This is a genomic window from Streptomyces sp. NBC_00829, from assembly GCF_045161795.1.
GTDB lineage: Bacteria > Actinomycetota > Actinomycetes > Streptomycetales > Streptomycetaceae > Streptomyces.
Map to the genome: position 1 here is coordinate 4521478 of NZ_CP108867.1, position 55556 is coordinate 4577033.

General features: G+C 71.1%; 53 protein-coding genes and 1 pseudogene (2 of these 54 only partly in view). 26 read left to right on the forward strand and 28 right to left on the reverse strand.

The window, feature by feature from the left end; all coding sequences use genetic code 11:
• Positions 1-126, reverse strand: the start of a protein-coding gene (locus OG293_RS19930; RefSeq protein ID WP_406000129.1) for an ABC transporter substrate-binding protein. It extends 1188 nt beyond the left edge of the window; 126 of the gene's 1314 nt are visible here — the first part of the coding sequence; it begins with the start codon at positions 124-126; its stop codon lies beyond the left edge, outside the window.
• Positions 127-299: 173 nt separating this feature from the next.
• Here OG293_RS19930 and OG293_RS19935 point away from each other — a divergent pair, with 173 nt between their 5' ends.
• Together OG293_RS19935 and purU are read left to right on the forward strand one after the other, a co-directional pair.
• Complete coding sequence (locus OG293_RS19935; protein ID WP_406003651.1) at positions 300-746, forward strand: hypothetical protein; 447 nt, start codon at positions 300-302, stop codon at positions 744-746.
• Positions 747-791: 45 nt separating this feature from the next.
• Positions 792-1643, forward strand: coding sequence for a formyltetrahydrofolate deformylase (purU, locus tag OG293_RS19940; protein ID WP_406000130.1), 852 nt, complete (start codon positions 792-794; stop codon positions 1641-1643).
• Between the two features lie 135 nt (positions 1644-1778).
• Here purU and OG293_RS19945 read toward each other — a convergent pair whose 3' ends face one another.
• On the reverse strand, positions 1779-3098 hold the full coding sequence (locus OG293_RS19945) for a maleylpyruvate isomerase N-terminal domain-containing protein (protein WP_406000131.1): 1320 nt from the start codon (positions 3096-3098) through the stop codon (positions 1779-1781).
• Positions 3095-3676 carry a sigma-70 family RNA polymerase sigma factor gene (locus OG293_RS19950; protein WP_406000132.1) on the reverse strand — a complete coding sequence of 194 codons (582 nt, stop codon included), beginning with the start codon at positions 3674-3676 and terminating at the stop codon, positions 3095-3097. Before OG293_RS19950 ends, OG293_RS19945 begins: the two co-directional genes overlap by 4 nt.
• A 259-nt stretch (positions 3677-3935) precedes the next feature.
• On the opposite strand from OG293_RS19950, the gene OG293_RS19955 reads away from it, so the two are divergent.
• The gene (locus OG293_RS19955; protein ID WP_406000133.1) at positions 3936-4310 is read left to right on the forward strand and encodes an STAS domain-containing protein; all 375 of its coding nucleotides are present in this window, start codon (positions 3936-3938) and stop codon (positions 4308-4310) included.
• A gap of 113 nt (positions 4311-4423) precedes the next feature.
• Positions 4424-4936, forward strand: a complete 513-nt coding sequence (locus OG293_RS19960; protein WP_406000134.1) for an EF-hand domain-containing protein — start codon at positions 4424-4426, stop codon at positions 4934-4936.
• A 192-nt stretch (positions 4937-5128) separates the two neighbouring features.
• Here the strand turns inward: OG293_RS19960 and OG293_RS19965 are convergent, their stop codons facing one another.
• The 3 genes from OG293_RS19965 to OG293_RS19975 form a co-directional block, all read right to left on the reverse strand.
• Positions 5129-5305 carry a hypothetical protein gene (locus OG293_RS19965; protein WP_406000135.1) on the reverse strand — a complete coding sequence of 59 codons (177 nt, stop codon included), beginning with the start codon at positions 5303-5305 and terminating at the stop codon, positions 5129-5131.
• Between the two features lie 297 nt (positions 5306-5602).
• Positions 5603-6184, reverse strand: coding sequence for a hypothetical protein (locus OG293_RS19970; RefSeq protein WP_406000136.1), 582 nt, complete (start codon positions 6182-6184; stop codon positions 5603-5605).
• A 346-nt stretch (positions 6185-6530) separates the two neighbouring features.
• Positions 6531-8054: a class I adenylate-forming enzyme family protein gene (locus tag OG293_RS19975; protein WP_406000137.1), complete on the reverse strand. Its 1524-nt coding sequence runs from the start codon at positions 8052-8054 to the stop codon at positions 6531-6533.
• Positions 8055-8208: 154 nt separating this feature from the next.
• On the opposite strand from OG293_RS19975, the gene OG293_RS19980 reads away from it, so the two are divergent.
• From OG293_RS19980 to OG293_RS19995, 4 genes are all read left to right on the forward strand, one after another.
• Positions 8209-9399 carry an amidohydrolase family protein gene (locus OG293_RS19980; RefSeq protein ID WP_406000138.1) on the forward strand — a complete coding sequence of 397 codons (1191 nt, stop codon included), beginning with the start codon at positions 8209-8211 and terminating at the stop codon, positions 9397-9399.
• Positions 9399-10532: an acyl-CoA dehydrogenase family protein gene (locus OG293_RS19985; RefSeq protein ID WP_406000139.1), complete on the forward strand. Its 1134-nt coding sequence runs from the start codon at positions 9399-9401 to the stop codon at positions 10530-10532. Before OG293_RS19980 ends, OG293_RS19985 begins: the two co-directional genes overlap by 1 nt.
• Entirely contained in the window at positions 10532-11452 is a 921-nt protein-coding gene (locus tag OG293_RS19990; RefSeq protein ID WP_406000140.1) for an acyl-CoA dehydrogenase family protein, read from the forward strand. The genes OG293_RS19985 and OG293_RS19990 overlap by 1 nt, the downstream gene beginning before the upstream one ends.
• Before the next feature lie 389 nt (positions 11453-11841).
• Positions 11842-12309 (forward strand): ATP-binding protein, encoded by a 468-nt coding sequence (locus OG293_RS19995; RefSeq protein ID WP_406000141.1) that lies wholly within the window; start codon positions 11842-11844, stop codon positions 12307-12309.
• A gap of 15 nt (positions 12310-12324) precedes the next feature.
• On the opposite strand, the gene OG293_RS20000 is transcribed toward OG293_RS19995, so the two are convergent.
• Positions 12325-13251, reverse strand: coding sequence for a cyclase family protein (locus tag OG293_RS20000; RefSeq protein ID WP_406000142.1), 927 nt, complete (start codon positions 13249-13251; stop codon positions 12325-12327).
• A gap of 83 nt (positions 13252-13334) precedes the next feature.
• Between OG293_RS20000 and OG293_RS20005 the strand changes: the two genes are divergently transcribed.
• The 3 genes from OG293_RS20005 (at position 13335) to OG293_RS20015 (ending at position 16632) form a co-directional block, all read left to right on the forward strand.
• Positions 13335-14246, forward strand: a complete 912-nt coding sequence (locus OG293_RS20005; protein WP_406000143.1) for an SDR family oxidoreductase — start codon at positions 13335-13337, stop codon at positions 14244-14246.
• Positions 14247-14446: 200 nt separating this feature from the next.
• Positions 14447-15586, forward strand: coding sequence for an acyl-CoA dehydrogenase family protein (locus OG293_RS20010; protein WP_406000144.1), 1140 nt, complete (start codon positions 14447-14449; stop codon positions 15584-15586).
• Positions 15583-16632 (forward strand): Zn-dependent alcohol dehydrogenase, encoded by a 1050-nt coding sequence (locus tag OG293_RS20015; protein WP_406000145.1) that lies wholly within the window; start codon positions 15583-15585, stop codon positions 16630-16632. The genes OG293_RS20010 and OG293_RS20015 overlap by 4 nt, the downstream gene beginning before the upstream one ends.
• Positions 16633-16654: 22 nt before the next feature.
• On the opposite strand, the pseudogene OG293_RS20020 reads toward OG293_RS20015, so the two are convergent.
• Positions 16655-17651, reverse strand: a pseudogene (locus OG293_RS20020) (GlxA family transcriptional regulator).
• A gap of 72 nt (positions 17652-17723) precedes the next feature.
• On the opposite strand from OG293_RS20020, the gene OG293_RS20025 reads away from it, so the two are divergent.
• Complete coding sequence (locus OG293_RS20025; protein WP_406000146.1) at positions 17724-19073, forward strand: MFS transporter; 1350 nt, start codon at positions 17724-17726, stop codon at positions 19071-19073.
• 179 nt (positions 19074-19252) lie between these two features.
• Here OG293_RS20025 and OG293_RS20030 read toward each other — a convergent pair whose 3' ends face one another.
• The 4 genes from OG293_RS20030 to OG293_RS20045 all read right to left on the reverse strand — a co-directional run bounded on the left by OG293_RS20030 (position 19253) and on the right by OG293_RS20045 (position 24546).
• Entirely contained in the window at positions 19253-19843 is a 591-nt protein-coding gene (locus OG293_RS20030; RefSeq protein WP_406000147.1) for a flavin reductase family protein, read from the reverse strand.
• A 68-nt stretch (positions 19844-19911) separates the two neighbouring features.
• Positions 19912-20703 carry an enoyl-CoA hydratase/isomerase family protein gene (locus OG293_RS20035; RefSeq protein ID WP_406000148.1) on the reverse strand — a complete coding sequence of 264 codons (792 nt, stop codon included), beginning with the start codon at positions 20701-20703 and terminating at the stop codon, positions 19912-19914.
• Positions 20700-22931 carry an acetate--CoA ligase family protein gene (locus OG293_RS20040; protein ID WP_406000149.1) on the reverse strand — a complete coding sequence of 744 codons (2232 nt, stop codon included), beginning with the start codon at positions 22929-22931 and terminating at the stop codon, positions 20700-20702. Before OG293_RS20040 ends, OG293_RS20035 begins: the two co-directional genes overlap by 4 nt.
• 463 nt (positions 22932-23394) lie before the next feature.
• Positions 23395-24546, reverse strand: a complete 1152-nt coding sequence (locus OG293_RS20045; RefSeq protein ID WP_406000150.1) for a flavin-containing monooxygenase — start codon at positions 24544-24546, stop codon at positions 23395-23397.
• A gap of 156 nt (positions 24547-24702) precedes the next feature.
• Between OG293_RS20045 and OG293_RS20050 the strand changes: the two genes are divergently transcribed.
• Complete coding sequence (locus OG293_RS20050; protein WP_406000151.1) at positions 24703-25152, forward strand: DoxX family protein; 450 nt, start codon at positions 24703-24705, stop codon at positions 25150-25152.
• Positions 25152-25610, forward strand: a complete 459-nt coding sequence (locus tag OG293_RS20055) for a Zn-ribbon domain-containing OB-fold protein (RefSeq protein WP_406000152.1) — start codon at positions 25152-25154, stop codon at positions 25608-25610. Before OG293_RS20050 ends, OG293_RS20055 begins: the two co-directional genes overlap by 1 nt.
• Here the strand turns inward: OG293_RS20055 and OG293_RS20060 are convergent.
• Complete coding sequence (locus OG293_RS20060) at positions 25562-26230, reverse strand: pyridoxal 5'-phosphate synthase (protein WP_406000153.1); 669 nt, start codon at positions 26228-26230, stop codon at positions 25562-25564. The two genes, OG293_RS20055 and OG293_RS20060, sit on opposite strands and share 49 nt — an antisense overlap.
• Before the next feature lie 52 nt (positions 26231-26282).
• Between OG293_RS20060 and OG293_RS20065 the strand changes: the two genes are divergently transcribed.
• A complete protein-coding gene (locus OG293_RS20065; RefSeq protein WP_406003652.1) occupies positions 26283-26861 on the forward strand; it encodes a TetR/AcrR family transcriptional regulator in 579 nt (192 codons plus the stop codon).
• A gap of 98 nt (positions 26862-26959) precedes the next feature.
• On the opposite strand, the gene OG293_RS20070 is transcribed toward OG293_RS20065, so the two are convergent.
• Positions 26960-28177 carry an FAD-dependent monooxygenase gene (locus tag OG293_RS20070; RefSeq protein ID WP_406000154.1) on the reverse strand — a complete coding sequence of 406 codons (1218 nt, stop codon included), beginning with the start codon at positions 28175-28177 and terminating at the stop codon, positions 26960-26962.
• A gap of 110 nt (positions 28178-28287) precedes the next feature.
• Positions 28288-29547, reverse strand: a complete 1260-nt coding sequence (locus OG293_RS20075) for a thiolase C-terminal domain-containing protein (protein ID WP_406000155.1) — start codon at positions 29545-29547, stop codon at positions 28288-28290.
• A gap of 33 nt (positions 29548-29580) precedes the next feature.
• Here OG293_RS20075 and OG293_RS20080 point away from each other — a divergent pair, with 33 nt between their 5' ends.
• The 3 genes from OG293_RS20080 (at position 29581) to OG293_RS20090 (ending at position 31671) form a co-directional block, all read left to right on the forward strand.
• Positions 29581-29952 (forward strand): iron chaperone, encoded by a 372-nt coding sequence (locus OG293_RS20080; RefSeq protein WP_406000156.1) that lies wholly within the window; start codon positions 29581-29583, stop codon positions 29950-29952.
• Between the two features lie 67 nt (positions 29953-30019).
• The gene (locus OG293_RS20085) at positions 30020-31201 is read left to right on the forward strand and encodes an acyl-CoA dehydrogenase family protein (protein WP_406000157.1); all 1182 of its coding nucleotides are present in this window, start codon (positions 30020-30022) and stop codon (positions 31199-31201) included.
• Positions 31201-31671, forward strand: a complete 471-nt coding sequence (locus OG293_RS20090) for a nitroreductase family deazaflavin-dependent oxidoreductase (RefSeq protein WP_406000158.1) — start codon at positions 31201-31203, stop codon at positions 31669-31671. The genes OG293_RS20085 and OG293_RS20090 overlap by 1 nt, the downstream gene beginning before the upstream one ends.
• A 192-nt stretch (positions 31672-31863) precedes the next feature.
• Here OG293_RS20090 and OG293_RS20095 read toward each other — a convergent pair whose 3' ends face one another.
• Positions 31864-32511, reverse strand: a complete 648-nt coding sequence (locus OG293_RS20095) for a TetR family transcriptional regulator (protein WP_406000159.1) — start codon at positions 32509-32511, stop codon at positions 31864-31866.
• Positions 32512-32764: 253 nt separating this feature from the next.
• Between OG293_RS20095 and OG293_RS20100 the strand changes: the two genes are divergently transcribed.
• Both OG293_RS20100 and OG293_RS20105 read left to right on the forward strand, forming a co-directional pair.
• Positions 32765-33541: a VOC family protein gene (locus OG293_RS20100; protein WP_406000160.1), complete on the forward strand. Its 777-nt coding sequence runs from the start codon at positions 32765-32767 to the stop codon at positions 33539-33541.
• A gap of 302 nt (positions 33542-33843) precedes the next feature.
• The gene (locus tag OG293_RS20105; RefSeq protein ID WP_406000161.1) at positions 33844-36261 is read left to right on the forward strand and encodes a PQQ-binding-like beta-propeller repeat protein; all 2418 of its coding nucleotides are present in this window, start codon (positions 33844-33846) and stop codon (positions 36259-36261) included.
• Positions 36262-36439: 178 nt separating this feature from the next.
• Here the strand turns inward: OG293_RS20105 and OG293_RS20110 are convergent, their stop codons facing one another.
• From OG293_RS20110 to OG293_RS20120, 3 genes are read right to left on the reverse strand one after another with little or no spacing between them, the layout of a single operon-like run.
• Positions 36440-37213: an enoyl-CoA hydratase/isomerase family protein gene (locus OG293_RS20110; RefSeq protein ID WP_406000162.1), complete on the reverse strand. Its 774-nt coding sequence runs from the start codon at positions 37211-37213 to the stop codon at positions 36440-36442.
• On the reverse strand, positions 37213-37656 hold the full coding sequence (locus tag OG293_RS20115; RefSeq protein ID WP_406000163.1) for a Zn-ribbon domain-containing OB-fold protein: 444 nt from the start codon (positions 37654-37656) through the stop codon (positions 37213-37215). The genes OG293_RS20110 and OG293_RS20115 overlap by 1 nt, the downstream gene beginning before the upstream one ends.
• 3 nt (positions 37657-37659) lie before the next feature.
• Positions 37660-38808 (reverse strand): lipid-transfer protein, encoded by a 1149-nt coding sequence (locus OG293_RS20120; RefSeq protein WP_406000164.1) that lies wholly within the window; start codon positions 38806-38808, stop codon positions 37660-37662.
• 68 nt (positions 38809-38876) lie between these two features.
• Between OG293_RS20120 and OG293_RS20125 the strand changes: the two genes are divergently transcribed.
• Positions 38877-40439, forward strand: coding sequence for a FadD3 family acyl-CoA ligase (locus OG293_RS20125; RefSeq protein ID WP_406000165.1), 1563 nt, complete (start codon positions 38877-38879; stop codon positions 40437-40439).
• Between the two features lie 255 nt (positions 40440-40694).
• On the opposite strand, the gene OG293_RS20130 is transcribed toward OG293_RS20125, so the two are convergent.
• The 9 genes from OG293_RS20130 to OG293_RS20170 all read right to left on the reverse strand — a co-directional run bounded on the left by OG293_RS20130 (position 40695) and on the right by OG293_RS20170 (position 50577).
• Entirely contained in the window at positions 40695-41927 is a 1233-nt protein-coding gene (locus OG293_RS20130; protein ID WP_406000166.1) for a cytochrome P450, read from the reverse strand.
• On the reverse strand, positions 41924-43162 hold the full coding sequence (locus OG293_RS20135) for a cytochrome P450 (RefSeq protein ID WP_406000167.1): 1239 nt from the start codon (positions 43160-43162) through the stop codon (positions 41924-41926). Before OG293_RS20135 ends, OG293_RS20130 begins: the two co-directional genes overlap by 4 nt.
• On the reverse strand, positions 43159-43779 hold the full coding sequence (locus OG293_RS20140; RefSeq protein ID WP_406000168.1) for a GTP-binding protein: 621 nt from the start codon (positions 43777-43779) through the stop codon (positions 43159-43161). The genes OG293_RS20135 and OG293_RS20140 overlap by 4 nt, the downstream gene beginning before the upstream one ends.
• Positions 43754-44110, reverse strand: a complete 357-nt coding sequence (locus OG293_RS20145; RefSeq protein WP_406000169.1) for a DUF742 domain-containing protein — start codon at positions 44108-44110, stop codon at positions 43754-43756. Before OG293_RS20145 ends, OG293_RS20140 begins: the two co-directional genes overlap by 26 nt.
• Positions 44107-44529: a roadblock/LC7 domain-containing protein gene (locus tag OG293_RS20150; RefSeq protein ID WP_406000170.1), complete on the reverse strand. Its 423-nt coding sequence runs from the start codon at positions 44527-44529 to the stop codon at positions 44107-44109. Before OG293_RS20150 ends, OG293_RS20145 begins: the two co-directional genes overlap by 4 nt.
• Positions 44526-45959, reverse strand: coding sequence for a sensor histidine kinase (locus OG293_RS20155; protein ID WP_406000171.1), 1434 nt, complete (start codon positions 45957-45959; stop codon positions 44526-44528). The genes OG293_RS20150 and OG293_RS20155 overlap by 4 nt, the downstream gene beginning before the upstream one ends.
• A gap of 292 nt (positions 45960-46251) precedes the next feature.
• Entirely contained in the window at positions 46252-46470 is a 219-nt protein-coding gene (locus OG293_RS20160) for a sigma-like protein (RefSeq protein ID WP_406000172.1), read from the reverse strand.
• A gap of 236 nt (positions 46471-46706) precedes the next feature.
• Positions 46707-49652, reverse strand: coding sequence for an AfsR/SARP family transcriptional regulator (locus OG293_RS20165; RefSeq protein ID WP_406000173.1), 2946 nt, complete (start codon positions 49650-49652; stop codon positions 46707-46709).
• A 151-nt stretch (positions 49653-49803) separates the two neighbouring features.
• The gene (locus tag OG293_RS20170; RefSeq protein ID WP_406000174.1) at positions 49804-50577 is read right to left on the reverse strand and encodes a polysaccharide deacetylase family protein; all 774 of its coding nucleotides are present in this window, start codon (positions 50575-50577) and stop codon (positions 49804-49806) included.
• A 143-nt stretch (positions 50578-50720) separates the two neighbouring features.
• Here OG293_RS20170 and OG293_RS20175 point away from each other — a divergent pair, with 143 nt between their 5' ends.
• The 5 genes from OG293_RS20175 to OG293_RS20195 form a co-directional block, all read left to right on the forward strand.
• On the forward strand, positions 50721-51941 hold the full coding sequence (locus OG293_RS20175; RefSeq protein ID WP_406000175.1) for an amidohydrolase family protein: 1221 nt from the start codon (positions 50721-50723) through the stop codon (positions 51939-51941).
• 230 nt (positions 51942-52171) lie between these two features.
• Complete coding sequence (locus OG293_RS20180; protein WP_406000176.1) at positions 52172-52813, forward strand: pentapeptide repeat-containing protein; 642 nt, start codon at positions 52172-52174, stop codon at positions 52811-52813.
• A 143-nt stretch (positions 52814-52956) separates the two neighbouring features.
• Positions 52957-53862 (forward strand): LLM class F420-dependent oxidoreductase, encoded by a 906-nt coding sequence (locus tag OG293_RS20185; RefSeq protein WP_406003653.1) that lies wholly within the window; start codon positions 52957-52959, stop codon positions 53860-53862.
• 10 nt (positions 53863-53872) lie between these two features.
• Complete coding sequence (locus tag OG293_RS20190) at positions 53873-54634, forward strand: SDR family NAD(P)-dependent oxidoreductase (RefSeq protein WP_406000177.1); 762 nt, start codon at positions 53873-53875, stop codon at positions 54632-54634.
• Positions 54635-54869: 235 nt separating this feature from the next.
• On the forward strand, positions 54870-55556 hold the 5' portion of the coding sequence (locus tag OG293_RS20195) for an LLM class flavin-dependent oxidoreductase (protein WP_406000178.1). It continues 438 nt past the right edge of the window; the window shows 687 of its 1125 coding nt (coding positions 1-687); it begins with the start codon at positions 54870-54872; the stop codon falls past the right edge of the window.

A 55556-nucleotide genomic window follows, 5' to 3' on the forward strand; every position in this document is an offset into this window, starting at 1 on the left:
GAGCGCGCCGCAGCCGGCGACCAGCGACGCTCCGGCCGCCACTGCCGCCGCAGCGGTCGTCCATACGGCGCGAACCCGCGTGGTCCGTGAGGGGCGGGGGGAGGAGGAGCGTCGCCTACCGGTCATGGGCAAGCACATTTCCGCCTCCGGGGTAACGGCGCAGTGAGCATTGTTCAACAGAGGGTGACCAGAAGGTGAATTGCGGGGGGCGGTCGGGCTGCGCTTCGGGGGAACGTACGATCGAAGGCGTGCAGCAAGGTACGGACAGCTCTTCCCGTCGCGGCCGTCGCTCCTCCACCATGGGCGGCATGCCGCTCAATGACATGCCCTGGTGGCGCTGGCGCAGCAATGTGCGCTCCGCGCTCCACATGCTTTCCGATCCCGTCTTCCACCACGAGTGCTGGCTGGCCGGCCACGAGGGGTACGGCGACGTCACGGACGCCGTCTACCGCCTGGTCGAGGACACCTGGCTCGACAACTGGTCCGCCGAGAAGTACGTCGGCACGATCTTCCGCGACTCGGGCGAGGCCGCCCTCGTCGATGTCGCCGTCCTGCGCGTGCTGCGGATCATGCACCAGGTCGGTGCGGACGCTCCCGTGTCGGCCTATCTGGAGCACCACGGCTGGCCGGAGGCCGTCCGGGCCGCGCGCGAGGCGCACGTCCGGCTCTCGGTCAACGACGGCGAGGACCCCGACGCCCCGCCGCGCTCGCTGGACGTGCTCCGTATCATGACGCGGTCCGCCTGACGGACGCCGTACGGTCCGCACCGGCGAATATGGCACCCTACGGGGATGACTGACCAGTACGTCCTGACGCTCTCCTGCCCGGACAAACAGGGCATTGTGCACGCCGTGTCGAGCTATCTCTTCATCACCGGCTGCAACATCGAGGACAGTCAGCAGTTCGGGGACCGGGACACGGGTCTGTTCTTCATGCGGGTCCACTTCTCGGCCGAGAGGCCGGTGACCGTCGAGAAACTGCGGGCCAGTTTCGCCGCCGTCGGAGACTCCTTCCAGATGGAGTGGCAGATCCATCTGGCCGAGGAGCGCATGCGGATCGTCCTGATGGTCAGCAAGTTCGGGCACTGCCTCAACGACCTGCTCTTCCGCTCCAGGACCGGGGCGCTGCCGGTGGAGATCGCCGCGGTCGTCTCCAATCACACGGACTTCGCCGAGCTGGTCGCTTCGTACGACATTCCGTTCCACCACATTCCGGTCACCAAGGACACCAAGGCCGCGGCGGAGACGCAGCTGCTGGAACTGGTGCGTGGCGAGAACGTCGAGCTCGTGGTGCTCGCCCGCTACATGCAGGTGATCTCGGACGACCTCTGCAAGCAGCTGAGCGGCCGCATCATCAACATCCACCACTCCTTCCTGCCGAGCTTCAAGGGCGCCAAGCCCTACCACCAGGCGCATGCGCGCGGTGTGAAGCTGATCGGCGCGACCGCGCACTATGTGACGGCCGACCTCGACGAGGGCCCGATCATCGAGCAGGAGGTCGAGCGGGTGGGGCACGAGGTGACGCCGGAGCAACTGGTGGCGATCGGGCGCGATGTGGAGTGCCAGGCGCTGGCGCGGGCGGTGAAGTGGCACGCGGAGCACCGGATTCTGCTGAACGGGCGGCGGACGGTGGTCTTCGCGTAGCGCGGTCGGTGCCGGCGCGTTCGTGACGCGGCTCCGAGCGTGGCTCCGCCCCGCACCCCGCTCCCCAAACTCCGGAGGGGCTGAAGGTGCCGGAGGTGACCGCGTTCCGGAGCCGGCAGGGGTGCCTGTCCGTGGCTACAGGCGGCTCAGCGATGCCGCCGCGAACAGGACGTCCCGGATTGCCTCCCGGTCCCCGTCCTGGCCCGCCGCGGCCTCCTCCGGCGAGACATGGCCCGCCACCAGGCGGCAGAACTCCACCCCGTCCAGCGCCACTTGGGCCACCGCCTGGTCCGCGGATCCGACGGCCGCGGGGGAGTCCAGGGCGATGTACCAGTTCCCGCCGCCCGAGCCCTCGACCTCCAGGTGCAGCGAACGGCCCGGCGCACCCGCCGCCACCAGGTGCCGGGCCGGTCCCGAGAGGCCCGCGCGTCTGCGTTCGGCGAGCGCGGCGGGCAGCAGCCGTGCCGCCAGATCGATCATCCGGTGCAGATGGGAACCGCTCGGCGGTTCGTACGGGTAGTCGACCGCGTCCGCGATGTCGCCCGCGTGTATCCAGCACTCGAAGGCCCGGTCGAGCAGCGAGTCCCGCAGCGGCAGGGCGAAGGCCCCGTACGAGACGGACAGCTCGGCGACCCCGCGGCCCGCGAAGGAAACGGTCCTGATGAGGGCGTGGCTCTGGTCGCGCCATGGCTCGCGGACCGTGCGTGTGGGCGGCGCTTCGCCGCCGCCCCAGAACGCCTCGGTGCGTTCGGTGGGCACTCTCGGGGCGCTCGATCCGAGCGGATCTTCGAGGCCGAGTGCGCTCGCCACCAGGCCGTCGACCATCATCAGATGCCCGATCACCCCGGCGACGGTCGTGCGGCGGCTCACCTGGTGTTCGCCCTCGAACCATTTGAGGCGTACCGGCGCATGCCACTCGGACTCGCCGATGTCCCGCAGCAGCGCGTCGAGCCGCGCCGTCTCGGCGTCGTACGGATGAGCCCAGACCGGCACCGGGATCCGCGCGGGCCTGCGCCCCAGACAGTTCTCCAGGACCCGGAAACGCAGCAGCGGGTCGAGATCCAGATCCCGGTCGGTGTGCAGCAGGCCGACGGCGTCGCGCAGTCGCAGAGCCTCCTCCGCGCAGGGCGCGCAGTCGCCGAGGTGCTCCTCGACCGCCGCGGTCTCTTCGGCGGAGCAGGCGGACAGCGCCCATGCGCCGAGCAGGGACTTCAGCACGCTGTGCGACCGTGCTTCACCGTCGCGGGCGGTGGACGGCGCCTCCGGCTCGCGCGAGCGCACGGGCGGCTCCCCGGCCGCGGGTCCGGGCGGCCCGGGAGCCGGCCGCACGGGCGGGTCCAGGTCGTCCGGCGCCGACCGGGGTCCGGGTATGCGCGGCGCGCCCCGCACTTCGTCGCGGCCGTCGTCGTCGCCGTGGCGGCCGTTCCCCCGGCCGCCGCCGAGAGGCCCGCTCACAGGGAGCGTCCGTATCCGGGCGGGGACGAGCCCTCCAGCGGGCGCGTATGGGCGGTGGACAGCAGTTGGAGGCCGAGCCGCAGTCTGCGCCGGGCCTCGTCCTCGGTGACCCCGAGGTCGGCGGCGGTCTGGCGGTAGTCCCTGCGCTGGAAGTACGCGAGCTCCAGCGCGGCCCGCAGGGGCGCGGGCATCGAGGTGACGATGTAGTCGGCGCGGGCCGCGACGGCCGCCCGGCGCACCTTCTGTTCCAGTTCCTCGGCGGTGCCCTCCCCGCCCTCCGCGAGCGCGGCGGCCTCGGTCTGGCGCAGCCGCTGGACGGCGTGGCGGTTGGTGACCCTGGCCACCCAGGCCCGCATGGAGCCCTGCTTGGGGTCGTAGGCGTCGGGGTTCTCCCAGATGTGGCCGAAGACCTCACGGGTCACCTGGTCGGCGGCCTCGTCGTCGTCGAGCACTCGGTGGGCGAGCATGTGCACGAGTGAGGCGAACCGGTCGTACAGCTCACCGAGCGCGGCGGCCTCTCCTCGCGCGAGCCGCTGCTGCATTCTGCGGTCCCAGCGCGGCGGTGTGTCCTTTGCCATATGGCCCCCAAGCCTTGCCCTGTGCCCGTCGCCGCTTCGAATGTAGTGCGCGCTCCGGCGAACGCCCGCCCCTTTGGGGCAAGTGCGCCCCTGGGGAGGACACCGATGGTAAGGCGGAGCGGCCCTTACATGCCCCGCTGAGCTCCGTGTTTCAGCTGGGAGTGCCGGGGCAATCGCGAAGGAGGGGCAGCTTGCGGATGTGTGCGGCCGTGTCGGAACGGCTTGGTCACTCCGGATCGGCGCAAGGAGGTTTCCGCTCGTGATGCTCAAGGTGGACGAGACCTGCCAGGGCGTGTGGACCGTGCTGCACCTCTGCGGCGAGCTCGATCTCGTCTCCTCGCCCGTGCTCCGCCAGCATGTTCACGAAGCGGTCGCCGGAGGTCACCGCGATGTGGTGCTCGACCTCTCCGACGTGTTCTTCTGCGACTCCAGCGGCGTCGGCGTGCTGATCGCCTCCCGTCGGCTGCTGCGCTCCTGCCGGGGGCGGCTGCGCCTGATCCTGCCCGCCCGGGGTGGCGAGGACGGCTCGCACGTCAACAAGGTGCTGGGCGCGCTCGGTGTGCGCCGGCTCTTCGAGGTGTACGCGGACACCTGCTCGGCGACCGATGAGGAGGCCGAGCCGCTCTCCGCGTGAGCGGCCTCCCGTGCCGGTCCACCGCCCGTCACCGGGAGTCCGCTCCCATGTTGTCTTCGGGTAATTGGGGGAGTAATTGCACGCGTCGGCGCCGGGAGCCGTACGCTCCCCGCATGGACAGCGCAGAATACGAGCGCAAGATCGCGTCTCGCTTCGCCGCCTTCGACCAGGACGGCAACGGCTATATCGACCGTGAGGACTTCAGCGGGGCCGCGGCCGCGCTGCTCGCCGAGTTCTCCACCACCGCACGCTCGGACAAGGGCCAGGCCCTGTACAGCGGCGCCGAGGCGTTCTGGCAGGGGATGGCCGGGATCGCGGATGTGGACGGCGACCAGCGGGTCACCCGCCAGGAGTTCATCACGGGCGCGGTGAAGAGACTGCGCGACAACCCCCAGCGTTTCGCCGAGATCGCCCGCCCCTTCCTCCACGCGGTGATCGCCATCGCGGACGAGGACGGCGGCGGGGTGACTCCGTCGGCGGCGGAGCGGGTGCTGCGGGTGCTCGGGGTCGAGCCGGGTCTCGCCGCGCAGGTGGGCGCGGGCCTGGACACGGACGGGGACGGGCGGATCACGGAGGACGAGATCCTCTCGGCGTTCGCCGCGTACTACGTCACGCCCGAGCCGTAGACGTCTCCGACGCTCCCTGTGCGTGTCGCCGGGGCTCCGCCCCGGACCCCGCTCCTCATTCGCCGGTGCCCCGGGAAACCGTCGTGGCAGCGATTTGCCCCCTTCTACATGAGCTTCTGTGAAAGTAGTCCACCACAATGGCGCCACCTCGCCAAAGAGGCCAGTGGTGGCGCCATTGCGGTGGGGGCTTGCCTACTTCTCGTCGGCAGCATCGAGCGCCCGCTCGCAGGAACTGATACCGGAGCGGGATTCGGCGACGTCGACGACGAACACCCCGTCCTTGCCGATCGCTCCGTACTCGACCGCGAGCCGGTGCCAATGGGCGTTGATCTCCGCGATCTGATGGGGGTGTTGTTCGGGTACGGTCACGGTCGGCTTGGTGCTCCCCGCAGCGATCGGGCGCCACGCAACCCTGGGAAGGAGTAGGTTTTCCCCACGCGGCCACTCCCTCAGGCAGTCCAGACCGGCGCGCTCGATCAGCCCCGCGAAATCTTCTCTCCAACCCGTCATACCGGCCGTGATCTCCCGGCTCAGCCTTCGGGAGCCACGCAGAGCTGCGCGGTGACGACTGCGAACAGCAGCTCCGGGTCGACGAACTCCCCGGCGGCCGACGGGCCGGCGCGCCATGACAGCGGGTAGGTGTTGCGGTGGGCGGCGGGGATGCCGTTATTTCGCGAGGAACACCTCGGCCTCGCACTTGTCGGACCACTCGAGCCCTACGTGGACGGTCGCGTCGTCCAGGGCAAACATGCCGTCGTCTCCGACCGTCGCCACGGCGCCGTGGGAGCGCATGCACTTCACCCACTTATCCGCCTTGTTCCGGAAGTCGGGATCTTCCCTGGCGGACCGCCACGACGGCGTTTCGGGCTCCAGGTGCCCGCACTTCTTCTGGCCTGCCGGGAACTTCGGGTCCTTGTCGCGGTCCTTGAATGCGCTGAGGTCGCCTTCCTTGTTCTTTCCCACCTCGACTCCTTGCTTGGCCATGCAGTCGTAGTACACCCTCCAGACCCTGAGCTGTTCCTCGTCGGAGCTGTCCGGCCTGACGAGAGGTCGCTCCACCTGCTTCGCCGGCTTGTCCCCGGTGCCCTTCGTGGGTCCCTTTACGCTCGCGACCCCCGTGCTCTCCTCGTCCTTTGACTGATCGGCTCCTCCTCCGCACGACCCGAGCAGTAGCGTTCCGGAGAGAGCGGTGACTGCCGCGAGCAGACGCCTCGAGCCAGTCGAGCGGAAGGTATCGGCAGCTCGCATCGTGTGAACCTCTCGTCCATTCCGTTTACCCCCGGCCGGGAGATGCGGACAGACCGCGTGGTCGCGCATCCACCCCCGTGGCCGAGCGCTTGCCTGAAGCGGGCAAGGCGCCCGCTCCGGGTATACGGAACCGACAATGCCGGAACGGATTCAACACACCTTCAGCTAGGTGTATCGAAGTCGTCAGCATGCGTATGATTTCCCGGCTCAGCCCTCGGGAGCCACGCACAGCTGCGCGGTGACCACCGCGAACAGCAGCTCCGGGTCGACGAACTCCCCGGCGACCGGCGGGCTGTACCCGCTCCACCCCGGGTGGGCCGGGGCGCAGGTGGGTTGCCCGAGCGGCCTAAGGGAACGGTCTTGAAAACCGCTCCTGCAGCCTGTACTTGAGCACCTTCCGCAGCGTCTCGTTCCGTGGCAGCCCCTCCACCACCTCCAGCTGTTCCGGCAGCTTGTGCACCGACAGACCCGCCCCGCGCAAGTACGACGTCACGGCCGCGAGAGTCAACACCTCCGCGCCCTCCGGCTGTTCCACCACCGCGCAGACCCTTTCCCCGCGCTCGGGGTCCGGCAGCCCGATCACCGCCACGTCCGCGACACCCGCGTGCCCGTGCAGCAGGTCCTCGATCTCCTTCGCCGAGATGTTCTCGCCCTTGCGGATGATCACGTCCTTGAGCCGGCCCGTGAGGACGAGGTGCCCGGACTTTGTGACATGTCCCAGATCGCCGGTGATGAAGAACCCCTCGCCGTCGAAGGCCTCGGCCGACTGGGCCGGATCCAGATAGCCCTCGCACACCGCCTCGCCGCGCAGCCGGACCTCGCCGTCGACGATGCGTATCTCCATCCCTTCCGGGGGCCTGCCCTCCGTCGTCGCCAGGTTCTCCACCGTGTCGTCCGGCGCACCCATCGTGATCATGGGGACTTCGGTCATGCCGTAGCCGTGGGTCAGTTGGCAGCCCATCTCCCGTACGACGGCGTGGTAGATCTCCGGAGGCTTGGGCGCCCCGCCCCCGGCCAGCAGCCGCAGGCTCGGGATGAGGGGCCGCTCGGGCGCTTTGCGCTGTTCGGTGAGGAACATCGAGTAGAAGGCCGTGGAGCCGCCCGCCACGGTCACCTTGTGCCGGCGGTACTCCTCCAGTGCGTCGGGCAGCGCGAAGTGCTCGAACATCACCGCCGGGAAGCCGTAGAGCAGCAGCATCACCGTGTAGTCGGGCCCGGCGATGTGCGCGAAGGGGAAGGCCATCGAGCCGACGTCGTCGGACGACAGGTGCAGCGCGTGCGCCAGGCACGATCCGCCCGCTATCAGTGAACGGTCCGTGTGCAGCACGCCCTTGGGGTCCGAGGTGGTCCCCGACGTCCAGTAGATCCAGCGCACGTCCGTCCCCGAGGCGGGCGGGGGCGGCAGCACCGACGGATCGGCGTCGGGGAGCGTGTCGTACGCCTCGAAGACCAGCGGTGGTTCGGGCAGCTCCAGCGCGAGGCGGTGCGCCATGCCCGTGTGGTCGAAGCCCCGCCAGGTGCCGGGCACGGCGAAGAAGGACGCCTTGGACTCCCGGAGCGCGAAGCCGACCTCGCGGTCCCGGTAGAAGGGGATCACCGGCGACTGAACGGCCCCGATGCGGGCGAGCGCGAAGGAGAGCAGTGCCGTCCCGATCCGGGTCGGCAGCTGCCAGGCGACCACGCTGCCGGGCCGTACGCCCAGTTCGTACAGGCCGGCGGCGACCCGCTCGGAGCGGTCCCGCAGGGCGCCGAAGGTGAGCGTCCGGTCGCCCTGGAGGAGCACGGGACGGTCCGGGGTGAGCTCCGCGCGGCGCTGGAGAAGTTCCCAGAGCGTGCGTGATGCGCCCAGTGCGCGTGCGGTCTCGTTCATGGCCGGACCTCCATGGCTGACGGATAGTCAGATCGTGCGCAGAGCGTAGGGCCCGCCGCCTTGTCGGTCCAGAGGTGCGGGGCTAGCCTGATTTCTGACGGGTCATCAGATTTGACTCACCGGATTCACCGGCGGGCACGGCGGAGGGGACACCATGACCGAACTTCCTCGGATCGTCAGCGTCGACGACCATGTGATCGAGCCGGCGCACCTCTTCGAGACCTGGCTGCCGGCCAAGTACCGCGACCGCGGCCCCCGGCCGCTCACCGCGGGCATCGGCGAGCTCGCCTACGTCGCCGGGAAGTACCGGATCACCATGGATCCGGACGGTCCGCCGACCGACTGGTGGATCTACGAGGACCTGAAGTTCCCGTACAAGCGCAATATCGCCGCCGTCGGCTTCGACCGCGACGACATGACGCTCGAAGGCATCACCCGCGCTGAGATGCGGCCCGGCTGCTGGGACCCCAAGGAACGCCTGAAGGACATGGATCTCAACCATGTCGAGGCGTCGCTCTGCTTCCCGACCTTTCCCCGCTTCTGCGGACAGACCTTCGCCGAGGCACACGACAAGGAGGTCGCGCTCGCCTGCGTGCGCGCCTACAACGACTGGATGGTCGAGGAGTGGTGCGGCGACAGCGGCGGGCGGCTCATCCCGCTGTGCATCATCCCGCTGTGGGACATCCACCTCGCCGTCGCGGAGATCAGGCGCAACGCCGCCCGGGGCGTGCGGGCCGTGACCTTCAGCGAGATCCCCACCCATCTCGGGCTGCCGTCGATCCACTCCGGCTACTGGGACCCGTTCTTCGCCGTCTGCCAGGAGACCGGCACGGTCGTGAACATGCACATCGGGTCCAGCTCCCAGATGCCCGCCGCCTCGCCGGACGCCCCGCCCGCCGTGCAGGCATCGCTCAGCTTCAACAACGCCATGGCCTCGATGATGGACTTCCTCTTCTCCGGGGTGCTGGTGAAGTTCCCGCGGCTGAAGCTCGCCTACAGCGAGGGCCAGATGGGCTGGATCCCCTACGCCCTGGAGCGCGCCGACGACGTGTGGGAGGAGCACCGCGCCTGGGGCGGGGTGCGCGATCTGATCCCCGAGCCGCCCTCCACGTACTACTACCGGCAGATCTTCTGCTGCTTCTTCCGCGACAAGCACGGAATCGCCTCGCTGGACGTCGTCGGCCGGGACAACGCCACCTTCGAGACCGACTATCCGCACGTCGACTCGACCTTCCCCCACACCAAGGAAGTGGCCCTGGACCATGTGAAGGGCCTCGACGACGAGACCGTTCACAAGCTGATGCGGGGCAACGCGATCCGGATGCTGGGGCTGGACCTCGACTGATGGATCTCACGTACACCGAGGAGGAAGAGGCGTTCCGGGCGCGGCTGCGCGACTGGCTTGAGCTCTCGCTGCCCAGACTGCCCGCGAAGCCCGATCCGCTGGACTGGCCGGGCCGCCGGGCGTACGACACCGCCTGGCAGCGGATGCTCCACGACGCCGGGTACGCGGACGTCCACTGGGACGCGTCCCCGACCCAGCGGCTGATCTTCCTGGAGGAGACGGAGAACGCCGGAGCGCCCTATGTCGGCGCCAACTTCGTCGGACTCCTCCATGCCGGGCCCACGATCGCCGCCGAGGGCACGGCCGGGCAGCGGGAGCGCTGGCTGCCGCCGGTACTGCGCGGCGACGAGATCTGGTGCCAGGGCTTCAGCGAGCCGGGCGCCGGCTCGGACCTGGCGTCGCTGCGGACACGGGCCGTGCGCGACGGGGACGCGTACATCGTCACCGGCTCCAAGATCTGGACCTCGCACGCCGAGGTCGCCGACTGGTGCGAACTGCTGGTGCGCACCGACCCGGACGCGCCCAAGCACCGGGGCATCACCTGGCTCGCCCTGCCGATGGACGCGGACGGGGTCACCGTGCGACCCCTGCGGACGCTGGCCGGGACGGCGGAGTTCGCTGAGATGTTCCTGGACGAGGTGCGGGTGCCCGTGGCCAACCGGGTCGGCGAGGAGAACGACGGCTGGCGCGTCACCATGGTCACCCTCTCCTTCGAGCGCGGCACGGCCTTCGTCGGCGAGGTCGTCGCCTGCCGGCGCACGCTCGGCGAGGTGGCCGCCGCAGCCCGCGCCAACGGCACCTGGGACGACCCGGTGCTGCGCCGAAGGCTGGGCCGGCTGCACGCGGAGTTCTCGGCGCTGTGGCGGCTCACCCAGTGGAACGTCAGCGAGGCCCAGAGCACCGGAGGGGTCCCCGGCATCGGCGGCTCGGTCTTCAAGCTCCACTACTCCCACGCCCGTCAGGAGCTCTACGACACGGCCGCCGAGGTGCTCGGACCCGGCGCCTTCGACCTCGACCGGGAGTGGACCGCGGACCGGCTCTCCTCACTCTCGTACACCATCGCCGCGGGCACCTCCCAGATCCAGCGGAACATCGTCGCCGAGCGGATTCTCGGCCTGCCGAAGGGGCGCTGATGGACTTCCGGCTCACCGACGACCAGCGAGCCCTCCGCAGGGGCGTACGGGAGCTGCTGGCGGGCCGCTTCGGACCGGAGGTGCTGCGGGCCGCCGTGGACCGCGAGGGCGCGGTCGACCGGGAGCTGTGGCGGGAGCTCGGGGAGGCCGGGTTCTTCTCGCTGCGGCTGCCGGAGTCGCAGGGCGGGGCCGGGCTCGGGCTGCCCGAGGCGGTCCTGGTCTTCGAGGAGGCCGGACGGGCGCTGCTGAACGGGCCCCTGGTGGCGACCCATGTGGCCGCCGGGCGGGTGCCGGGCGCCGCGGACGGGAGCCGTGTGATCACTTGTGGCACCCAACTGCCCGCCTTGGTGCCGCACTTCGCCGACGCCGACGCGGTCGTCGTGATCCACGGCAGCGCCCTGCGGGTGCGGGACCCGAAGGATCTGCCCCACGCCCGCCCCATGCGGTCCATGGACCCGCTCACGCCGCTGCACCGGATCTCCGCCGGGCCCAAGGCCCCGCCGCTCCCGGACGCCGTGCTGCTGACCGCGGCCGAACAACTCGGCTGCGCGGCCCGCGCCACCGAGATGGCCGTGCGATACGCGAAGGACCGCGAGCAGTTCGGCCGGCCGATCGGCGGCTTCCAGGCAGTCAAGCATCTGTGTGCCCAGATGCTCGTACGCACGGAAGTGGCACGAGCGGCGGTCTACGCGGCGGCCGTCACCGGGGACTTCACCGAGATCGCCGGGGCCAAGCTGCTCGCCGACGAGGCCGCCGTCCGGGGGGCGCGGGACTGCCTCCAGGTGTTCGGCGGTATGGGCTTCACCTGGGAGGCGGACGTTCATCTCCATCTCAAGCGGGCCTGGTTGCGCGCGCGGATGTGGCTGACCTTCGCGGAGGCGGAGGAGGTCCAGGCGGAGGCCTTGGCCTCAGCACTCTGAAGCGTCACCGAGCGTCGATACCGGGTTGTGTCCTTCGGACGACTCGTCACGGGCCGGAGTCGGGGTCACGCTCCGGTACTCTCCGTGGGATGCGAGTGGTTCCGAGGCAGAGTTGTCACGGTGTTGCCAGTGCGGCGGCTCCGGGCCCGGGAATGCACACCGTTCGCCCTGCGCGAGTACGGGTTACGGCCCTCTGTTCGACTCCGCGCGGCGTGCGTCGCACAGTATGCACCACGGGTACTCCTTCGCGATGGAATATGCCCGAAGCGCTTGTTGCGGTGACTGTACGTCAACCATGCTGTCCTGCAAGGGAGTCACGTTCGGTGACCTGGTTCAGGACCTTGTCGAGGCGCGAGGCGATGTGTCCGCCGGTTCGGATGGTGTGAGCGGTGCAGGTGCTTCTGGTTCAGTTGGAAGTCGGGCCCGACCCCGCGGAGGTGGGACGAGCCCGCAGGTGGGCCCGTTCACGGCTCGCCGGGTCCGGGATAGGGGACGACGAGCCGCTGGCCGAGACCCTGATCCTGCTGATTTCGGAGCTCGTCACCAACGCGGTCGTACACACCGGCTGTCCGGCGGTACTGCGGATGCTCTTCGGCGCCGGGGCCGCTGAAGCCGGGACGGTCCGCGTGGAGGTCGCCGACATCAGCTCCTGCCCGCCGAGGCCGCGCCACGCCGAGGGCGGCGACACCAACGGCCGTGGCCTGGAACTGGTCGACGGACTCGCCGACCGGTGGGGCTGGCAGCCGGAGGGCGCGGGCAAGTCCATCTGGTGCGAGGTGGACCGGGGCGCACCGCACGTGGTGTACGAGCCCACGGTGCGTGGTTTCGCGTCCGCCCTGAGGCAGCCTGCTCTCTGACGCCGCCCGCAGGCTCTACAGGACCGCGACCGGAGCGACGGGGGTTCCGGTGCCGCCGACGAACGGCTCGGGCATCGCCGACAGCAGGAAGGCATAGCGCCTTTCTTCCGCACAGGCTGTGGACAACTTTTCCAGATTCCAGTTCTGTCCCTGGAGCATGCCCATCTCCACGAGGTCGAGGGCGTGCACGGGCATCCAGAGATCCTCGATCTCCGGCGGGAAGATCTCGAAGGTGAGGGTGTCGTTCGCGACGGCGGCGACATCGTGGGAGTGGAACCACTCGGGAGTGCGGACGGACAGGCCCGGCGACGGGTATCCGTAGCCGTGCCTGTCGCCCGCGAGAGCGACCTGGATCTGTCCGGTCCGTACGAGAACGATGTCACCGGCCCGGACCCTCACGCCGCCGAACTCCGCGGCCTCGTCCAGGTCCTCGGGTGTGACGGCGTGGTCGCCGGGCAGCCGGTCGAGGCCTCTGGCGCGCGCGACATCCAGCAGAACGCCCCGGGAGACGATGTACGGGGCCTTGTCGATGCCGCTGAACTGCGCGCGGGTGTGCGGCGTGATCGTGTCCGCGGGCCGGCCGTTGTAGAGCTTCCCCGAGTGCGACGCGTGGGTCAGGGCGTCCCAGTGGGTGGCTGCCTGGAGCCCCATGGTCACCGTGTCGTCGCTGGTGGCGACCGTGCCGGGGCCGAAGAGTTCCTGATTGATCTGGACCATGGTGTGCAAGGGGTTCACCCGGCCCGGGATCACCCCGGTCTGGATGCCGTCATGGTGGAGGGGCAGCGCGAGGGGGACGCGCCGGCCCGTACGCACCTCTGCCGCGGCGGCTCTCACCACCTCGTCGGTGATCAGGTTCAGCGTCCCGGTCTCGTCGTCCGCGCCCCAACGCCCCCAGTTGTTCACGCGCTTGGCGATCTCGTGGAATTCGGCCGGGAGTGACATCGGGCCTCCTGGGGCTTGTGCTCGGGTATCCGGCTGACCGTAGAATCTAACGGTCCGTCAGAAACCGCGGGAAGGGGCCGGACGTGGGGAACTTCTTGGCAGGCAAGGTCGTCGCCGTGACGGGCGGGGGCCGTGGCATCGGCCGGGCCGTGGCACTGGCCGCGGCGGCCGAGGGCGCCCGGGTCGTCGTCAACGACTACGGCGTCCCGGTCGAGGGCGGCGAGCCCACCTCGGAAGTCGCCGCCGCGGTCGTGAAGGAGATCGTCGCGGCGGGCGGCGAGGCCGTGGCCGTGGCCGACGACATCTCGACCATGGCCGGAGGGCAGCGGATCGTGGATGTGGCCCTCGCCGAGTTCGGGCGGATCGACGGGGTCGTGTGCGTGGCCGGGATCCTGCGCGAGCGGATGCTCTTCAACATGTCGGAGGAGGAGTGGGACCCGGTGGTCGCCACCCACCTCAAAGGCACCTTCACGGTCTTCCGGGCGGCCTCGGCCGTGATGCGCAAGCAGGGCGGCGGAACGCTGATCGGCTTCACCAGCGGCAATCATCAGGGCTCGGTCGCCCAGGCGAACTACTCCGCGGCGAAGGGCGGCATCATCTCGCTGGTGCGCAGCGCGGCCCTGGGCCTGAACAAGTACGGCGTGACCGCGAACGCCGTGGCTCCGGTGGCCCGGACGCGTATGTCCGCGAACGTCCCGATGGAGCTGAAGGAGATCGGCGAGCCCGAGGACGTGGCGGCGCTGGTGGTCTATCTGCTCTCCGACCGGGCCCGTGAGGAACGGATCACGGGCCAGGTGTACACGATCGCGGGCCCCAAGATCGCGGTGTGGGCGCAGCCGAGGGAGCTGCGGGCCGGGTATGCGGAGGGAGGGTGGACACCGCAGCGGATCGCGGACTTCCTGCCGGGGACGGTGGGGGTGGATCCGATGCCGCTGCTGGCGCGGCTGGAGGACATGGCGAAGGCGGCGGCCTCGGGCTCCCGCCCGAACACCTAGGGCCGCTCGTTTGGATCTTGCCGGGCAGGCGCGGAACCAGACCCCGCTCACCGATCCGGCCTGATCCATACGGAAGACCCCAAGGGCGCTCCTGCATCTCCCGTGGGCTCTGCCCAGCCCCGGAGGGCGCTCCGGAGTCCGGGGCTTCGCCCCCGTACGGGAAGGGGCGGGTGGGGAAACATCAACTCCCTGGAGGAGACGTGGACTTCGCGTTCGGCCCCGACGACGACGCCTTCCGCCAAGAGGCGCGTACCTGGCTCATGGCCCACCACCCCGAGGGCCGCTCACACGCGTGGGAGCGCGAACTCGGCCGCGCCGGATGGATCGGGATCGGCTGGAGCGAGGATGGGTACGGCAACCGGCGGGCGAGCCTCACACAGCAGGTCGTCTGGGCCGAGGAGTACGCCAGAGCCGGCGCCCCCGCCCGCCTCGGCCACATCGGCGAGAACCTCCTCGCCCCCACACTCCTCGCACACGGGACCCGGGCTCAGAAGGAGCGCTTCCTGCCCGCCGTCGCCCGCGGCGAGGAGCTCTGGTGCCAGGGCTACAGCGAGCCCGACGCCGGATCCGACCTCGCCGGGCTGAGGACGGCGGCCGTCCGTGACCAGGACACCTACCGCGTCAGCGGCCAGAAGATCTGGACCTCGCTCGCCCAGGACGCCGACTGGTGCTTCGTGCTCGCGCGGACCGACCCGGGATCGCGGCGCCACCACGGACTGTCGTTCCTGCTGGTGCCGATGGACCAGCCGGGCCGCGTCGACGTACGCCCCATCCGGCAGATGACCGGCACCAGTGAGTTCAACGAGGTCTTCTTCGACGGGGCCGAAGCCCGCGCCGACCACCTCGTCGGCGGCGAGGGCAACGGCTGGCGGGTCGCCATGAGCCTGCTCGGCCACGAGCGCGGGGTCTCCACGCTCGCCCAGCAGATCGGCTTCGCCCAGGAGCTGGAACGGATCGTGCGGCTGGCCGTCGACGGCGGAGCCGTGGACGATCCCGTTTTGCGCGACCGGCTCGTACGCCAGTGGGCCGAGCTGCGCACCATGCGATGGAACGCCCTGCGCACGCTGGGCCGTTCCGACGAGGACCCCGGCGCCCCCAGCGTCGCCAAGCTGCTGTGGGGCGGCTGGCACCAGCGGCTCGGCGAGCTCGCCATGGCCGTCCGGGGCGCGGGCGCCGCCATGGGGCCGGACGACTGGAGCATCGAGAGGCCGTACGAACTCGACCCTCTGCAAAGGCTGTTCCTCTTCACCCGCGCCGACACCATCTACGGCGGCTCGGACGAGATCCAGCGCAACATCATCGCCGAGCGGGTGCTCGGCCTACCGAGGGAGCCCCGATGAGAGGTGTCGTCTTCGACGGCGAGCAGCCCCACGTGGTCGACGATCTGGAGATACGGGAACCCGGCCCCGGCGAGGTCCTCGTGGCCGTCGCCGCGGCCGGGCTGTGCCACAGCGATCTCTCCGTGATCGACGGCACGATTCCCTTCCCTGTCCCGGTGGTCCTCGGGCACGAGGGCGCGGGCGTCGTCGAGGCGGTCGGCGCGGGCGTCGGCCATGTGGCACCCGGCGACCATGTGTCCCTGTCCACGCTCGCCAACTGCGGCGCCTGCGCCGACTGCGACCGCGGCCGGCCCACCATGTGCCGCAAGGCGATCGGCCGCCCAGGACGGCCCTTCTCGCGGGGCGGCGAGCCCCTCTTCCAGTTCGCCTCCAACTCCGCCTTCGCGGAACGCACGATCGTCCGGGCCGTCCAGGCCGTGAAGATCCCCTCCGATCTGCCGCTGACCTCCGCCGCGCTGATCGGATGCGGGGTGCTGACGGGCGTCGGAGCCGTACTGAACCGTGCGAAGGTCGACCGTGGCGACACCGTCGTCGTCATCGGGACGGGCGGCATCGGACTCAATGTCCTGCAGGGGGCGCGGATCGCCGGGGCGTCGGCGATCGTCGCCGTCGACTCGAACCCGGCGAAGGAGGCGGTGGCCCGGCAGTTCGGGGCGACGGACTTCCTGGCCTCGGCCGAGGGCGTACGGGACCTCCTGCCGACCGGCGCCGACCACGTCTTCGAGTGCGTCGGACACACCGGCCTGATCCGGCAGGCGATCGACCTGCTCGACCGGCACGGGCAGGCGATCCTGCTCGGCATGCCGGCCGCGACGGCGGAGGCGTCCTTCGTGCCCGCGGCGATGTTCCTGGACAAGTCGATCCTGGGCTGCCGCTACGGCTCCTCGCGCCCGCAGCACGACATCGCGCTCTACGCCGAGCTCTACCGGCAGGGCCGGCTGCTGCTCGACGAGCTCGTCACCGAGACGTATCCCGTCGAGGACTTCGCGAAGGCGGCGGACGACGCGCACCACGGGCGCGTGGCGCGCGGTGTGCTGACCTTCTGAGCACGCACCCGGTCGAGCCGGCTCACCCCGTGGACGAGGCGCGGAAGGCCCGTCGGTACGCGGTCGGCGGGACCCCGAGCGCCGTCTGGAGATGCTGGCGCATCGACTGTGCGGTGCCGAAGCCCGCGTCCCTTGCCACCTGGTCGACCGAGAGATCCGTGGACTCCAGCAGGTGCCGGGCCCGCTCCACGCGCTGCCGGGTCAGCCACTGGCCGGGGCTGATGCCCGCCTCCTCGCGGAAGCGGCGGGTGAAGGTCCGTACGGACATGGACTCCTGGTCGGCCATGTCGCGCAGCTGGATCGGCTCATGGAGCCGGCTCAGGGCCCAGGCGCGCGCCGGTGGTGGTCGCCATCTGCGGTTCGGGTACGGGCCGGTGGATGTACTGGGCCTGCCCGCCGTCCCGGTGCGGCGGCACGACCGTGCGGCGCGCGACCTCGTTGGCGACGGCGGTGCCGTGGTCGCGCCGCACGATGTGCAGACAGAGGTCGATGCCCGCGGCGACGCCCGCCGAGGTGAGCACGTCCCCGTCGTCGATGAAGAGCACGTCCGCGTCGACCTTGACGGACGGGAAGAGCCGCTGGAAGTGCTCGGCGGAGGACCAGTGGGTGGTGGCGGGCCGGCCGTCGAGGTATCCGGCGGCGGCGAGGACGTAGCCGCCGGTGCAGATGGAGACCATGCGGGTGCCGGGCCGGATGTGCGCGAGGGTGTCGGCCAGCTCGTCCGGGAGCCTGCCCTCCTCGTAGACCGGGCCCAGTTCGTACGAGGCGGGGACGACGACGGTGTCGGCGGTGGCGAGCGCCTCGGGGCCGTGTTCGACGTCGATGGAGAAGTCGGCGTCCGTGCGGACGGGTCCGGGTCGTAGGGAGCAGGTGAGGATCTCGTACAGCGGACGGCCGTCGGTGTCCTTGGCGCGGCCGAAGATCCGGTGTGGAATACCCAGCTCGAAGGGGAGCAGCCCGGTCAGGGCCAGCACGACGACCCGGTGCGGGGCGGCCTGGTGTCTCCCGAACTCAGCCATGGCCCGATCCTATCGAATGCTGTCCCCCGGGCCACTCGTCCGGTCGGTTCGCCTCACCGGATCCTGCTTGACGTGACGCAGACAACCGGACTACCCGCCCAGGACAGCCTCCCGACAGCCCCGCGCCGGCCCGGACGGGTCCACCGGGCGTGGTTCGTCGCGGCCGTGGCGTTTGTGACGATCATCGGGGCGGCCGCGTTCCGGTCCCTGCCGGGTCTGCTGATCGATCCGTTGCACAGCGAGTTCGACTGGTCCCGCGGCACGATCGGCTTGGCGGTCTCCGTCAATCTCGCGCTGTACGGACTGACCGCGCCCTTCGCGGCGGCGCTGATGGACCGCTTCGGCATCCGCCGGGTGGTCGCCGTCGCGCTGACGGTGATAGCCGTGGGCTCCGGCCTGACCGTCTTCATGTCCTCGTCCTGGCAACTGGTCCTCTACTGGGGCCTGCTGGTCGGCCTCGGCAGCGGATCGATGGCGCTCGCCTTCGCCGCGACGGTCACCAACCGATGGTTCACCGAGCGCCGTGGCCTGGTCACCGGCATCCTGACCGCCGCGTCCGCCTCCGGCCAGCTGATCTTCCTGCCGCTGCTGTCCTGGTTGGTGGAGCACCACGGCTGGCGTCCGGCGTCGATCACCGTGGCGCTGTCCGCGCTCGCCGTCGTGCCCTTCGTCTGGCTGCTGCTGCGCGACCACCCGGCGGATGTGGGGCTGGCCCCGTACGGCGCCGAGGAGTTCGTCCCGAAGCCCGCGCCGGTGCCGGGCGCGGCCCGCCGTGCGCTGACGGTGCTTCTCTCCGCCGCGAGGACGGGCCCGTTCTGGTTGCTGGCGGGGACCTTCGCGATCTGCGGCGCCTCGACGAACGGCCTGGTCCAGACGCACTTCGTGCCCGCGGCCCACGACCACGGCATGCCGATCACGGCCGCCGCGTCGCTGCTCGCCGTGATCGGCGTCTTCGATGTCGCCGGCACGATCGCGTCGGGCTGGTTCACCGACCGCTTCGAGGCCCGGCGGCTGCTGGCGGTCTACTACGCGCTGCGCGGCATCTCGCTCCTCTTCCTGCCGATGCTGCTGGCCCCGTCCGTCCATCCGCCCATGGTCTTCTTCATCGTCTTCTACGGCCTCGACTGGGTGGCCACCGTCCCGCCGACGATCGCCCTGTGCCGTGAGCACTACGGCGACGACAGCGCGATCGTCTTCGGCTGGGTCCTCGCCTCCCACCAGGTGGGCGCGGCACTGGTGGCGTTCGCGGGGGGCCTCGCGCGGGACGCGTTCGGTTCGTACGACGTGGTCTGGTACGCGTCGGGGGCGCTGTGCGCGGCGGCGGCGCTGATGGCTCTGGTGATCCGCCGCGGGCCGGTGGTTCCGTCGCAGGCGGTGTCGCCGGTCTCTCCCGCGAAGGGCGCGCCCGACCCGGTTGCCTGACGCACGCCCCGGTGGCACGGTGCCGGGAGCCGCGGCGACTTCGACGCAGCCTCTGGCCTGATCGGCTCGCCCGAGCGGGGCACCTGCTCCGTGCCGCCCGCGGAGGCGGAGGGGGCCGTGGGCCGCACGCGTCCCGCGTCGTCGTGACGGGCAGGGCGCAGCGCACCTACCGCCCGCCGTCAGTCCGCGAGACGCCCGAACGTTCCCCGGTGGAAGATCAGCGGCGCACCGTCCTCGGTGGCGCCCAGCGCCTCCACCCGGCCGACCACGATCAGGTGGTCGCCGCCGGTGTGGACGGTCTGGAGCGTGCAGTCGATCCAGGCCGGTGCCCCGTCCAGCCGGGGCGAACCCGTCACCGGGGCCGCGTCGTACGCGACCCCCGCGAACTTGTCCGCACCGCTCACCGCGAATCCCCGGCACAGCTCGCCCTGGTGCGCGCCCAGGACGTTGACGCAGAAGGATCCCGCGCGGGCGATCCGCGGCCAGGTCGTCGACGTACGGGCGACCATGAACGCGACCAGCGGCGGATCGAGCGACAGGCTGGCGAAGGACTGGCAGGCGAAGCCGGCCGGGCCGTCCTCGTCGTGCGCCGTGACCACGGTGACGCCCGTCGCGAAGTGGCCCAGCACGCGCCGGAACTCGCCCGGGCCGACGGGCAGCCGCTCGTCGTCGCCGACGGCGCGCAGGTCCGGACGCGGCAGGGCGTCGAACGGTTCGGTGGCCGCGGGGGCCCCGACCGACCTGAGGTATCGGACGGCGGTGGCAGCCATCCCTGCGTGTCCCATCACAGCCCCCATTTAACCTGACGGATCGTCAGATCGGAAGGGGGTGGCTGCTGTCAACGCCCCGTGTACCGGGGCGTACGGCGTTCCACGAAGCTCGCGACCCCCTCGTTCGCGTCCCGCGTCGTCATGTTGATCTCCTGCGCCGCCGCCTCCGCCGCGAACGCCGTGGCACGGTCGGACTCAAGAGAGGCGTTCACCAACTGCTTGGTGAGCGCGAGCGCCCGCGTCGGGCCCTGCGCCAGCCGCTCGGCCCAGGCGCGGGCCGTCTTCTCCAGCTCCTCCGGCGCGACCACCCGGTTGACCAGGCCCATGCGCTCGGCCTCGGCCGCCGGGAGCGAGTCGCCGAAGAACATCAGCTCCTTGGCGCGCCGCGCGCCGACCAGCCGGGGCAGCAGATAGGCCCCACCGCCGTCCGGGACGAGCCCGCGGCGTACGAACACCTCGATGAACGCGGCGGTTTCGGCCGCCAGCACCAGATCGCAGGCGAACGCCAAATGCGCGCCGATCCCGGCCGCGGTGCCGTTCACCGCCGCGATCACGGGCTTCTCGCAGTCCAGGACCGCGGAGATCAGACGCTGCGCGCCGAGCCGGATCGTACGGGCCACGTCGCCGGGAACCCGCTCCCCGCCGGCCGGCGGGGAGCCCCGCAGGTCCGCGCCCGCGCAGAAGCCCCGGCCCGTGGCGGTGAGAACGACAGCGCGGACACCGGGGGCGGCGGACGCGTCCGCGAGCAGGGCGATGATCCGCTCCCGCTGGTCCCAGGTGACCGCGTTCATCGCCTCGGGACGGTTGAGGGTGATCCACGAGACGGCGGCCTCCACGCGGTGGAGCACATCGGCGCTCATCGGCACACCGCCAGCGCGTCCAGTGCCACCGCGCCCTGTCCCCGTGGCAGCACCATCAGGGGGTTGATGTCCAGCTCGGACAGTTCGTCGCCCAGCTCAAGCGCCATCCGCTGGACCCGCAGGACGACCTCCACCAGCGCGTCCACATCCACCGGAGGGCCGCCCCTGACCCCGTCCAGCAGGGCCCGGCCGCGCAGTTCGCCGAGCATCGCGCGCGCCTGGTCCTCACCGAAGGGGGGCACACGCACGGCGGCGTCGTGCAGCACCTCCACCAGCACCCCGCCGAGCCCGACCGTCACGGTGGGCCCGAAGAGAGCGTCCTGGGTGACGCCGACGACCATCTCCACGCCCCGCTCTACCATCTGGCAGACCAGAATCCCGTCGAGGTCGATGCCTTCGAAGCGGGCGATGTCGGTGAGCTCGCGGTAGGCGTCGCGCACCTGACTGGCCGACGTCAGACCGACCTTGACCAGGCCCAGTTCGGTCTTGTGGGCGAGCTGGGTCCCGGACGCCTTCATGACGACCGGGTAGCCGACCAGGCCCGCGGCCCGCACGGCCGCCGCCGCGCTGGTCACCAACTGCTCGCGCGGCACGCGGATGCCGTACGCCCGCAGCAGCGACTTCGCCGCGTGCTCGCTCAACTGCTTGCCTGGGCGCATCAACGCCAGTGCCTTGCGGAACGACGGCGAGGGCGTGCGCGGGGCCTCGTCGAAGGGCGAGAGATAACCGCTCGTGAACCGGTGGTGGCCGAGATAGGCGCGGACGGCCGTGATGCAGTTCCCGAACGTACGGAAGGTGGCGACCCGCGAGGACCCGAGCAGCGTCTCGCGGTACGCGGCCTCCGTACCCACCGGCGACCCCCACACCACGCACACCAGCTTGTCCGTGGTCTCCGCCGCGTCCACCAGGTCCTGCGCCAGCCTGTCGCTCATCGGCGGGAAGGGGCCGGTGATGGGGCAGATCAGCACGCCGACGGCAGGGTCCGCGAGGATCGCGTCGATGATCTTGCGACCGCGCCAGTCGCCCACCGGGTGCCCGCCGTTGTCGACCGGGTTCGCGACGTTCAGGTACTGCGGTATCCAGGTGTGCAGCTCGGCCTGCTTGGCCTCGGAGAGCCGGGGCAGCGGCAGGCCGGCCCCGGTCGCCAGGTCTGAGAAGTGCGCGCCGGTGCCCCCGGAGATCGAGTAGACGACGACCCCGTCGGCCACGGGTTTGCGGGCACGGGCCAGCAGCGCCGCGGTGTCCTGGAGTTCGTCGAGCCCGTCCACCCGGATCACGCCGAACTGCCGCATCGCCGCGTCCACCACTTCGTCGGCGCCGGTCAGTTTGCCGGTGTGCGAGGCGGCGGTCCGCGCTCCCGTCTCGGTACGCCCGACCTTGACCGCGACGACCGGCACTCCGCGCCGGGCGGCCCGGTCGGCGGCGAGGAGGAAGGAGCGGCCGTCCTTGAGTCCTTCCACGTAGCAGGCGATGGCCCCGACCTCGGGGAGCTCGGCGAAGTACGAGATGAAGTCGGCGGTCTCCAGGTCGGCCTCGTTGCCCGTGGGCGCCCAGTGGGAGAGCCGTACGCCGAGCTCCTGCAGGGTGAAGACGGGCCGGCCCTGGTGTCCGGACTGGGTGATCAGCGCGATCGCCGGTCCTTCCAGGTCGTCCCGGAACTTCTCGAAGGCGTTGAGATTGGTGTTCGGTCCCAGCAGCCGCACTCCCGACCGCTCCACGGCGGCGGCCAGCCGCGACTGGGCCGCCGCGCCTTCCGGGCCGGTCTCCGCGTAGCCGGACGCGAAGGCCACGGCGAACTTCACCTTGGCCTCGGCGAGTTCCTCGACGACCGGAAGGGGGTCGCCGACCAGCAGGACGGCGAGGTCGACCTCCTCGGGCAGGTCGCGTACGGCGGCGACGCAGCGCAGTCCGAAGACGCTCTCCCGGGTGGGGTGGACCGGGTACAGCCGTGCCCCGACGCGTTCGGCCCAGTCGACGAGCTGCCGGGTGATGCCGGTGTTGGGCCGCCCTTCCCCGTCGGACGCCCCGACGACGGCGACGGACGCGGGCCGGAAGAAGCGGTCGAGATCGGGCACCGCCGCGTACAACGGCCGGCCGCTGACGTCGAGATCGCCGGCGACCGCGGTGACGGAGGCTCTGTCATGGACGGCGTTGCGGGGCTGCTCTCCGCAGGCCACGACCCGTGCGCGGAGGTCGGAGGTGAGGGTGCCGTGGGTAGATCCAAGCATCGGGTGCCCCGCTCCTGCTCGTTGGCCGATAACTGACGCACAGTCAGATTACCGAACTGACGACCAGTCAGGAACACTTCTGCGGGCAAAGCCTGGTGGAACGGCCGCGGTGGCGCCCCGAGCCCTGCCGGCCGGCCCGGCCGCCCACTCACCCGTACCCACAGGGGACTGCCGGCTATCCCGCGGCCTTCGCGGGGCCGGGTGTTTCGGCCAGTGGGGGCGAGGAGTGCTCGCCGGTCTCCCTCGCCGGTCTCCCCCCGCCGGCCGGTCCCTGCCGCAGCGCCTGGGTGTCCGCAGCGCACGGGTGTGCCGCGGGACACCCGTGCCCTGCCGTACCGGGTGACCGGGCGCCCTGGTCAAGAGCTGAGTTCGGGGACGGGTCACCGACGCCCCGGCAGGCCGGAGCGTCGCCCTCCTGGGCGGCTCGGGCGGCTCGGACCGCGGCGTGCTTCTCGGGCGGCGCCTACTTCTTCGACACGGCCCTGGCGATCTTGCGTGCGTCGATCGCCAGCTCGCGGAACATCCCGCTGATCGGGTTGGTGAACCCGGTGAAGTAGAGCCCGGGCGCCTTCGCCGATGTCCGGCCGCCGTGGGTCACCGGTCTGCCTCGTTCGTCGAGGACGCCGAGATGGCCGACCAGGTCCTCCAGCGCCCGCCGGTAGCCCGTCGCCGCGATCACCGTGTCCGGGGAGATCCGGGTGCCGTCCGCGAGGACCGCCTTGCCGTCGTCGAAGGAGTCGAGCGCGGCGACCGGTTCGACCGTGCCCGCGCGGACCGCGTCGATGAGGCCCACGTCCTGGACCGGGATCGCGCCCTCGCGCACACGGGAGTACAGGCCCGTGTCCGGACGCGGCAGGCCCCGCTCGGTGAGGTCGGGGACGGAGATCCGGCACATGACCGCGCCCGCGCGGTCCACGAGGCGGACCGGGAGCCTGCGGACAAGGATGCCGGTGCGCTGGGCGGGCCAGCCCGCCGTCGAGCGGCGGACGATGTGCGGGACGGTCCGCACGGCGAGGCGTACCCGGGCCGCGCCGCCCTCCACCAGGTCGACGGCGATCTCCGCGCCCGTGTTGCCGACGCCGACGACCAGCACGTCCTTGCCCGCGTACGGGGCGGCGTTGCGGTACTCGCCCGCGTGCAGCAGCTCCCCGGCGTACGTCTCGCGGCCCGGCCAGTCGGGCAGCCGCGGGGTGTGGTTGAAGCCGGTGGCGACGACGACGGCCCGGCCCGTGAGCTGCCGGCCTCCGGTGGCGTGCAGCAGCCAGTCGGGGCCGGACCGTTCGATCCTGGAGACCTCGACGCCGGTGACGATCTCCAGCTCGTGGAACTCCGTGTACTTCTCCAGATAGCGGATCACGTTGTCGCGCGAGGCCCAGCGCCCGAACGAACGGGGCATGGGCAGTCCGGGCAGCCCGGAGAGCCGTCGGGTGGTGTGCAGACGCAGCCGGTCGTAGTGCCGGCGCCAGGAGGCGCCCACGGACTCGGACTTCTCCAGCACTACGGCCCGTATGCCCGCTTGGCGCAGCGCGGCGGCTGCCGCGAGACCGCCCGGGCCGCCGCCGACGACGTACACGGGCCGGTCGGTGGTGAGCGCGAAGTCCTTTTCGTCGGCCATGGATCGTGAGCGTAATCGTGCGATTACTTGATGGGTCTCAGTCAAGGCGGGAATCGGTTGCGAATTGATCACGTCGGCACACCTCTTGCGCATATGGCTTCACATCCGCTGAACTGACGTTCCGTCAGAAGTGAGTCGGAAGAGAGTAGGGTCCGGATGGAGACCGTCTGGCTCACCGGTGCCGAGTGGCTCGCCGTCCTCCGCATCGGTCTCGGCCTGTGGTGGCTGGAGAGCTGGCGCCACAAGGACAAGAAGGGCTGGTTCGAGCGCGGAACCGGGATCGCGTGGGCCGCGGACGTCGCCGCCGGGCACCGGTGGCCGCTGGTGAAGAACGGCTTCGACAAGGTCGTCCGCCCCCGCCCCAAGGCGATGGCGTACATCGTCGTCTACGCGGAACTCGCCCTCGGGCTCGGCCTGGTCGTCGGCTTTCTGACCCCCGTGGCCCTCGTCGGCGGACTGCTGCTCAATCTGCTCTATCTGCTGCTGATGATTCATGACTGGGCGGAACAGGGGCAGAACGCCATGATGGCGCTCATATCCCTCGTCGCCCTGTTCGCGATGTCCTGGCAGACCTGGTCCCTCGACGGCGCGATCGGGCTCTACTGATGGCCGCGGCACCCCGGTTCGACCTCCCGGAGACCGACGACTTCACCCGGCCGTTCTGGGAAGCCGCCGCCGAGGGGCGGCTGCTGATCCGTCGCTGCCGCGCGTGCGCGAAGGCCCATCACTACCCGCGGGAGTTCTGCCCCCACTGCTGGAGCGAGGACGTCGGCTGGGAGCAGGCGAGTGGCCGCGCCACCCTGTACACCTGGTCGGTCGTGCACCGCAACGACCTGCCGCCGTTCGGCGACCGTGTCCCGTACGTCGCGGCGGTCGTCGATCTTCGCGAAGGTCCGCGGATGATGACCGGGATCGTCGGCTGCGCCGAGCCGGACCTGCGGATCGGCATGGACCTCCTCGTCGCCTTCCGCGGCGGCGGGAAGGGCGGCGTGAGCGTCCCGGTGTTCCGGCCGGATCAGGGCCAGAGCAACTCGCGCACCCACGATCCCGTATCGAGCCGGTAGCGCAGCCGTACGTGCTGCCGGCGTGCGTCGCCCTGGAAGAACTCCGCCTCGTACGGCTGGAGCACATACCGCGTCCAGGTCGGCACGGGCGCGTCGGGTTCGGCCTGTGCCCGCTCCCACGCCGCCTCGGATGCGGAGGCCAACTCGGCCAGGGACGCCAGCGCCTCGCTCTGGCGGCCGGTGAGCGCAGCCGCCAGCGCGCCCGTCGAGCGGGCGTGCAGATCGGCCTGGCTCTCGGTCGATCCAGCCGCCGTCACCCGGCCGCGGATCCGGATCTGCCGGCCCTGTGCCGCCCAGTAGAACCCCAGCGCGGCCTCGGGGTGCGCGGCCAGCTGCCTGCCCTTGGCGCTGGTGGCATGCGAGGCGAAGTGCCAGCCCCGCTCGTCCGCGTCGTGCAGCATCAGCGTCCGCAGATCGGGGCGGCCGCGCTCGTCCACGGTGGCCAGCGCCATGGTGTGCGGCTCGGGCTGTCCGGCCTGAACCGCCTCGGCGAACCACCGGTGGAAGAGCGCCGTCGGCGCTCCGGGCGCCTCGGCCGGGTCGAAGGCGGGCAGGGCGGTGTCCCAGACGCGCTGCGCGTGCAGGAGCGTACGGAAGGTCTCCTGCGGGTCGTTGTCCATCCCGGCAAAGTACTACACTCGAAGTGGTATCGGGGAGCGAGTGGGAGGAGGGCTGATGAGGCAGAACCTGGCCCGGCGCGCGGCGCTGGTGGATGCCGCGATCGAGGTGCTCGCCCGCGAGGGCGCCCGCGGACTGACCTTCCGGGCCGTCGACGCCGAGGCACAGGTGCCCACGGGTACCGCGTCCAACTACTTCGCCGCCCGCGACGATCTGCTCACCCAGGCCGGCGGCCGGATCTACGAGCGGATGCGCCCCGACGACGCCACCATGGAGGCGATGCTCACCGGTCCGGCCACCCGTGCCCGGACCGCGGAGCTGGTCCGCGAGGTCGTCGACCGTGTCTCGGCGTTCAGTACCGGCTATCTCGCCCTGCTCGAACTGCGGCTGGAGGCCACCCGCCGCCCGGCGCTGCGCGCGGTGCTCACCGCGCGGGTCGGCGAGGACGTGGAGGCGAATGTGGCCGCCCATCTGGCGGCGGGTCTGCCCGGGGACGCGGACGCGGTCAGGATGATCTATCTGGCGACCAACTGGCTGGTGGTGGAGCGCCTCACGCTGCCCGACGTCTTCCCGAAGGAACAGGCGGGCGATCTGATCACCGCGCTGGTCGAGCGGCTGCTCCCCGAGGACTGAGGCCCGCGTTCTCCCCGAGGACTGAGGCCCGCGTTCTCCCCGAGGACCGGGGCCCGCGTTCACCCCGAGGCCCGCGGCCCGGTTCGGCCCGCGCGGCTTCAGCGTGCGTAATCCCTGATCTGCACCGCGTGCGCCGCCTTCTGCACATCCTCGGTGATCTTCTTCGCGATCAGGTTCTTCCAGGGCATGTACGGCAGCATGCGCACCAGCGCCATCCGCATCCGGATCCTGCCCTTGGACGAGACCGTCATCTCCTTGGCGAACCTCTCCGCGAACCTCTGGTTGACCTCGACGCCGGGCCGCATCTCGCGCTCGTAGCGCTCGTACGCCACCGCGTGGTCGCCGTTCGCCGCCGCCAGCTCGCCCGCCAGGATGTACGCGCCGGTCAGCGCGAGGCCCGTGCCCTGGCCCGAGGAGGGCGAGGTGCAGTGGGCCGCGTCGCCCAGCAGCACGACCCGCCCCTTCGACCAGCGGTCCATCTCGATCAGGCTGATGGAGTCGAAGTAGAAGTCGTCCGCGGCGGCGGCGTTGTTCAGCATCGCGGGGATCTCCCAGCCGTCGCCCGCGAACACGTCGGCGAGGATCTTCTTCTGCTGCGCCACGTCCCGGTGGTCGTAGGAGAGCTCGGGCGAGCCGAAGACGAACAGGTTCTTGGCGCGCGTCTCGCCGCCCGAACTGTAGGCGCACACCAGCTTGTCGGGCAGCGCGTGATAGGTCTCCCAGCGGTCGAGGTCCAGGTCGTTGGGGGCGGTGAAGATGGAGATGTACGCGCCCAGGTGCCGCCGGAACCGCCGCTCGTCGCCGAAGACCAGCCGACGGGTGTGCGAGTGCATTCCGTCCGCGCCGACGACCAGGTCGAAGCGGCGCGGCGGGCCGTTCTCGAAGGTGACGTCCACGCCGTCCGCGTCCCCGCTCAGGGAGGCGATCGAGTCGCCGAAGAGGTACTCGACGTCGTGCCGCGTGCGCTCGTGGAGGATGCGCGCGAGGTCGCCGCGCATGACCTCGTCGTCGCCGTCGACCCGTCCGCCGAAGAAGGCGGCGGGCAACTCGGCGATGGTCGCGCCGGTGTCGTCGACGTAGGAGCCGCCCCGCATGTCGGTGGAGGCGCGGCGGACGTCGTCCAGGATTCCCATCCGCTCGCAGACGTCGATGGACACACCGCGCAGATCGACCTTGTAACCGCCGGGGCGCAGCTGCGGGGCGCGCTCGACGACGGTCGGCGTGAAGCCGTAGCGGTGCAGCCACAGGGCGAGCGCGGGGCCGGCGATCGAGGCGCCGGAGATCAGGACCGTCTTGCTGGCGAGCTGCTTCGTCATCGGGACTCCCGGGTCGAGTGGTGGGGTGGGCGGCGGGGGTGCTGTGCGCGCCTTCCCGTGGCTCGACTATACGCTTGTCTATGACGGTTGTATGGATTCTCCGGCAGGGCTCAGTCCCGGCCCAGCACCACCGTCCCCGAGGAGCAGAACCAGCCGCCCGTGCCGGACGCCACGGCCAGCCTCGGGGGGCCGCCGTCCGCCGTGCGCACCTGGTGGCCGCCCGCCTCGCCGCGCAGTTGCCGTACCGCCTCGACCAGCAGGAACAACCCGCGCATTCCTGGATGGCAGGCGGAAAGGCCGCCGCCGTCGGTGTTCACCGGCAGCTCGCCGTCCAGCCGGATGCGGCCCTTCTCGACGAACGGGCCGCCCTCGCCCTTGGCGCAGAAGCCCAGGTCTTCAAGCGTCACGAGGGTCATATAGGTGAAGGCGTCGTAGATCTCGGCGATGTCCATTTCGGCGGGGGTGACGCCTGCGCGCTCGAAGGCGGTGCGCCCGCTGACCGCCGCGGGGGAGACGGTGAAGTCCTCCCACTCCGACATGGTGGTGTGGGAGACGTACTCGCCCGTGCCGAGGATCCACACCGGGGCCTTCGCGGTGTCGGGGACGTACTCCTCGGCCGCCAGCAGGACCGCACAGCCGCCGTCGCTGCGGATGCAGCAGTGCAGCTTGGTGAAAGGATCCGCGATCACCGGCCCGTCCAGCACCTCGTCCACGGTGATGGGGTCCCGGAACATCGCGTCCTCGTTGGCCGCGGCGTTCGCCCGCGCCTGGACCGCGACCTCGGCGAGCTGCTCCAGGGTCGTGCCGTACTCGTGCATATGGCGGCGGGCGGCCATCGCGTACTTGGCGATGAGCGTGTGCCCGTACGGGACCTCGAACTGGAGCGGGCCGCGGGCGCCGAAGGAGAGATTCGAGGTGCGCCGCCGCGCCTTGATGTCGGCGCGCGCCGTCGATCCGTAGACGAGAAGCACGGCGTCGGCGTGGCCGGCCGCGATCGCGTCCGCGGCGTGGGCCGCCATGACCTCCCAGGTGGCGCCGCCGACGGCGGTCGAGTCCACCCAGCGCGGCTTCAGGCCCAGATATTCGGCGACCTCGACAGGGGCGAGCGTGCCGAGCCCGGCCGAGCCGAAGCCGTCGATCACCGAGCGGTCGAGGCCGGAGTCGGCGAGCGCGCGGCGGGCCGCCTGGGCATGGAGGGCGTAGGGCGTGGGACCGTCGACACGGCCGCAGTCGGAGAGGGATATGCCGACGACGGCAACCTTGCGCGAGGTGCGCGCGGCGCGCGGAGTACGCGGAGTACGCGGAGTACGCGACGTGTCCGACGTGCCCGACGTGTCCGACGTGCCCGACGTGCGCGGAGTTGAAGGCATGAATCTGACGGTACATCAGATAGCGTGGAGCGTATGCCCAGAAGCACTGCCGAAGATGTCGACGGCTATCTCGCGGAGGTGGTGGATCCGGACCGGCTCACGGCCTTGGTCCGGATCCGGGAGCTGTGCCGCACCGAGCTCGCGGGGTACGAGGAGGTGATGGCGTGGGGCATGCCCTGCTATCGCCGCCGGGGCGGAGAGGCGGAGATCGCGTTCGCCAACCAGAAGCAGTACGTCTCCTTCTATCTGATGCGCCCCGACATCCGGGAAGGATTCGAGGAGCGCCTGGCGGACCAGGACATAGGCAAGGGATGTCTGCGCTTCCGGCGCACCGAGAGCATCGACTACGACCTGGTGCGGGACCTGCTGCGGGCGACCGCCGCGGCGCCGGGGGAGGTTTGCTGAACACGCCTCTGTGCATCTGGATCCCCCGGCCCTAGCATGACGGGCCGTCAGATACGGAGGGGATCCCATGGACACCGCCTTCACCGAGGAGCAGGACGAGATCCGCAGCACCCTGCGCGAGCTGCTGTCCAAACGCTGCGGTCCGGACGAGGTCAAGGCCGCCGTCCGCACCGCCGCCGGGTACGACGCCTCGCTGTGGGCGCAGCTGTCCGGCCGGCTCGGCCTGCCGGGTCTCGCGCTGCCCGAGTCGTACGGAGGCGTGGGCTGCGGCCTCGCCGAACTGGCGCTCGCCTGTGAGGAGACCGGGCGGGCGCTGCTTCCCTCCCCGCTGCTGGCCACGGCAGGCCTCGTGGCGCCGCTGGTCGCCGCCCTCGGCACGCCCGACCAGCGCGCCGAACTGCTTCCGCGTATCGCGGACGGCTCCCTGACCTGCGCACTCGCCGTGCCGGGCGGCAGTCTGGCCCATGCGCTGGGCCTGAGCGGCGACAACGCGTCGGGGGAGTGGGCGGGTGGCGGCCGGGCCGGCGGCGTCCAGGCGCGGCCGGGACAGGGCGGGGGCTGGCTGCTGTACGGGGAAGCCGGCCAGGTGCTCGACGGGCACAGTGCCCGGCTGCTGGCGGTCGCCGCGCACACCGGCGGCTTCGCCCGCAGCCGCACCCTCCTCTTCCTGGTCGCGGCGGACGCGGCGGGCCTGTCGCGCACCCGGCAGACCGCGCTGGACGAGACACGTCCGCAGGCCCGCGTCGAACTCCGGGACTGCGCGGCCCGGTTGCTGGGCGAGGACGGCGCGGCGGACGTGCCGGGCGCGCTGGCGGCCGTCGGGTCCGGGGCGGCGGCCCTGCTGGCGGCCGAGGCGGTCGGGGCGGCGGCGAGCGCGCTGGACCGGACGCTGGAGTACGTCCGCGCCCGCGAGCAGTTCGGCCGGGCGATCGGCTCGTTCCAGGCGGTCAAGCACCGGCTGGCCGATCTGTACGTCCAGGTCCAGGCGGCCCGCTCGGCGGCGTACTACGCGGCCTGGGATCCGGCGGAGGGCTCTCTCGCGCTGGCCCAGTGCCTCGAAGCGCTGCGGGCGGTCACCGGTGAGGCGGTGCAGCTGCACGGCGGGATCGGCTTCACCTGGGAGCACGAGGTACACCTCTTCTTCAAACGGGCGGCTGCCGACGAACTCCTCTTCGGACCGGTCCACCGGCTACGCGCGCACGCGGCCGAGACGGCGGGCCTCTTCGCGCGGACGAAGGAGGCGGTCTGATGGCTCCCGGCGTCCGGCTCGTCCAGAAGGTCTCCTCCACCCGCGCCTTCGCGAAGATCGCACCGCACCTCATACCGGCGCTGGACCGGGCGGTCCACCGGCTGACACGGGGCAAGGTGCTGCTCAGCGCCCAGATGCTTCCGGGAGTCATCCTCACCGCCCGCGGCGCGAAGACCGGCAGGGAGCGGGTCACCCCGCTGGCGTGCATGCCGGAAGGGGCGGACGGCTGGCTCCTGATCGGATCCAACTTCGGCCGCGAGGGCCACCCGTCCTGGACGGCCAATCTGCTGAAACACCCCGACGCCTCCGTCAGCTGGCGGGGCAGGGAGATCCCGGTCAGGGCCCGCCTGCTGGAGGGCCGGGAGAGGGAAGAGGCGTGGGCGCGGGCGCTGACGTTCTGGCCGCCGTACGCGACGTACCAGTCGAGGGTGGAGCGGGAGATCAGACTCTTCCGCCTGACCCGGCGGTAGTACCGGATGGGCGCGAAGAGAAGGGGAGCGCGAGGAGGGGAGCGCGTGGCGGGCGCGGCAGTGGACCGCAGGAGGAGTGGCGGGAGGAGTGGTGGGAGGCGTGGGACGGGCCGCGACACAAAGGCCGATGGCGTTCCTGGGAGGACCGCCGACGGCGTGACAGGACTGTGCGCGGCCCGTGCGGGCCGCCGCCTACTTCGTCGGCTTCTTGCCCGTGATCCCCAAGTGGACCAACAGGGCGAGATTCGGCTTCAGTTCTGCCTGTTTCACTCCCCAGGTCGTGAACCCCTTCTGATGTGAGGCCACCGCCGCGAGCATCGCCACGAGCGACCCCGCCATGGCCGCCGGGCTGGTGTCCTTGTCGACCCTGCCCTTGGACTGGAGGTCCTTCACCGCGTCCGTGAGGGAGTTGGTGACGGAGTTCAGGATCTTCATGCGGATCTTGTAGAACCGCTTGTCCCCCTCCGCGGCGCCCAGATCCACCACCCGGAGGATCGCGTCGTGGTGGCGCCAGAAGTCGAGGAAGCCCTCGACCAGTTCCTCCGACGTCTGCCACGCGGCTTTACCGACCCAGGAGCGCCCGGAGACCAGTTCGGTCAACGCCGCGCCCTCCTTGGCCATTTCCTCGGCGATCTCGAGGACAGCGCCCTCGACGTCCGGGAAGTACTGGTAGAAGGTCGCGGGGGAAGTGCCCGCCTTCCGGGCCACGTCGATGACTTTGACGTCCCGGTACGGCGAGGAGCTGAGCATCTCGCTGAGGCAGTCGAGCAGCTTCTGCCGCGTCGCCTGGCCGCGTCGTCCGGCCACTCGGCCGTCGACGGTGCGTACTTGTCCTGTCATGCCGTCAGCTTACCGAGGGGTGATCGGCGCGCGATTCGGCCGACTGCAAATGGGGTGCTCGATAGTGTTATCAACAGCCTGTGGACAACTTCCGTGGACAACTCGACGAATCTGGACCCGTGTGCGAGCCGGTTCGTCCGCGCAATGCGTCATATGTTCGATTTTATTCCGTGCGGTCCGGGCAATGGGCCGTTAGCTTGAGTGTGACGGGTGCCACACCCGCCGTGTCCCGTACGCGGAAGGAATCAGGTCCATGGCTGCATTCCCGGAGGGCACACCGTGCTGGGTGGACGCGGCGCTCCCCGATGTCGAGGCGGGCAAGCGCTTCTACGGAGAGCTGTTCGGCTGGACATTCGGCGAGGGGGGCGGCCGGTACACCGACGCGTTGAACGAGGGGAAGCCGGTCGCCGCGCTCGTGCCCAAGAGTGACGGCCGGATGCCCACTGTCTGGGGCGTCTACTTCGCCACCTCCGACGCCGCCGCCACCGGAAGGAAGATCCTGGAGGCGGGCGGCCAGGTGATCGTCGACCGGCAGCCGGTCGGCACCGCCGGCACGATGAGCCTCGCCGCGGACCCGGGCGGCGCCGTCTTCGGGCTCTGGCAGGCGGGTGACCGCGGCGGCTTCGAGAAGCAGGGCGAGCCGGGCTCCTTCTGCTGGGCCGAGGTCTACACCCGCGACAAGGAGAGGGCCGACCCCTTCTACGAGGCCGTTTTCGGCTTCCAGGGCACGGACCTGCCCGGCTCCTCCGCCGACTTCCGGATGTGGTCCCCCGCGGGCACCGAACCCGGTGAGGACACCGCCGTCGGCGGGCGCAGTGTGATCACCGACGCCTTCCCCGCCGAGATGCCGGGCCACTTCCTCATCTACTTCTGCGTCGAGGACTGCGACGACACCGCCGCGACCGTCGTACGCCTCGGCGGCCGGATCCAGGCGCCCCCCATCGACATCCCGTACGGGCGCATCGCCGTCCTCACCGACGACCAGGGAGCCACCTTCGCGGTCCTCGCCGAACCCGCCGAAGCGGCGTGATCGCCGTCGGGCCGCCGGCGATCACGCCGGACCGCCACCGGTGACGGAAGGGACTCCCTCTCCTGCGGAACTCCCTCCGTGCCCTCGGCCACCCGCATTCCACGACTGAACCGTCCCGCTCCCCGATCCGTGCCCGAAACCGGGTGGGACACCCCGATCCGCCCCCGGGTTCGCCACCGCCGCCTCGGACAGGAAGAATCAGGCTGCGCACCGCTGAGGGCTCGGTGGTGAGACGCTGCACGGGGCAGTAGTTCACGGGCTCCTTTCTTCTGGGGCCCGTACGGGGAGGTGGCAGGCAAGTGATGGAGCAGCTGACGCAGCATGACCCGAGACGGATCGGTCCGTTCGAGGTGCTGGGCCGGCTCGGTGCCGGCGGCATGGGGCTGGTCTATCTCGCCCGGTCGGCGTCCGGCCGCCGCGTGGCGATCAAGACGGTGCGTACCGAGCTCGCCGAGGACCAGCTGTTCCGCGTCCGCTTCACCCGCGAGGTGGAGGCCGCCAGAGCCGTCAGCGGCTTCTACACGGCCGCCGTCGTGGACGCCGACCCGCGGGCGGCCGTGCCCTGGCTGGCCACCGCGTACGTGCCCGCCCCCTCCCTCGAAGAGATAGTGAATGAGTGCGGGCCGATGCCGGCCCAGGCGGTGCGCTGGCTGGCGGCCGGCATCGCGGAGGCGCTCCAGTCCATCCACGGCGCCGGACTCGTCCACCGCGATCTCAAGCCGTCGAACGTGCTGGTCGTGGAGGACGGGCCCCGGGTCATCGACTTCGGCATCGCGTCCGGGGTCTCCAACACCCGGCTGACGATGACCAACGTCGCCGTGGGCACGCCCGCGTACATGTCGCCCGAGCAGGCTCGCGACTCACGCAGCGTGACCGGCGCGAGCGATGTGTTCTCACTCGGCTCCACGCTCGTCTTCGCGGCGACCGGGCACGCCCCCTTCCATGGCGCGAACCCGGTCGAGACCGTCTTCATGCTGCTCCGCGAGGGCCCGGACCTGGAGGGGCTGCCGGACGAGCTGAGGCCGCTGATCGAGTCCTGTATGCAGATGGAGGCCGTACGGCGTCCCACGCCCGAGGACCTTCAGGCCCAGCTCGCCCCGCATCTGTTCTCCTCGGGAAGCGACGACAGCGGCACCGCGTCCGCGTGGCTGCCCTCGCGCGCCACCGCGATGATCGAGCAGCGCCGCGGCGGGCGGCCCTCCGCCCCGCCTCCCGTACAGCGCTCCGCCGAGCCCGCGCCGCCCATCCCGCAGGCGCCGCCGTCCCGTCAGGGCGGCGACTGGGACTCGGCCTGGCGCGGCGGCAACGACCCGCGCGGCGGACAGGCCGCGCCCGCTCCGGTCGGCTCGCACGCGCCCGCCGGGCCGGTGCGGCTGCCCGGCTCCAAGGTCCCGATCGGCCCCGGCCCCCGGGTCGCCGACGCGAGCCGCGCCGCGGTCGCCGCGGCCGGTCCCGCGACCGGCTGGATCCGCCCGCCCGGCGCCCTGAACGGCTCCGAGCCCGCTTCTCACGCGGCCGTGCCGCCGCCCCCGGTGGGGGCACCCGTGCCGCCGCCCTCCTCGCCGCAGGACGGCGCCCCCGGGCACTGGCGCCCGTGGCGCTTTCGGATGTCGAACGACGTCTGGGGCACGCCCGTCGTGGACGGCGGCCTGCTGTACGTCACCTCCTTCGAGGTCCACGCCCTGGACGTGGGCAGCGGCCGGCGCCAGTTCAAGACCAAGGACGTGGCGTGGGCGATGGCCGTCGCCCAGGGCCGTATCCACGCCTCCGACGGGCCGACGCTGTACGCGCTGGACGCGACGAGCGGCCAGGAGCGCTGGCGGCTCCAGACCGACGCCTGGGTGTACTCCCTCAAGGTCGACCGCGGCACCGTCCTCACCGGCACGCGCGGTGGCGGCGTCCAGGCCTGGGAAGCGTCCAACGGCGAGAAGCTGTGGGAGACCACCGGGGCGCAGACGGACTTCGAGACGCCGGAGGCCGGGCCCGCGGTCTTCGGTGACACGGTCTACGTCTGGAAGGACGCGCGGCTGCGGGCGCTGGAGGCCCGTACGGGCGTCGAGCGCTGGTCCTACCCCGTCGGCGACGCGGCCTCCTGCGGCAATGTGCCCGTCCGGGTGCATCCCGCGTCCGACGGCTACGTCTATGTCGCGGCCGGCACCCGCGTCCTCGCGATCGACATCGTGAACGGCCTGGTCCGCTGGCACTTCGAATCGCCCGCGGTCTTCCTCTCGCCACCGGTGTTCGCACCGGGCCCGGCGGTCACGGGCGGCGGGGTCTACCTCGCCGACTACCTCGGCACCGTCTACGCCCTGGACGCGACGACCGGCAAGGACCGCTGGCGCATCGCCACCGAGTCGCGCCAGTCCGCCGAGCCGGTCCTCGTCGCGAGCGGCAACGTCCATGTCGGCAGCGGCAGCGCGCTCTACACCCTGGACGCGGTGACGGGCACCCCGATGTGGCGCTTCGCCGCGGGCGGCGAGGTCATCGGCGCACCGGTCGTCGCGGACGGCCGGGTGCACTTCGGCTCCGCCGACCATGTGCTCTACACCCTCGACGCGAGCGGGGGCCAGCTGCGCTGGAAGCTCGCGACCGGCGGCGAGATCACCGGCTCCCCGGTGGCGCAGGGCGGTGTGGTGTACGCGTGCAGCAAGGACCGCTGTGTCTACGCCCTGGACGCTGTGAAGGGCACGGCGACGGGCCGGGGGGCGCGGGGCGTCTGACCGTACGGCGTCCGATGGCGACGGGCACGGTCGGGGCGTAGCGTCAGGATCTGGACGGCCGCCGTACGGAGCCCCTTCCGTGACTGGTACGACGGCCGTCACACGGATGCGGATCCGTCACGTGATCAACCACCGCTTGGGTGTCGTGCGCTCGTCAAAATGGGCCGGGCGACCTCGGCTACCGCAACCGGTACCCCGACCCGCCCCGCCCCGCGAAGCGTTCCGACTGGCGGGCCGGCGGCAGGTTCCCCAGCGCGATCAGGTGGGGCGCAAGCCCCAGCGCCCGGGCCCGCGCCCCCTCACCCGCCGCCCACGCCGCCCGTACCGTCCCCTGCACCGCCTCCGCCGGATAGGACGCCACCACCGTCGCCGCACGGAGCGCCGCGTCCACCGCCTCGCCCGGGTCCGTCAGCTCCGAGACCAGGCCCGTCTCGTACGCCCGCCGGGCCGACGTCCGCTCCGCCGTCCCCATCAGGGCCATCCGGGCGACCTCGCCGAACGGCATCCGCTGGGCCAGATAGATCGTCTCGTACGCGCTGACCATGCCGTACGTCGTGTGCGGATCGAAGAACGTCGCCTCTCGCGAGGCCACCACGAACTCGCTCTCGCCGAGCAGGTAGAACGCCCCGCCGCAGGCCATCCCCTCCACCGCGGCGATCACCGGTTTCCACAGGTCGTTCGCCTTCGGGCCGATCGCGATCAGCGGATCGTCGATCGAGTAAGGCGACGAGGGCTGCGGCACCTCGGCCGCCCGGTCGATGCCGGTGCAGAACGCCTTGGAGCCCGCGCCCGTCAGCACCACCGCCCGTACCGTCTCGTCGAAGCGGAAGTCCCGCCAGACGGCGGACAGTTCGTCCGCCGTCTCCAGGTCGATCGCATTGTGCTTCTCGGGCCGGTCCAGGGTCACGAGCGCGACCCCCAACTCCTTGTCCCGCTCCACGATCAGGCTCATCAGCGCTCCAGCAGCCAGCGGGGCACGGTGACGCCGTCGGCGAGCTCGGTGAAGGCCACCTTCACCCCCGCGCCGATGCGCAGCCGTGCCGGGTCGAGGGAGTTCAGCGGCGCGTCCGGCGCGGTGACCACATTGCCGACCAGCCGGATGCGGGGGGCGTCGAGGAGTTCGACGACGACGGCGTTGTAGGGGGCCTGCGCGGCGTACGCGGGCAGCAGCGGCGGATGGGGGAGCACGTACGACCAGATGCGGCCGTGCCCGCTCATCCTGCGCCACTCGCTGTCGAAGGAGCCGCAGTGCGGACAGCAGGGCCGGGGCGGGAAACGCAGTTCGCCGCAGTCCGGTTCGGCGCACGCCTGGACGCGGAGCTCGCCCCGGGCGGCGTACTCCCAGAACGGCGCGCCGTCCTCGTCGGCGACGGGCGGCAGGAGGGCCTCGGACATCACTCAACTCCTCAGCAGTACCGCGGAAGTGGGCACTCCCTCGCCTGCCGTGACCAGGCAGGTTGCGGCGCCCGGGACCTGCGCGGTGGAGGTGCCGCGCAGCTGTTTCACGCCCTCGTTGATGAGGTTGAAGCCATGGACGTACGCCTCGGAGAGTCCGCCGCCGCCGGTGTTGAGCGGCAGCCGGCCGCCGATCTCCAGGGCGCCGCCCTCGGTGAAGGCCGCGCCCTCGCCCCGGCCGCAGAAGCCGTAGCCCTCCAGGGAGAGCGGGATGAGCGGTGTGAACGCGTCGTAGATCTGGGCCACATCGACGTCCTGCGGCCCGAAGTCGGCGGTCTTCCAGAGCTGCCGGGCCGCCGTCCAGGCGGGTCCGGTCAGCGGGTCGTCGTTCCAGTAGTTGACCATGCCGTGGTGCTGGGCGGGCAGGCCCTGGGCGGCGGAGTGGATGTACACCGGTTTCTGCCGGCAGTCGCGGGCGCGCTCGGCGCTGACGATCACGCAGGCCAGGGCGCCGTCCGTCTCCAGGCAGTTGTCGAAGAGGCAGAGCGGCTCGCTGATCCAGCGGGAGGTCATATACATGTCACGCGTGAGCGGGCGTTCGTACATCACCGCCGCGGGATTCTGGTTGGCCCGGTTGCGGCAGGCCAGGGCGACGTTGAAGAGGTGGTCACGGGTGGCGCCGTACTCGTGCATATAGCGCCGGGCCAGCATGCCGATCTCGTCGGCGGGCCGCAGCAGCCCGAAGGGGCGGGTCCACTGGGCGGGGGTCGGCAGCTGGACCGCGGTGTTCTTCCAGGGCCGCGGTCCCGATCCACGTTTGCGTGAGCGCCAGGCGACTCCCACGCTCGCCTGTCCTGTCGCGATCGCGCCGGCGAGATGCGCGATGGTGGCACAGGAGCCGCCGCCGCCGTATCCGGCCTTGGAGAAGAAGGTCACGTCCCCGGCGCCGATGGATTTCGCGACCTCGACCTCGTCGGTCTCCTCCATCGTGTACGAGGCGAAGCCGTCGACCTCGGCGGGAGCGATGCCCGCGTCGTCGAGTGCGGCCAGGATGGCCCGGCAGGCCAACGTCTTCTCGGATTCGGGGAGTTGCCTGGCGAACGGAGTCTGACCCGTCCCGGCTATCGCTGTTGCGTCCTTGAGGGTCGCCATGGGGGGAGGGTACAGCTAATCTGACGGGTAGTCAGCTACTGTGCGGCGGGACGACAGGAGGGCGAGCGATGCGCGGCGACCTGGAGTGGGGCACCATCCCGAGGCTGGTGCGGAGCGCGGCCGAGCGCTACGGCCAGCGCGAAGCCGTCGTCGAGGGCCGCACCCGCGTCTCCTACGCCGAACTGGGCGAGCGCGTCGAACGGGCCTCGGCCGCCTGTATCGCCGCCGGCGTCGAACCGGGCGACCGGGTCGCCGTCTGGGCCCCCAACACCCTCGACTGGATCGTCTCCGCGCTCGGCGCGGTCGGCGCCGGCGCGGTTCTCGTGCCGCTGAACACCCGCTTCAAGGGCGCGGAGGCCGCGTACGTCCTCCGGCGCAGCCGCGCCAGGCTGCTCTTCGTCACGGGCACCTTTCTCGGCACCTCGTACGTCGCGTCCCTGCGGCGCGCCGGCGTGGACCTGCCCCACCTGGAACAGGTGGTGGTCCTCGCCGACAGCGCCCCCGAGGACTACCGCACCTGGAAGGACTTCCTGGCGGGCGGCGACGCCGTCACGCCGGAGGCCGTACGCGCCAGGGCGGACTCGATCGACTCCTCGGCCCCTTCCGACATCGTCTTCACCTCGGGCACCACCGGCAGCCCCAAGGGCGCCGTCATCACCCATGCGCAGACGCTGCGCTGCTACGACGTGTGGAGCGAACTCGCCGGACTGCGCGAGGGCGACCGCTATCTGATCGTGAACCCCTTCTTCCACACCTTCGGCTACAAGGCGGGCATCATCGCCTGCCTGACGCGGGGCGCGACGATGGTGCCCCAGCCGGTCTTCAACGTGGACACCGTGCTGGCGAACATCGCGTCCGAGCGCATCTCGGTACTGCCCGGACCGCCCACCCTGCACCAGTCCCTGCTCGACCATCCCGCCCGTCACCAGCACGACCTCTCCGCACTGCGGCTCGTCGTCACCGGCGCGGCGGTGGTGCCGCTGCGGCTGGTCGAGCGGCTGCGCGGCGAACTGCGCATCGCCACGGTGCTGACCGCGTACGGCCTCTCCGAGGCGAGCGGCATCGTCACCATGTGCCGCCGCGGCGACGCCCCGGAGACCATCGCGTCCACCTCGGGCCGCGCGATACCCGGCACCGAGGTCCGGGTTCTCGCACCCACCGGCGAGCCGGGCGAGGTACTGGTGCGCGGGCACAACGTGATGCAGGGCTACTTCGAGGACCCCGAGGAGACGGCGAAGGCCATCTCGAAGGACGGCTGGCTGCGCACGGGGGACGTCGGCGTCCTGGACGAGGGCGGCAATCTCCGGATCACCGACCGGATCAAGGACATGTTCATCGTGGGCGGCTTCAACGCGTACCCGGCGGAGATCGAGCAACTGCTCGGCCTGCACCCGGACATCGCGGATGTCGCGGTGATAGGCGTGCCGGACGCCCGCCTCGGCGAGGTGGGCAGGGCGTACGCGGTGCGGCGGCCGGGGTCGACGCTGACGGCGGACGATGTCATCGCGTGGGCGCGGAGGGAGATGGCGAACTACAAGGTGCCGAGGGCGGTGGAGTTCGTGGGGGAGCTGCCGCGGAACGCGAGCGGGAAGGTGCTGAAGACGGAGCTGCGGGCGCGACCGCGGAGCTGACGGAGCAGACCGCCGGGGCTGACCGCCGGGGCTGACCGCCGGGCGCGGGCTGCCGGGCGCGGGCCCTCCGCCGGGGCTCCGCCCCGGACCCTAAGGGTTGTCCCGCAATCCCCGCCGGGCGCCCGACGCCAGCTACGGCACCTCGCTGCGTTGTCGGGCTCATCCGAATACGCCCAGTATGAGGACGACCCTCCGCCTTGCGATGCACCGCATCTGACGCCGTGCGCTGACCCGCCGGGGATTACGGGACAGCCCTTAGCCCCACAACGTCACCGGGATCTCCTGCCAGCCGTACGCGATGAACGACGGCACCTGCTTCAGCTCGTCCGGCTTCACCGCGAGCCGCAGGTCCGGGAAGCGTTCGAACAGCGCGGGGAGCGCCGTCACCGCCTCCATCCTGGCCAGCGGGGCGCCGATGCACCGGTGCACCCCGATGCCGAACGCCAGATGGTCATCCGCGCCCCGCGCCGCGTCGAACCGAGTCGAGTCCGGTCCGTAGCGGGCCGGGTCGTACCCCGCCGCCGCGTACGTCGTGAGGATGGCGTCCCCCGCCGGGATCGTCACACCGTCCACCGTGACGTCGGTGACCGCGAACCGCAGCGGCAGGCTGGCGATGGACGGGTGGACGCGCAGCACCTCGTCGATCACCGCGTCCCAGCCGATCTCGCCGGAGCGCACCCGCACGAGCTGGTCGGGCTGCCGGAGCAGCGCGACCACCGCGTTGCCGATGAGGTTGACCGTGGTCTCGAAGCCCGCGCCGATCACCAGCAGCAGGGTGTACAGCAGTTCCTCGCCGCTCAGCCGGTCGCCGTCCTCGTCGCTGACCTTGATCAGCTCGGTGGTCATGTCGTCGCCGGGGTGCTCGCTCTTGTACGCGATGAGTCCGCCGAGCACACTGCCGATCTGCCGCTGCACGAACGCCGCGTGTTCCGGACTCGGGTCGGAGGTGTCCATGATCGCGGCAATCAGCGCGCCGGTGTCCTCCCGCATCCCGTCCGGGACGCCGAACAGCTCGCAGATCAGCCGCATGGGCAGCGGCTGCGCGTAACCGGCCCGCAGATCGACCGGCTCACCGGAGGTGCCCGCCTGCTCCAGGTCGTCGAGCAGACCCGCGGTGATCTCCTCCACCCGCGCCCGCATCCTCTGGGTGCGCCGGGCGGTGAAGCTGGGCGCGACGAGCCTGCGCAGCCGGGTGTGGTCGGGGCCGTACGCGGAGAGCATGTTGACCACGCCGACCCAGCCCAGGATCCAGCCCCAGGCAGGGTGTTCGCCGATCTCGGGGAAGAGCGACCAGTGCTTGCGCGGGTCCTTGCTGACGCGGGAGTCGAGGATCAGGGCCTTGAGGATGTCGTATCCGGTGGGCGCCCAGGCGGGGATGCCGCCGGGCAGCTCGACGGGCACCACGGGACCGAGAGCGCGCAGCCGGGCGCTCTCCGCGGCGATGTCGGCGCCGAACGGGTCGATGGCCACAGGGACGGACACGGTCATACTCGGCCTCCAGGCTGGTCGGGGGTGCGGGGCGTGAAGCGGACGGGCAGCGCCTTCAGCGAACGGTGGAAGGGCCCCGGGCGCCAGGTGAGCCGCTCGCGCGGGGTGACGGGCTCCAGGTCGGGGAGCCACTGGGTGAGCCGTTCGATGGCTTCGGTGGCGATCAGCAGGGTGTGCTGCTTGACCGGGCATGCGTGCTCGCCCGCCGACCACGACAGATGCGAGGCGTCGTGGGGGTGGTGGGCGCCGCCGAAGTCCTGGTCGGAGAAGTGCCCGAGCGCTCCGTAGGAGATGACGACGGGGATCGCGGCCTGGACCCAGACGCCGTGGAAGCTCAGGGACTCGCGGGCGAAGTGGATTCCGAAGTTCGACAGCGGGGTCTCGTACCGCAGCACCTCGACGACCGCGTCCATGACGGGACGCGAGCCGCTGGTGAGGGTGGAGTAGTAGGCCGGGTTGCCGAGGATGCGGGACAGCGCGTTGGAGACGAGGTTCGCGGTGGGCTCGTGGCCCGCGCCGAGGGTGAGGAAGACCTGCCAGGTCACCTCCTCGGGGGTGAGCGCCAGCGGGTGGTCCAGGAGCCGGCTGGTCAGGTCCTCACCGCGCCGCGCGCTCTTGGCCGCGATGAGTTCGAGGACGTAACGCCCGTACTCCGCCTCGCCCTGGGCCGACTCCTCGCCGCCCTCCATCACCCGGCCGAGCGCCTGGTCGAGCCGGCCGCTCTCGCTGTCGGGGAGACCGAAGAGGTTGTTGAAGATCAGCGCCATCAGCGGGCGCGCGAAGTCGGAGACGACATCCGCGCCGCCCCCGGGGCCGAACCGGGACACCAGGATGTCCACGGCCCGGTGCACCCGCTCGCGCAGATCGTGCGCCTCCACCAGGTCGAAGGCGTCGACGAGGGTGCGGCGGTAGCGGATGTGCGCGTCGCCGTCGGCGAAGAGCGTGTTGGGCCGCCAGCGCATCATGCCGAGGATCGGGGAGTCCTCGGCGACCGTGGCCTCCCAGGGCCGCGGGTCGTGCGACCAGGTCTGCGAGTCGTGCAGCAGATCGAGGGCGGCCCGGCGGTCGGTGACGACGTAGGCGGGGACCCCCGGGGCCAGTTCCGCCCAGCCGATCGGGCCCTGGGCCTTCAGCGTCGCGTAGTAGCCGTGGGGGTCGGCGGCGAAGCCCTCGTCCCAGAGCCGGACCGGGGCCGACAGGGAGAAGGCTGCTGCGGGGGCGGGAAAGCTGTTCACCAGGTCTCCGGGCTGTTGCGGGCGATCAGGTGCTGGACGAGGGCGAGCAGCGCGTCGATGGAGGCGTTGGTGTCGCGGGCGTCGCACGTCACCAGGGGTGTTGCGGGTTCCAGATCGAGGGCGCGGCGCAACTGCTCCTCGGTGTAGTGCTTCGAGTCGGGGAAGTGGTTGAGCGCGACCGCGTACGGCAGCCCCGACTCCTCCACCAGGCCGAGCACGTCGAAGGAGTCGTCGATACGGCGGGTGTCGACCAGCACGAGTGCGCCGAGGGCCCCGTGGGCGATGTCGTCCCAGAGCGAGCGGAAGCGTTCCTGTCCGGGGGTGCCGAAGAGATACAGCACGATCCCGCCGGTCAGCGAGATCCGTCCGAAGTCGATGGCGACGGTGGTCGTGGTCTTGTCACGTACGCCTGCGAGGTCGTCGAGGGGCGCGGACGCCTCGGTGAGCTGCTCCTCGGTGTGCAGCGGCCGGATCTCGGACACCGCGTCGATCAGGGTGGTCTTGCCGACCCCGAAGGGACCCGTCACCAGGATCTTCACCAGTTCGCGGGCGCTGTCGGGCAGATGCAGGCCGCCTGCCGGCGAGGCGGCGCTACAGCTTGAGGGCGCGGAGGCCATCGGCGACTCTCTTCAACAGGTCACGGTTGGGCTGGGTGGCGAAGGGAATCGGCGGGCGGGCGTTCACCAGTCCCTGGTCGATGAGAGCGGCGGCGAGCACGCGTACGGCGGAGACCGGCAGTTCCAGCAGGGCCGCCGTTTCCACCACGGTGAGCGAGCCTCCGCCGAGCGTCTGGAGCAAGGAGTACTGGGCCGCTGGGAGTTCGGCGGGCACGGGCGTGCTGCCGGTCAGGACCGAGAGGCGTTCGAGGCTGTTGCGGCTGGGCCGCGCGACTCCGCCGGTGGACAGATAGGCGGGGACGAGAGGACGGCCGCTCCGGCGGCCGGTCATGCCCCGGTGCCGCCATCGGCTCCGCGGGGCGCCGCGGCCATCGCCTTCTCGCCCAGCCGGGCCACCTGCGAGTGGACCCGGTGGCCGAGCAGGTCGAGGCGTACCTCGGGCCCGCCGAAGGCGGCCACACAGGTGCCGTGCGCGGTGGGCGCGACCAGGATGTAGCCGTGGTCGGACTCGATCACGACCTGGCGCAGGCGAGCGCCGTCCTGGTCGGCGAAGGCGGCGGCGGCGGTGCGGCACGCGCCCTGCACGGTGCTGGTGATCGCGGCGACGCGCTCGGCCGAGGCCCGCGACAGCGCGTCGGAGTACCCGGAGACGAGACCGTCCCTGGTGAGCAGGACGGCTGCGCGCACGTGCGGGATCTCCAGGATCGGATCGAGCACCCACGCCGTGTCGCCGGGTACGCGGCTGGTCATCGGGGGTCGTTCCCTTCGGCGTCGAATGCGTTGCGTGCGGCGGCTGTTCCGGCCTGGAGGGCGCCGAGTGCGGACGCGGCCTCCTCCGGCGAGCGCTCGGGCGGGCCCGGAAGCGCGGGGGCCATCCATGAGGCGTCCGCGGGCAGGTTCTCGGCCCGGACCCGGCGACGGCGGCGGGGGAGCGTGTCGCCGTCGGGCGCGGGCTCGTGGGTGATGGCGGCGCTGTCGCGCGGGGCGGGCACCATGGGGGCGGCGGGCGCGTGGTGGCCCTGCGCATAGGTCTCCTTGCGGGACTCCCAGTACGCCTGCGCCTCCTGCCGGGGCTCGGCGGGCATCTGGCGCGTGGACCTCGGCGCGCTGGCGGCGGGCGGTCGCTCGGCCGGGTCGATATGGCTGAGGAGGTGGTTCTTGACCAGCAGCACCGCACGTACGCCGCCGTAGGGCGAAGGCGTGGACAGGTCGACGGCGAGGTCGAACTGCCGGGTCAGCTGTCCGATCGCGGCCAGCCCCATCCGCGGCGGATCACCGAGGTCCGACAGCAGAATCGGATCGCGTCCGGCCACCATCCGCTGTGCGTGGGCCCGTTCGTCCGAGGCCATGCCGACACCGGCGTCGTCGATGGTGACGGAGACGCCGTGGTGGGCACGTTCGAGGTTCACGGAGACGGTGGTTTCGGGCGAGGAGTGCCGCAGTGCGTTGTCGAGGAGCTCCGCGACGATGATCGCGACCGGTTCGACGGCGTGCGAGACGAGCGCGGTGCCCTCGTCGAGGTGGTTGCTGATCTGGACGCGGTGGTAGCCGACGAGCCGTGACTGGCCGCCGGTCACCGCCTCCACGAGGTGCGACTCCTCACGGGCCAGGCCCACCCACGCCCCGCAGACCACCGCGGCGACCTGCGCGCGGCGCAGGGACTGCTCGTTCTCGTGGTCGAGGGCGAAGAGGATCTGGGCCAGCTCCGGGTCGTCGTAGCGCTGCTGGAGTCCGCGCAGCACGTCCTGGAGCCGGTAGAGCCCGGCCTGGATCTCACGGGTCACCCCGCGCATACCCGCGCGGGCGGCGGCGTCGACCCGTTTGCGCTCCTGTGCCATCGCGGTGACGAGTCCGCTCAGCACGTCGTCGAGCCCGGCGCCGAGCCCGGTGCCCGAGAGTTCGGGACGGAGTGCGCCCGGCACCTGGAGGTGCGGATGGGCGGCGCGGGTGGCCTCGGCGGGGATGCGTTTCTTCGCCAGATGGACGACCTCGGCGGTGAACGCCTCGGCCGCGCGGTCGACTTCCTGCCGCGCGACGTCCAGATGGGCCCGCAGGGTGGCGATCTCCGCACGCTGCCGGGCCCGTTCGCGCCGGGAACGCAGCAGTCCGCCCCCCAGAACGAAGGCCGACAGGGTCCCGGCGGCCAGGCCGCCGACGGCCAGGTCCGGTATCTCGATCATCGAATAGACCTCGGGGAAGGCAGTGTGTGGGTCAGCCCGGGGGACGGACCCGCACAGTACACACCGCCATCGACTGATCGCGCACCGTTTTGATGCAAGATCCTTTTTGAATTATCCGATGCCTGTCCGCTTCTGTCCGAAGTGTCTGAACGCTGGTCAGGACAGTGGCGGAGGTACGGCAATTACGGTCCAAGCGCGGCAATTACCTTCAGGCAACGGTCCGGACATGCCGCGGCCGCGGCGGCTCCCCCTCCGCGCCGCCGCGGCCGCACCCCGTCGTGTGAAGTCCGGATCAGCCCTTCGGCGGGACCGGGGAGTGGTTGTCGCCCTGGGTGGTGGCCCCGCCGCCTCCCGCGAGCTTCGGCGGCACCGGCGAGTGGTTGTCGCCCTGGGTGGTGACAGGCGGCTCCGTGGGGCTGCCCTCGGCGATGAGTCCGTTGACCGGCGGCGCCGGCGAGTGGTTGTCGCCCATCGTGGTGATGTCTTTCAGGTTCTTCTTGATCTCGCTCATGTTTCTGTCCCCCATTGGGTTGCCCGACTGAACTGAGTGGCCTTCTGCCCGGCGACTCCCCCGAGGGTTGCCGGACAGAAGGCCGGGGGACCGGCTCACCCCCCGCTGGGGTGTAGGTCCCGAGTCGATCCGCCTGCCCCCCGACGCGACGGATCGACTGCCTGGAGCATGTCGGACGAGCATAAACGTCTGATGAACGTCCTGGCAGGCGAGTTGTGCAGGCAACGGCCCTGCTCTTACGCCGCCGACAGAGGCGAGAGAAGCCCGCGCACTTCGGCCGCTTCTCCCGAACCGATCTGCTCGTGCAGCGAGAGCGCATCCCTCCAGCAGGCGCGTGCGCGGTCCGCCTGACCCAGGGCGGCCAGGGACTTCCCCAGCTCCGTCAGCACATTGGCCCGGATCCGGTCGCCGCCGATGCACCCGGTCGCGAGCGCCTGTTCGGCATGCTGTGCAGCGCGGGCCGGCCGGCCCGCGGAAAGGTGCACCTGGGCGATGCGGAAGTGGGTCGTCCCCTCCCACAGCCGCTGCCGGTTCTTGCCGAACATCTGAAGCGCCTCGGAGAGCTGGTCCAGCGCCTGCGTGTGCCGCCCCGCCTGGGCGAGCGAGATGCCCAGCGCGTAGCGGGCATTGGCCAGGCGCAGCGTGAGGCCGATGCGGTCGTATATGGCGAGCCCCTGCTGGGCAAGGTTGATGGCCTCGCTGGTGCGGCCCATGAAGAGGCTGAGCCGGGAGAGGTTGCACAGCGCGCTGGCCTCGCCCGGGGAATTGTCGTCCGCGCGGGAGCCCTCCATGGCCCGCAGCAGGTACTGCTCGGCCTCCTCGTATCGCCCCTGGTTGAGGGCGATGATGCCGCGGTCGTTGTTCGCCCAGTACAGGGGGGCCGGATCGTCGGCCGCGCTCGCAAGTCCCGCGGCCTGGTGGGCCTCTTCCTCGGCCTCGTTGTAGCGGCCCGCGACAAGATGCACATTGGTGAGGGTGGTGTGGACACGCCCCTCGGTTCGGGCGTCGCCGGCAGCCCGCGCCGCGTCGCGCGCGACCAGCGCCGCCGATTCGTACTGCTTGGAGTTGGCGCCCGACTCGGCCAGGTCCTTGGCGGCCCAGAGCAGGTCCACGGCCCGCCTCAGCCGGGTGCCGCCCGCCGACTGCCGGGCGCAGGCGAGTAAGCAGTTCGCCTCGGTGAACAGCCAGTCCAGCGCCTCCTGACGGTCCGTGAACGACAGACCGCTGTGCGCCGTGCGCGCCAGGTGACGCACCAGCCGGTCGCCCGGCCGCTCGATCGCGTACACGCCCGCCGTCGTCGCCAGATAGAAGTCGAGCAGCCGCGACAACGCCGACTCCCGCTCCGACGGCGGCTCCTCGTCCCGCTCCGCGCATGCACGCGCGTAGAGGCGTACGAGGTCGTGGTAGCGATACCTGCCCGGCGCGGCGGATTCCAGCAGGGAGGTGTCGACCAGGGCCTCCAGGAGGTCCTCGGTGTCCTGCTGCGGCAGGTCCAGTACGGCGGCGGCCGCGGCCAGCGAGATGTCGGGGCCGTCGGCGAGGCCGAGGAGCCGGAAGGCGCGGGCCTGGGTGCGCTCCAGCTGGCCGTAGCCCAGTTCGAAGGTGGCCTTCACCGCGAGGTCGCCCGCCTGGAGCTCGTCCAGTCGTCGGCGCTCGTCGGCGAGCTTCGCGGCGAGGACCGAGACGGTCCAGGTGCGGCGGGCCGCGAGCCGGGACGCGGCGATCCGGATCGCGAGCGGCAGGAAGCCGCACGCGGCGACCACGTCCAGTGCCGCCTCGCGCTCGGAGGTGACCCGCTCCTCACCCACGATTCGGGTGAAGAGCTGGAGTGCCTCCTCCGGGGACATCACATCCAGGTCGACCAGATGGGCACCGGCCAGGTCCACCATGCGCACCCGGCTGGTGACGAGCGCCGCGCAGCCCGCGGTGCCGGGCAGCAGGGGGCGGATCTGGGCCGCGTCACGGGCGTTGTCGAGGAGGACCAGGATGCGACGGCCGTCGAGCGTGGACCGGTACAGCGCGGCCCGCTCGTCCAGCGAGTCCGGAATGGCCGAGTCCGCGGTGCCGAGGGCACGCAGGAACGCGCCGAGCACGGTCTCCGGCTCGGCGGCCCGGTTTCCGGCGCCCTGGAGGTCGACGTAGAGCTGACCGTCGGGGAAGTGCGGGCGCGCCTCGTGCGCCACATGGACCGCGAGAGTCGTCTTGCCCACACCGCCGATGCCCGCGAGAGCCGAGACGGCCATGACCGAACCGTCGGCGGTGGCGAGCCGGCCGCTCAGATCCCGTACGAAGGCGGCTCGGCCGGTGAAGTCCGGCACCGTGGCGGGCAGTTGCGCGGGCCGGGTGACAAGCGGGGCGGGGGCGGGCTCGTCGCCGGGCCGGGCCAGCTCCTCGTCGGCCTGCAGAATGCGCTGCTGGAGCCGGGCCAGTTCGGGCCGTGGGTCGACGCCCAGCTCCTCGGCGAGCAGCCGGCGCGTGTCGGCGTACACGGCGAGGGCCTCCGCCTGCCGTCCGCTGCGGTAGAGCGCCAGCATCAGCAGCTCGCGCAGTCGCTCTCGCAGCGGGTGCGCGGCGGTCAGCGCGGTCAGCTCCGAGACCGCCTCTGCGTGCTGGCCGACTTCGAGGTCGAGGTCGAGCCGGGTCTCCAGGAGCTGGAGCCGCCATTCCTCCAGACGGGCCCGCTGGTTCTCGGCGTACGGACCCGGCACATTGGCCAGCGGTTCGCCGTCCCACAGCCCGAGCGACTTGTTGATGAGCGCCCGGGCCTGGGCGCGGTCCCCGGCGGCACGGGACTTCTCCGCCCCGGCGGCCAGCTCCTGGGCGATGGCGAGGTCGAGCGAGTCGTGCCTGACCCGTATGGCGTAGCCGCCCGACTCACTGACCAGCGCGTCCGCCGAGAGGATCTTGCGCAGGCGGGAGGCGTAGGTGCGAACGGCGGCGAGCGCCTGCGACGGCGGGTCCTCGCCCCAGATGGCGTCGATCAGTTCGGAGGCGGTCGCGGTACGCCCGTCGCGCAGTAACAGCGCGGCCAACAGGGCGCGCTGTTGCGGGGAACCGGACGGCAGGCTCTCCCCGCCGCGCCAGGCGCGGACCGGTCCGAGTACGCTGAAGCGCAGGTCAACGACGCCGCTGTGCGCCGGAGCGTGCTGCTCCGGTAAGCGTGGCCCGCTGTCACGGTCCATAGCTGACCCCTCCCCCGTACTGCCGGAATCGCCCTCGACAGTCTGCCCTGTTCGGGGCGGCCCCGTCAGCAGCGGGGCGCGTCCTCCTCGCCCCTGCCCGCGTCGGGCTCCTCGCTAACCCGGCCTGCGGAACCCGGGAGTGTGATCTCCGTCAGGGGCGGTACACCTCGCCCGGCTCGGCCTTCCCGGGAGCGAGGAGTTCGGGCACGGTGACGAACGTGTAGCCGCGCCTCTTGAGCTCGTCGATGATTGCGGGGACTGCGGGCACGGTGCCCTCGTATATGTCGTGCAGGAGGATGATGCCGTCCCGCCCGGCCTGGTCGAGTATCCGCTTCTCGATGAGGGCGGAGTCGGTGGTGGAGTAGTCCTTGGCGGTGGCGCTCCACAGGATCTGGGCGAGGCCGAGTTCCCTGCTCACCCTGGTCACGTCCTCGTTGATCCGGCCCTGCGGCGGGCGCATCAGGGTGGGCCGGTGGCCGGTGATCTTCGCGATGGCGTCCTGGGTGCGGGAGAGCTCCTCGCGTATGTCCTCGGTGCCGAGTTCGTCGAGGCGGCGGTGCGACCAGGTGTGGTTGGCCACCTCGTGGCCCTCGGCGGCGATACGGCGCACAAGGCCGGGGTGCTTGAGCACGTGATTCCTGCCCAGCAGGAAGAAGGTCGCGTGGACCTTCTTCTCCTTGAGGGTGTCCAGCAGTCGGGGCGTGTCCTCGCCGGGCCCGGCGTCGAAGGTCAGGGCGATGCACTTGGCCCTGGTGCAGTCGGTGTGCGTGGCGGAGAGCGAGAGCGGCTTGCCCTCGGATGCGGCTTTCTCGCGGGCGGCGGCGGGTGACGTGCTGTCCGCGGAGCAGCCACCGAGCGCCAGCGCGAGCGCGGTCACGGCGACCGCGAGGGCGTTGACCTTGGACTTCTTCTTGTTTTCGGGCATGCCGAATATCCCCCTCGATGAGCTGGGTGGTGCGGCTCGACTATACACACTGTGTATACATGGGGTGTATAGTGACCCTTGGGGATCCGGTCCCGACTGCCCGCTAGCTGACGAACCGTCAGATCAGCGCTACGGTGGAGGACATGGAGACCTTCCCGAAGATCATCTCGGTGGACGACCACACGGTGGAGCCCCCCAACGTCTGGCGGGACCGGCTCCCGTCGAAGTACCAGGACAGCGGCCCGCGCATCGTCCGGGCGCCGCTGAAGGAAATGACCTTCCTCGGCGGCAGGTTCGCCCCCGTGATGGGAGCGCAGGGGGACGACGGGCCGGTCGGCGACTGGTGGGTGTACGAGGATCTGCACCGGCCGCTGACCCGGCTCGACACGGCGGTCGGCTACGACCGCGACGAGATCAAGCTCGAAGTCATCACCTACGAACAGATGCGGCCGGGCTCCTTCTCCGTCCCGGAGCGCCTGGCCGACATGGACGTCAACCACGTCCAGTCGGCTCTCTGCTTCCCGACCTTCCCGCGCTTCTGCGGCCAGACCTTCACCGAGGCGAAGGACCGCGAGCTCGGACTGCTGGGCGTGCGGGCGTACAACGACTGGATGGTGGAGGAGTGGTGCGGTCCCGAGGCGCACGGCCGCCTCGTCCCGCTCACGCTGATCCCCCTCTGGGACGCGGAGCTCGCCGCGGCCGAGGTCCGGCGCAACGCGGCGCGGGGCATCCGCGCGGTCGCCTTCTCCGAGATACCCCCGCACCTGGGCCTGCCGTCGGTCCACACCGACGACTGGGACCCCTTTCTGCGGGCCTGCGACGAGACCGGCACGGTCATCGCGATGCACATCGGCTCGTCCTCGAAGATGCCCTCGACCTCACCGGACGCCCCGCCGGCGGTGGGCTCGACGATCACCTTCGCCAACTGCTGTTTCTCCATGGTCGACTGGCTGATGAGCGGCAAGTTCGAGCGTTTCCCCGGCCTGAAGATCATGTACGCGGAAGGTCAGATCGGCTGGATCCCGTACATCCTGGAGCGCGCGGACGTGGTCTGGGAGGAGAACCGCGGCTGGGGCGGAGTCGCGGACAAGGTGCACCGGCCGCCGTCGGAGCTCTTCGCCGAGCATGTCTACGGCTGCTTCTTCGACGACGCGTTCGGCCTGAAGAACCTGGACGCGATCGGGGTGGGGAACGTCCTGTACGAGACGGACTACCCGCACTCGGACTCGACCTGGCCGAAGTCCAAGGAGGTCGGGGAGTCCCAGATGGGCCACCTGGCGCCGGACGTGGTGGACCGCATCGTGCGGGGCAACGCGATCGATCTGCTGGGCCTGACGGCCGAGGGGCTGTGGGCCGGGCCCTGAGGTGAGGGGCGGGTCGTGAGGTGAGGGGCGGCGCCGGCTTCGGGCCGGCGCCCGTGCGGCCTGGTGGTGACCTGGCCGGGGAGGGAGGGGCCCTGTCCGGGCAGGCTCTGATGGCCGCGGGTTCGGCGGACGTGGTGGCGAAGGCCGCCACGGTGTACGCCCCGCCCGGCTGAGGCCGCCCGGACCGCCCCGACCGGCCGATGTCAGTGCCGCGGTGTTCAATCGAAGGCATGTCCATCAGACGCGAGCGTGCCCATGCCGACTCCTTCCCGCACGAGCCCCCTGCCGCCGGCGAGGAGCGCGTCGTCCGGGGCGAGGACTGGTACGGCAGGGATCTGTCGGGGCAGCGCTTCGCCCGCCACACGTTCTACGACACCGACTGGACGGAGGTCGTCGACGACGGCGGCGTCTTCGACGAGTGCACCTTCTCGGGGGTCAAGTTCAACGCCTCCCGGCACACCAGTGCGGCGTTCACCAACTGCACCTTCAAGCGGTGCTCGTTCTTCGACACCCGCTTCGATCAGTGCAAGGCCGTCGGCAGCCTCTTCCAGCAGTGCACCTTCGGCGCGTTCGTGGTGAGCGGCGGGGACTGGTCGTACACCGGGCTGCCGGGCGCTGATCTGCGCAAGGCGGTCTTCGACGGTGTGCGGATGCGGGAGGCCGATCTCACCGCAGCCCGGCTGGAGGAGGCGACCGTCACGGGCGTGGATCTGTCCGGGGCGATGCTGCACGGGTCCAAGCTCGTGCGCGCCGATCTGCGGGGCAGCGATCTGTCCTCGCTCGACCCGCTGACCGTCGAGCTCGCGGGGGCGAAGATCGATCCGGGGCAGGCCGCCGTCATCGCGAGCGCGCTCGGATTCGAGGTGAGCTGAGGCCGGTTGGCCCCGCACCCCTCTTGTCTGATGCATCGTCAGGTACGACGATGGGCCCCGTCCAGCTAGTTGACGGAGCGTCAGATACAGGTGGAGGAGGCGGCGCGGTGCAGGTACTGCCCCAGGGGCGGCTGTCGTACGGCATGCAGCTCCCGATCCAGTCGCAGAGCACCATCTACGCAGAACCGTGGGAGGCCGGCGCGGGCGCGGGTGAGCTCGCCGAGATCGCGCGCGCCGCCGACCGGGCCGGCTTCGCGTATCTCGCGAGCTGTGACCATGTCGCCATCCCCCGGCGGCTCGCCGCCGCCATGTCCACCGTCTGGTACGACCCCGTCGCCACCCTCTCCTTCCTCGCCGGGATCACCGAGCACGTCCTGCTGCTCAGCCATGTCGCCGTCGTCGGACTGCGCCACCCTCTGGTGAGCGCCAAGCAGTACGCGACCCTGGACCATCTCTCCGGCGGGCGGCTCGTGCTCGGCGTGGGGGCCGGTCATGTCCAGGAGGAGTTCGACGTGCTCGGCGTGGACTTCGGCCTGCGCGGGCCCGTGCTCGACGAGACCATCGACGCGCTCAGGGCGGCGCTCGGCCAGGAGGAGTACCCCGAATTCAACGGGGAGCGGTTCTCCTTCAGCGGCCTCGGGCAGAAGCCCAGGCCCGTCCAGCGGCAGGTCCCGCTCTGGGTGGGCGGTTCCTCGCCCGCCGCCGTGCGCCGGGCCGCGCTGCGCGGCGACGGCTGGCTGCCCCAGGGCGACCCGCGCGACCGGCTCCCCGCGCAGATCGCCACCCTGAAGCGACTGCGGACCGATGCGGGGATCGAGGACCCCATCGAGATCGGGGCCATCACCGAGCCCCTGTATGTGGGCGAGCCCGGCTGGCAGGCCGGACGCCGGACGCTGACCGGCAAGCCCGATGTCCTCGCCGAATCGCTGCGTGCCTATGCCGCGATGGGTGTGCACCAGATCCAGGTGCGGTTCCGTAGCCGGAGCTGCACCGAACTGACCGACCAGATAGCGGCGTTCGGCGCCGAAGTGGCCCCGCACCTGAACTGAGGAGAGTGGCATGGGAAAGCTCGACGGACGCGTCGTCCTCATCACCGGCGCGGCACGCGGACAGGGCGAGCAGGAGGCCCGGCTCTTCGCGGCGGAGGGTGCGAAGGTGGTGCTGGCCGATGTGCTCGACGACCTGGGCGAGGCCCTCGCCAAGGACCTGGGCGAGGGCAGGGCCGCGTACGTCCATCTGGATGTGAGCCAGGAGCCGGACTGGGTGGCCGCCGTCGCCGAGGCCAAGGACGCCTTCGGGAAGATCGACGGTCTCGTCAACAACGCCGGAATCCTCCGCTTCAACGAACTGGTCTCCACGCCGCTGGAGGAGTTCCAGCTGATCACCCAGGTCAACCAGGTCGGCGCGTTCCTCGGCATCCGCAACGTCGCGCCCGAGATCGAGGCGGCAGGCGGCGGGACGATCGTCAACACCGCCTCGTACACGGCTCTCACGGGCATGGCGGGTGTGGGCGCGTACGCCGCGACCAAGCACGCGATCCTCGGGCTGACCCGGGTCGCGGCGCTGGAGCTGGCCGCGAAGAAGATCCGGGTCAACGCGATCTGCCCGGGGGCGGTGGACACCCCGATGAGCAATCCGGGCGGCGTGGACCCGGAGGCCATGTCCGAGCTCTACAAGAAGCTGGTGCCGCTGGGCCGGGTCGGGCAGCCGGAGGAGGTGGCGCGGCTGGCGCTCTTCCTCAGCGGCGAGGAGTCCTCGTACATCACCGGGCAGCCGTTCGTCATCGACGGCGGCTGGCTGGCCGGGGTGAGCCTCTTCTGACCGGCCCCCCTGCGGTCGGGCCACGCGGGGTCCGGCCTCTTCCGACCCGGCCTCCTGGGGTCCGGCCTTTTCCGACCCGGCCTCTCCCCGGGCCGCTGCCGCCGCTGCGGCGGCCAGCCTTTCTGACTGAACATCAGGTATTGACGCCTCGCGCGGGCGGTGGAACAGTCGAGCACATCCAGATCTGACGGTTCGTCAGAAACGGTTCGTCAGAGACTTAGGACGGTGAACCCCCATGGAATTCGGGCTCTTTGTACAGGGATACGTCGGCAAACGCGCCGAGACCGACCCGCTCGCCGAGCACAAGGCGCTGATGGAGGAGACCGAGTACGTCATCCAGGCGGACCGCTCCGGCTTCAAGTACGCCTGGGCCTCCGAGCACCACTTCCTGGAGGAGTACTCCCACCTCTCGGCCAACGACGTCTTCCTCGGCTACCTCGCGCACGCGACGGACCGGATCCATCTGGGCTCGGGCATCTTCAACCCGCTGGCACCCGTCAACCACCCCGTGAAGGTCGCCGAGAAGGTCGCCATGCTCGACCATCTCTCCGAGGGCCGCTTCGAGTTCGGGTCCGGGCGCGGGGCGGGCTCGCACGAGATCCTGGGGTTCATCCCGGGCGTCACCGACATGAACTACACCAAGGAACTCTGGGAGGAGACCATCGCCGAGTTCCCCAAGATGTGGCTCCAGGACGAGTACGTCGGCTTCCAGGGCAAGCACTGGTCACTGCCGCCGCGCAAGATTCTGCCGAAGCCGTACGGGAAGTCCCACCCGGCGATGTGGTACGCGGCCGGGTCCCCGCCGTCGTACTCCATGGCGGCGAAGAAGGGCCTGGGCGTGCTGGGCTTCAGCGTGCAGAAGGTCTCCGACATGGAGTGGGTCCTGGAGCAGTACAAGACCGCCATCCTGGAGGCCGAGCCC

Bases quoted from the DNA above. Each gene is read 5' to 3' on its own strand.
- OG293_RS20165 (WP_406000173.1), bottom strand. From the start codon at position 49,652: ATGGACCGTGACAGCGGGCCACGCTTACCGGAGCAGCACGCTCCGGCG.
- OG293_RS20115 (WP_406000163.1), bottom strand. From the start codon at position 37,656: ATGTCCGAGGCCCTCCTGCCGCCCGTCGCCGACGAGGACGGCGCGCCG.
- OG293_RS20175 (WP_406000175.1), top strand. From the start codon at position 50,721: ATGGAGACCTTCCCGAAGATCATCTCGGTGGACGACCACACGGTGGAG.
- OG293_RS20040 (WP_406000149.1), bottom strand. From the start codon at position 22,931: ATGCTTGGATCTACCCACGGCACCCTCACCTCCGACCTCCGCGCACGG.
- OG293_RS19985 (WP_406000139.1), top strand. From the start codon at position 9,399: ATGGATCTCACGTACACCGAGGAGGAAGAGGCGTTCCGGGCGCGGCTG.
- OG293_RS20105 (WP_406000161.1), top strand. From the start codon at position 33,844: ATGGAGCAGCTGACGCAGCATGACCCGAGACGGATCGGTCCGTTCGAG.
- OG293_RS20085 (WP_406000157.1), top strand. From the start codon at position 30,020: ATGGACACCGCCTTCACCGAGGAGCAGGACGAGATCCGCAGCACCCTG.
- OG293_RS20035 (WP_406000148.1), bottom strand. From the start codon at position 20,703: ATGAGCGCCGATGTGCTCCACCGCGTGGAGGCCGCCGTCTCGTGGATC.
- OG293_RS20160 (WP_406000172.1), bottom strand. From the start codon at position 46,470: ATGAGCGAGATCAAGAAGAACCTGAAAGACATCACCACGATGGGCGAC.
- OG293_RS20140 (WP_406000168.1), bottom strand. From the start codon at position 43,779: ATGGCCTCCGCGCCCTCAAGCTGTAGCGCCGCCTCGCCGGCAGGCGGC.
- OG293_RS20015 (WP_406000145.1), top strand. From the start codon at position 15,583: ATGAGAGGTGTCGTCTTCGACGGCGAGCAGCCCCACGTGGTCGACGAT.
- OG293_RS19990 (WP_406000140.1), top strand. From the start codon at position 10,532: ATGGACTTCCGGCTCACCGACGACCAGCGAGCCCTCCGCAGGGGCGTA.
- OG293_RS20070 (WP_406000154.1), bottom strand. From the start codon at position 28,177: ATGACGAAGCAGCTCGCCAGCAAGACGGTCCTGATCTCCGGCGCCTCG.
- OG293_RS20180 (WP_406000176.1), top strand. From the start codon at position 52,172: ATGTCCATCAGACGCGAGCGTGCCCATGCCGACTCCTTCCCGCACGAG.
- OG293_RS20060 (WP_406000153.1), bottom strand. From the start codon at position 26,230: ATGGACAACGACCCGCAGGAGACCTTCCGTACGCTCCTGCACGCGCAG.
- OG293_RS20090 (WP_406000158.1), top strand. From the start codon at position 31,201: ATGGCTCCCGGCGTCCGGCTCGTCCAGAAGGTCTCCTCCACCCGCGCC.
- OG293_RS20080 (WP_406000156.1), top strand. From the start codon at position 29,581: ATGCCCAGAAGCACTGCCGAAGATGTCGACGGCTATCTCGCGGAGGTG.
- OG293_RS20045 (WP_406000150.1), bottom strand. From the start codon at position 24,546: ATGGCCGACGAAAAGGACTTCGCGCTCACCACCGACCGGCCCGTGTAC.
- OG293_RS20095 (WP_406000159.1), bottom strand. From the start codon at position 32,511: ATGACAGGACAAGTACGCACCGTCGACGGCCGAGTGGCCGGACGACGC.
- OG293_RS19960 (WP_406000134.1), top strand. From the start codon at position 4,424: ATGGACAGCGCAGAATACGAGCGCAAGATCGCGTCTCGCTTCGCCGCC.
- OG293_RS20125 (WP_406000165.1), top strand. From the start codon at position 38,877: ATGCGCGGCGACCTGGAGTGGGGCACCATCCCGAGGCTGGTGCGGAGC.
- OG293_RS20055 (WP_406000152.1), top strand. From the start codon at position 25,152: ATGGCCGCGGCACCCCGGTTCGACCTCCCGGAGACCGACGACTTCACC.
- OG293_RS20000 (WP_406000142.1), bottom strand. From the start codon at position 13,251: ATGTCACTCCCGGCCGAATTCCACGAGATCGCCAAGCGCGTGAACAAC.
- OG293_RS20050 (WP_406000151.1), top strand. From the start codon at position 24,703: ATGGAGACCGTCTGGCTCACCGGTGCCGAGTGGCTCGCCGTCCTCCGC.
- OG293_RS20120 (WP_406000164.1), bottom strand. From the start codon at position 38,808: ATGGCGACCCTCAAGGACGCAACAGCGATAGCCGGGACGGGTCAGACT.
- OG293_RS20155 (WP_406000171.1), bottom strand. From the start codon at position 45,959: ATGATCGAGATACCGGACCTGGCCGTCGGCGGCCTGGCCGCCGGGACC.
- OG293_RS19950 (WP_406000132.1), bottom strand. From the start codon at position 3,676: ATGGCAAAGGACACACCGCCGCGCTGGGACCGCAGAATGCAGCAGCGG.
- OG293_RS20030 (WP_406000147.1), bottom strand. From the start codon at position 19,843: ATGGCTGCCACCGCCGTCCGATACCTCAGGTCGGTCGGGGCCCCCGCG.
- OG293_RS20130 (WP_406000166.1), bottom strand. From the start codon at position 41,927: ATGACCGTGTCCGTCCCTGTGGCCATCGACCCGTTCGGCGCCGACATC.
- purU (WP_406000130.1), top strand. From the start codon at position 792: ATGACTGACCAGTACGTCCTGACGCTCTCCTGCCCGGACAAACAGGGC.
- OG293_RS20170 (WP_406000174.1), bottom strand. From the start codon at position 50,577: ATGCCCGAAAACAAGAAGAAGTCCAAGGTCAACGCCCTCGCGGTCGCC.
- OG293_RS20145 (WP_406000169.1), bottom strand. From the start codon at position 44,110: ATGACCGGCCGCCGGAGCGGCCGTCCTCTCGTCCCCGCCTATCTGTCC.
- OG293_RS20110 (WP_406000162.1), bottom strand. From the start codon at position 37,213: ATGAGCCTGATCGTGGAGCGGGACAAGGAGTTGGGGGTCGCGCTCGTG.
- OG293_RS20150 (WP_406000170.1), bottom strand. From the start codon at position 44,529: ATGACCAGCCGCGTACCCGGCGACACGGCGTGGGTGCTCGATCCGATC.
- OG293_RS20075 (WP_406000155.1), bottom strand. From the start codon at position 29,547: ATGCCTTCAACTCCGCGCACGTCGGGCACGTCGGACACGTCGGGCACG.
- OG293_RS20190 (WP_406000177.1), top strand. From the start codon at position 53,873: ATGGGAAAGCTCGACGGACGCGTCGTCCTCATCACCGGCGCGGCACGC.
- OG293_RS19975 (WP_406000137.1), bottom strand. From the start codon at position 8,054: ATGAACGAGACCGCACGCGCACTGGGCGCATCACGCACGCTCTGGGAA.
- OG293_RS20185 (WP_406003653.1), top strand. From the start codon at position 52,957: ATGCAGCTCCCGATCCAGTCGCAGAGCACCATCTACGCAGAACCGTGG.
- OG293_RS19935 (WP_406003651.1), top strand. From the start codon at position 300: ATGGGCGGCATGCCGCTCAATGACATGCCCTGGTGGCGCTGGCGCAGC.
- OG293_RS19980 (WP_406000138.1), top strand. From the start codon at position 8,209: ATGACCGAACTTCCTCGGATCGTCAGCGTCGACGACCATGTGATCGAG.
- OG293_RS20100 (WP_406000160.1), top strand. From the start codon at position 32,765: ATGGCTGCATTCCCGGAGGGCACACCGTGCTGGGTGGACGCGGCGCTC.
- OG293_RS19970 (WP_406000136.1), bottom strand. From the start codon at position 6,184: ATGCGAGCTGCCGATACCTTCCGCTCGACTGGCTCGAGGCGTCTGCTC.